56 protein-coding genes (1 of these 56 cut by a window edge) are annotated in these 56,284 nt (G+C 62.3%); 24 read left to right on the top strand and 32 right to left on the bottom strand.

The features are described 5' to 3' along the window. From KBY75_RS07570 to KBY75_RS07550, 5 genes are all read right to left on the bottom strand, one after another. Positions 1-14 carry the 5' end (the start) of a DUF3887 domain-containing protein gene (locus KBY75_RS07570; RefSeq protein WP_255023526.1) on the bottom strand. It extends 808 nt beyond the left edge of the window, so only the first 14 of its 822 coding nucleotides appear in the window; the start codon lies at positions 12-14; the stop codon falls past the left edge of the window. 5 nt (positions 15-19) lie between these two features. Continuing rightward, the gene (locus tag KBY75_RS07565) at positions 20-1,594 is read right to left on the bottom strand and encodes a CocE/NonD family hydrolase (protein ID WP_255023554.1); all 1,575 of its coding nucleotides are present in this window, start codon (positions 1,592-1,594) and stop codon (positions 20-22) included. A gap of 51 nt (positions 1,595-1,645) precedes the next feature. Then, positions 1,646-1,963: a hypothetical protein gene (locus tag KBY75_RS07560; RefSeq protein WP_315859075.1), complete on the bottom strand. Its 318-nt coding sequence runs from the start codon at positions 1,961-1,963 to the stop codon at positions 1,646-1,648. Positions 1,964-2,027: 64 nt separating this feature from the next. Beyond that, entirely contained in the window at positions 2,028-2,411 is a 384-nt protein-coding gene (locus KBY75_RS07555; RefSeq protein WP_255023525.1) for a DUF4332 domain-containing protein, read from the bottom strand. Positions 2,412-2,413: 2 nt separating this feature from the next. Next, positions 2,414-2,881 (bottom strand): Ycf51 family protein, encoded by a 468-nt coding sequence (locus KBY75_RS07550; protein ID WP_255023524.1) that lies wholly within the window; start codon positions 2,879-2,881, stop codon positions 2,414-2,416. Between the two features lie 157 nt (positions 2,882-3,038). Here KBY75_RS07550 and KBY75_RS07545 point away from each other — a divergent pair, with 157 nt between their 5' ends. The 4 genes from KBY75_RS07545 to KBY75_RS07530 are packed head-to-tail and all read left to right on the top strand — an operon-like array spanning position 3,039 to position 9,830. Further along, positions 3,039-7,226 (top strand): translocation/assembly module TamB, encoded by a 4,188-nt coding sequence (locus KBY75_RS07545; protein ID WP_255023523.1) that lies wholly within the window; start codon positions 3,039-3,041, stop codon positions 7,224-7,226. Positions 7,227-7,254: 28 nt separating this feature from the next. Continuing rightward, positions 7,255-8,151, top strand: coding sequence for an ROK family protein (locus KBY75_RS07540; RefSeq protein ID WP_255023522.1), 897 nt, complete (start codon positions 7,255-7,257; stop codon positions 8,149-8,151). Between the two features lie 7 nt (positions 8,152-8,158). Further along, entirely contained in the window at positions 8,159-9,460 is a 1,302-nt protein-coding gene (locus KBY75_RS07535) for a glutamate-5-semialdehyde dehydrogenase (RefSeq protein WP_255023521.1), read from the top strand. 10 nt (positions 9,461-9,470) lie between these two features. Continuing rightward, the gene (locus KBY75_RS07530; RefSeq protein WP_255023520.1) at positions 9,471-9,830 is read left to right on the top strand and encodes a dihydroneopterin aldolase; all 360 of its coding nucleotides are present in this window, start codon (positions 9,471-9,473) and stop codon (positions 9,828-9,830) included. Here the strand turns inward: KBY75_RS07530 and KBY75_RS07525 are convergent. The 7 genes from KBY75_RS07525 to thrS form a co-directional block, all read right to left on the bottom strand. Beyond that, a complete protein-coding gene (locus KBY75_RS07525) occupies positions 9,827-10,180 on the bottom strand; it encodes a DOMON-like domain-containing protein (RefSeq protein ID WP_255023519.1) in 354 nt (117 codons plus the stop codon). The genes KBY75_RS07530 and KBY75_RS07525 overlap by 4 nt on opposite strands. A gap of 200 nt (positions 10,181-10,380) precedes the next feature. Further along, positions 10,381-11,481 (bottom strand): phosphotransferase enzyme family protein, encoded by a 1,101-nt coding sequence (locus KBY75_RS07520; protein WP_255023518.1) that lies wholly within the window; start codon positions 11,479-11,481, stop codon positions 10,381-10,383. Further along, a complete protein-coding gene (locus tag KBY75_RS07515) occupies positions 11,481-13,565 on the bottom strand; it encodes a M3 family metallopeptidase (RefSeq protein WP_255023517.1) in 2,085 nt (694 codons plus the stop codon). Before KBY75_RS07515 ends, KBY75_RS07520 begins: the two co-directional genes overlap by 1 nt. A 52-nt stretch (positions 13,566-13,617) precedes the next feature. After that, the gene (locus KBY75_RS07510) at positions 13,618-15,207 is read right to left on the bottom strand and encodes an NAD(P)H-quinone oxidoreductase subunit 4 (RefSeq protein ID WP_254936982.1); all 1,590 of its coding nucleotides are present in this window, start codon (positions 15,205-15,207) and stop codon (positions 13,618-13,620) included. A 104-nt stretch (positions 15,208-15,311) separates the two neighbouring features. Further along, positions 15,312-16,277 carry a homoserine kinase gene (gene thrB, locus KBY75_RS07505; RefSeq protein WP_255023516.1) on the bottom strand — a complete coding sequence of 322 codons (966 nt, stop codon included), beginning with the start codon at positions 16,275-16,277 and terminating at the stop codon, positions 15,312-15,314. Positions 16,278-16,304: 27 nt separating this feature from the next. Then, a complete protein-coding gene (locus tag KBY75_RS07500; protein ID WP_255023515.1) occupies positions 16,305-17,297 on the bottom strand; it encodes a glucokinase in 993 nt (330 codons plus the stop codon). Continuing rightward, positions 17,294-19,111 (bottom strand): threonine--tRNA ligase, encoded by a 1,818-nt coding sequence (gene thrS, locus KBY75_RS07495; RefSeq protein ID WP_255023514.1) that lies wholly within the window; start codon positions 19,109-19,111, stop codon positions 17,294-17,296. The genes KBY75_RS07500 and thrS overlap by 4 nt, the downstream gene beginning before the upstream one ends. A gap of 65 nt (positions 19,112-19,176) precedes the next feature. Between thrS and KBY75_RS07490 the strand changes: the two genes are divergently transcribed. The 3 genes from KBY75_RS07490 to KBY75_RS07480 are packed head-to-tail and all read left to right on the top strand — an operon-like array spanning position 19,177 to position 20,281. Next, positions 19,177-19,515: a DUF2605 family protein gene (locus KBY75_RS07490; protein WP_255023513.1), complete on the top strand. Its 339-nt coding sequence runs from the start codon at positions 19,177-19,179 to the stop codon at positions 19,513-19,515. Continuing rightward, positions 19,515-19,937 (top strand): TM2 domain-containing protein, encoded by a 423-nt coding sequence (locus KBY75_RS07485; RefSeq protein WP_254936981.1) that lies wholly within the window; start codon positions 19,515-19,517, stop codon positions 19,935-19,937. Before KBY75_RS07490 ends, KBY75_RS07485 begins: the two co-directional genes overlap by 1 nt. Then, positions 19,934-20,281, top strand: a complete 348-nt coding sequence (locus KBY75_RS07480; protein ID WP_315859074.1) for a DUF2752 domain-containing protein — start codon at positions 19,934-19,936, stop codon at positions 20,279-20,281. The genes KBY75_RS07485 and KBY75_RS07480 overlap by 4 nt, the downstream gene beginning before the upstream one ends. A gap of 16 nt (positions 20,282-20,297) precedes the next feature. Here the strand turns inward: KBY75_RS07480 and trpS are convergent, their stop codons facing one another. Genes trpS through KBY75_RS07460 form a run of 4 tightly spaced genes read right to left on the bottom strand, consistent with a single transcriptional unit; the run spans position 20,298 to position 23,313 of the window. Continuing rightward, positions 20,298-21,326 (bottom strand): tryptophan--tRNA ligase, encoded by a 1,029-nt coding sequence (gene trpS, locus KBY75_RS07475; protein ID WP_254936899.1) that lies wholly within the window; start codon positions 21,324-21,326, stop codon positions 20,298-20,300. A 5-nt stretch (positions 21,327-21,331) separates the two neighbouring features. Next, on the bottom strand, positions 21,332-21,847 hold the full coding sequence (locus KBY75_RS07470; RefSeq protein ID WP_255023512.1) for a hypothetical protein: 516 nt from the start codon (positions 21,845-21,847) through the stop codon (positions 21,332-21,334). A 4-nt stretch (positions 21,848-21,851) separates the two neighbouring features. After that, a complete protein-coding gene (locus KBY75_RS07465; protein ID WP_255023511.1) occupies positions 21,852-22,409 on the bottom strand; it encodes a hypothetical protein in 558 nt (185 codons plus the stop codon). Then, positions 22,402-23,313 (bottom strand): cation diffusion facilitator family transporter, encoded by a 912-nt coding sequence (locus KBY75_RS07460; protein ID WP_255023510.1) that lies wholly within the window; start codon positions 23,311-23,313, stop codon positions 22,402-22,404. The genes KBY75_RS07465 and KBY75_RS07460 overlap by 8 nt, the downstream gene beginning before the upstream one ends. A gap of 135 nt (positions 23,314-23,448) precedes the next feature. Here KBY75_RS07460 and KBY75_RS07455 point away from each other — a divergent pair, with 135 nt between their 5' ends. From KBY75_RS07455 to KBY75_RS07445, 3 genes are read left to right on the top strand one after another with little or no spacing between them, the layout of a single operon-like run. Beyond that, positions 23,449-24,864: a YcjF family protein gene (locus KBY75_RS07455; protein WP_255023509.1), complete on the top strand. Its 1,416-nt coding sequence runs from the start codon at positions 23,449-23,451 to the stop codon at positions 24,862-24,864. Continuing rightward, entirely contained in the window at positions 24,861-25,661 is an 801-nt protein-coding gene (zupT, locus tag KBY75_RS07450) for a zinc transporter ZupT (protein WP_255023508.1), read from the top strand. The genes KBY75_RS07455 and zupT overlap by 4 nt, the downstream gene beginning before the upstream one ends. Before the next feature lies 1 nt (position 25,662). After that, complete coding sequence (locus tag KBY75_RS07445) at positions 25,663-26,871, top strand: DUF4336 domain-containing protein (protein ID WP_255023507.1); 1,209 nt, start codon at positions 25,663-25,665, stop codon at positions 26,869-26,871. 12 nt (positions 26,872-26,883) lie between these two features. On the opposite strand, the gene KBY75_RS07440 is transcribed toward KBY75_RS07445, so the two are convergent. Further along, positions 26,884-27,243 (bottom strand): DUF760 domain-containing protein, encoded by a 360-nt coding sequence (locus KBY75_RS07440; protein ID WP_254936978.1) that lies wholly within the window; start codon positions 27,241-27,243, stop codon positions 26,884-26,886. A gap of 30 nt (positions 27,244-27,273) precedes the next feature. Further along, entirely contained in the window at positions 27,274-27,882 is a 609-nt protein-coding gene (gene lepB / locus KBY75_RS07435) for a signal peptidase I (protein WP_396098088.1), read from the bottom strand. 44 nt (positions 27,883-27,926) lie between these two features. Between lepB and menD the strand changes: the two genes are divergently transcribed. From menD to murF, 6 genes are read left to right on the top strand one after another with little or no spacing between them, the layout of a single operon-like run. Beyond that, a complete protein-coding gene (gene menD, locus KBY75_RS07430; RefSeq protein WP_255023506.1) occupies positions 27,927-29,750 on the top strand; it encodes a 2-succinyl-5-enolpyruvyl-6-hydroxy-3-cyclohexene-1-carboxylic-acid synthase in 1,824 nt (607 codons plus the stop codon). Continuing rightward, positions 29,747-30,607 (top strand): 1,4-dihydroxy-2-naphthoyl-CoA synthase, encoded by an 861-nt coding sequence (gene menB / locus KBY75_RS07425; protein ID WP_255023505.1) that lies wholly within the window; start codon positions 29,747-29,749, stop codon positions 30,605-30,607. Before menD ends, menB begins: the two co-directional genes overlap by 4 nt. Positions 30,608-30,657: 50 nt before the next feature. Next, entirely contained in the window at positions 30,658-31,167 is a 510-nt protein-coding gene (locus KBY75_RS07420) for a L,D-transpeptidase (protein WP_255023504.1), read from the top strand. A gap of 40 nt (positions 31,168-31,207) precedes the next feature. Then, positions 31,208-32,680, top strand: coding sequence for a glycogen synthase GlgA (gene glgA / locus KBY75_RS07415; RefSeq protein ID WP_315859073.1), 1,473 nt, complete (start codon positions 31,208-31,210; stop codon positions 32,678-32,680). A 10-nt stretch (positions 32,681-32,690) separates the two neighbouring features. After that, positions 32,691-33,473: a hypothetical protein gene (locus KBY75_RS07410; protein WP_255023503.1), complete on the top strand. Its 783-nt coding sequence runs from the start codon at positions 32,691-32,693 to the stop codon at positions 33,471-33,473. 27 nt (positions 33,474-33,500) lie between these two features. Continuing rightward, the gene (murF, locus tag KBY75_RS07405) at positions 33,501-34,895 is read left to right on the top strand and encodes a UDP-N-acetylmuramoyl-tripeptide--D-alanyl-D-alanine ligase (protein ID WP_255023502.1); all 1,395 of its coding nucleotides are present in this window, start codon (positions 33,501-33,503) and stop codon (positions 34,893-34,895) included. Between the two features lie 113 nt (positions 34,896-35,008). On the opposite strand, the gene KBY75_RS07400 is transcribed toward murF, so the two are convergent. The 6 genes from KBY75_RS07400 to KBY75_RS07375 all read right to left on the bottom strand — a co-directional run bounded on the left by KBY75_RS07400 (position 35,009) and on the right by KBY75_RS07375 (position 41,611). Next, on the bottom strand, positions 35,009-35,269 hold the full coding sequence (locus KBY75_RS07400) for a chlorophyll a/b-binding protein (RefSeq protein ID WP_255023501.1): 261 nt from the start codon (positions 35,267-35,269) through the stop codon (positions 35,009-35,011). 25 nt (positions 35,270-35,294) lie between these two features. After that, positions 35,295-36,668, bottom strand: a complete 1,374-nt coding sequence (gene glmU / locus KBY75_RS07395; protein WP_255023500.1) for a bifunctional UDP-N-acetylglucosamine diphosphorylase/glucosamine-1-phosphate N-acetyltransferase GlmU — start codon at positions 36,666-36,668, stop codon at positions 35,295-35,297. 22 nt (positions 36,669-36,690) lie between these two features. Then, positions 36,691-38,025, bottom strand: a complete 1,335-nt coding sequence (gene aroA, locus KBY75_RS07390; RefSeq protein ID WP_255023499.1) for a 3-phosphoshikimate 1-carboxyvinyltransferase — start codon at positions 38,023-38,025, stop codon at positions 36,691-36,693. A 26-nt stretch (positions 38,026-38,051) separates the two neighbouring features. Then, complete coding sequence (gene thiD, locus KBY75_RS07385; protein WP_255023498.1) at positions 38,052-38,876, bottom strand: bifunctional hydroxymethylpyrimidine kinase/phosphomethylpyrimidine kinase; 825 nt, start codon at positions 38,874-38,876, stop codon at positions 38,052-38,054. Between the two features lie 690 nt (positions 38,877-39,566). Beyond that, the gene (locus KBY75_RS07380) at positions 39,567-40,034 is read right to left on the bottom strand and encodes an Rrf2 family transcriptional regulator (protein WP_255023497.1); all 468 of its coding nucleotides are present in this window, start codon (positions 40,032-40,034) and stop codon (positions 39,567-39,569) included. Continuing rightward, complete coding sequence (locus tag KBY75_RS07375) at positions 40,034-41,611, bottom strand: UbiD family decarboxylase (protein ID WP_255023496.1); 1,578 nt, start codon at positions 41,609-41,611, stop codon at positions 40,034-40,036. Before KBY75_RS07375 ends, KBY75_RS07380 begins: the two co-directional genes overlap by 1 nt. 52 nt (positions 41,612-41,663) lie before the next feature. Between KBY75_RS07375 and KBY75_RS07370 the strand changes: the two genes are divergently transcribed. The 5 genes from KBY75_RS07370 to sds all read left to right on the top strand — a co-directional run bounded on the left by KBY75_RS07370 (position 41,664) and on the right by sds (position 46,234). Then, positions 41,664-42,437 (top strand): 2-phosphosulfolactate phosphatase family protein, encoded by a 774-nt coding sequence (locus tag KBY75_RS07370; protein ID WP_255023495.1) that lies wholly within the window; start codon positions 41,664-41,666, stop codon positions 42,435-42,437. Between the two features lie 65 nt (positions 42,438-42,502). Continuing rightward, the gene (locus KBY75_RS07365; RefSeq protein ID WP_255023494.1) at positions 42,503-43,321 is read left to right on the top strand and encodes a carbon-nitrogen hydrolase family protein; all 819 of its coding nucleotides are present in this window, start codon (positions 42,503-42,505) and stop codon (positions 43,319-43,321) included. An 8-nt stretch (positions 43,322-43,329) separates the two neighbouring features. Further along, positions 43,330-44,418, top strand: coding sequence for an N-acetylmuramoyl-L-alanine amidase (locus tag KBY75_RS07360; RefSeq protein ID WP_255023493.1), 1,089 nt, complete (start codon positions 43,330-43,332; stop codon positions 44,416-44,418). Next, on the top strand, positions 44,415-45,239 hold the full coding sequence (gene murI, locus KBY75_RS07355; RefSeq protein ID WP_255023492.1) for a glutamate racemase: 825 nt from the start codon (positions 44,415-44,417) through the stop codon (positions 45,237-45,239). Before KBY75_RS07360 ends, murI begins: the two co-directional genes overlap by 4 nt. A 23-nt stretch (positions 45,240-45,262) precedes the next feature. Next, complete coding sequence (gene sds / locus KBY75_RS07350) at positions 45,263-46,234, top strand: solanesyl diphosphate synthase (protein WP_255023491.1); 972 nt, start codon at positions 45,263-45,265, stop codon at positions 46,232-46,234. Between the two features lie 14 nt (positions 46,235-46,248). Here sds and KBY75_RS07345 read toward each other — a convergent pair whose 3' ends face one another. Next, positions 46,249-46,896: an HAD family phosphatase gene (locus KBY75_RS07345; protein WP_254936879.1), complete on the bottom strand. Its 648-nt coding sequence runs from the start codon at positions 46,894-46,896 to the stop codon at positions 46,249-46,251. A 120-nt stretch (positions 46,897-47,016) separates the two neighbouring features. On the opposite strand from KBY75_RS07345, the gene acs reads away from it, so the two are divergent. Continuing rightward, positions 47,017-49,008, top strand: a complete 1,992-nt coding sequence (gene acs, locus KBY75_RS07340; protein WP_254936878.1) for an acetate--CoA ligase — start codon at positions 47,017-47,019, stop codon at positions 49,006-49,008. Positions 49,009-49,023: 15 nt separating this feature from the next. Here the strand turns inward: acs and KBY75_RS07335 are convergent, their stop codons facing one another. The 4 genes from KBY75_RS07335 to KBY75_RS07320 form a co-directional block, all read right to left on the bottom strand. Next, the gene (locus KBY75_RS07335; RefSeq protein ID WP_255023490.1) at positions 49,024-50,709 is read right to left on the bottom strand and encodes a bifunctional diguanylate cyclase/phosphodiesterase; all 1,686 of its coding nucleotides are present in this window, start codon (positions 50,707-50,709) and stop codon (positions 49,024-49,026) included. Between the two features lie 23 nt (positions 50,710-50,732). Beyond that, entirely contained in the window at positions 50,733-51,908 is a 1,176-nt protein-coding gene (locus tag KBY75_RS07330) for an FIST signal transduction protein (RefSeq protein ID WP_255023489.1), read from the bottom strand. A gap of 77 nt (positions 51,909-51,985) precedes the next feature. After that, on the bottom strand, positions 51,986-52,720 hold the full coding sequence (locus KBY75_RS07325) for a DUF1350 family protein (RefSeq protein ID WP_255023488.1): 735 nt from the start codon (positions 52,718-52,720) through the stop codon (positions 51,986-51,988). 2 nt (positions 52,721-52,722) lie between these two features. Then, positions 52,723-53,178, bottom strand: a complete 456-nt coding sequence (locus tag KBY75_RS07320; protein WP_254936874.1) for a peroxiredoxin — start codon at positions 53,176-53,178, stop codon at positions 52,723-52,725. Positions 53,179-53,302: 124 nt separating this feature from the next. Here KBY75_RS07320 and KBY75_RS07315 point away from each other — a divergent pair, with 124 nt between their 5' ends. Both KBY75_RS07315 and KBY75_RS07310 read left to right on the top strand, forming a co-directional pair. After that, entirely contained in the window at positions 53,303-54,157 is an 855-nt protein-coding gene (locus KBY75_RS07315; RefSeq protein ID WP_255023487.1) for a 3'-5' exonuclease, read from the top strand. Between the two features lie 131 nt (positions 54,158-54,288). Then, the gene (locus tag KBY75_RS07310; protein WP_255023486.1) at positions 54,289-54,513 is read left to right on the top strand and encodes a hypothetical protein; all 225 of its coding nucleotides are present in this window, start codon (positions 54,289-54,291) and stop codon (positions 54,511-54,513) included. A 592-nt stretch (positions 54,514-55,105) separates the two neighbouring features. Here KBY75_RS07310 and KBY75_RS07305 read toward each other — a convergent pair. From KBY75_RS07305 to KBY75_RS07295, 3 genes are all read right to left on the bottom strand, one after another. Next, positions 55,106-55,231 (bottom strand): IS3 family transposase, encoded by a 126-nt coding sequence (locus tag KBY75_RS07305; protein ID WP_255023485.1) that lies wholly within the window; start codon positions 55,229-55,231, stop codon positions 55,106-55,108. A 290-nt stretch (positions 55,232-55,521) separates the two neighbouring features. Continuing rightward, positions 55,522-55,866, bottom strand: a complete 345-nt coding sequence (locus tag KBY75_RS07300) for an IS3 family transposase (RefSeq protein WP_255023484.1) — start codon at positions 55,864-55,866, stop codon at positions 55,522-55,524. Positions 55,867-56,095: 229 nt separating this feature from the next. Then, positions 56,096-56,284: hypothetical protein (locus KBY75_RS07295; RefSeq protein ID WP_255023483.1), on the bottom strand; the 189-nt coding region annotated here is incomplete at its 5' end.

Here is a 56,284-nt window from a genome sequence, read left to right as displayed (position 1 = left end):
GCAAAAACAAACATTTGGCTCAGTGTGCCCCAAATTTGCCGCCTAAGAGGGGCAGCAGCTGCAATTGGGAATCAGCTAGTTCAAGCTCCAGCGTGATCACTCGATGGTGCGGGCCGGAAGGGCCTAGGGGCTCGTGGCCATCGCCCGGGTTTACGGCAATCTGCGGCCAGGCCGCTCCTGCTAATGAGAGTCGCAACCGTTCCCCAGGGCCGAGCTCAGCTAGCAGGGGCTGCAATTGAACATGCAGCAACGACTTTTCGCCTGCTAGCTGCTGGGTCCTGACCACGCCCGTGCACAGTTGGAGCACCCTTCCCTGGCGATCCAGCACTGAGAGCGCTGCACAAAGGTCAAAGCTGGGTTGGTCGGCCCGCACAGCAATAGTCAATAGGGGCCGTCCTTCCAGCTCCAGGGGCGTGCTGAGTGGTGAACTGCTGAAACAGATCACATCACTGCGGCGGTCGAGGTCGCCGCGTTCACACGGGCCTGGATCGAGGCCAAGGTGGCCGCCCCGACCTGGAACTGGTCGCCAGGGATCGTGCACTAGGGCGACTTCGCCGCTGCCAGATTGATCGAGCAGCAGTTCGCCCTCCTCCGCGTCGATTGTGGCCAGGCCACGACTGCGCAGCCCCCAGCTGAGGCGGCGGCTGTCTGAAATGGGGGCCCGCCAATGGCGGCTTGAGTGTTTGCCGGATCTATGGGGGACTTTTTCTACAAGAACCGCAGCGCTGAGTTGTTCTGCTGCGGCTTGATCCTGAAGATGGTGTTGAAAAAAGGCCAGTTGCAACCGATCAAGGCCGCCCTTCCAGTCGAGGTGCGTATAGGCGCCAATGCGCAGCAGCGGCGAGCCACCCGCAGTAATAGCACCTGCAAAGAGGTTCAAGATGCCGCGCAGATGGGGGTCGTACCAGCCACCGATCAGCAGCATCGGGCGCTGCAATAGAGCTGCGCTTGGTTGGTGGCAAACCCATCTAGGGGCCTCGCTTGCCGGTAGCTGCAGCCAGCGGCAGGCCATGCCTTGGGGGTCATGGCGCTTGAGCAGCTCTAAGCCTTCAGCCAGAAAGGCGCCCGAGTCGAGGCTGCGGCGAATCGCTTGCCAGCCGGCATCGTCCCCAAGTTTTTGGCAGCGCAGGGCTGCCAATTGCAGTCCCCAGCCGAGGCCTAGGGCCCACCAGTGGGCTCCTCCCTCGCAGGCCCAGTCGCCGCGCTCATCCAAGCCAGCCATAGCCGGTACAAGGCAGTCTGGAATAGCCGCTGGATCGTCGCTTAGTAGTTGGGTTAGGCCTTGGTAAGAAAATCCATAGCAACCGACTCGTCCGTTACTGCCATCAAGTTGGCGAACCCAGCGGATTGTGTCTGCCCCATCGGATAACTCCTGCTCGAATCCTTGGAAAGTCCCCTGGGATGCACCTTGACCGCGCACATCCTGAACAACTACCAGAAAGCCATGGGCTGCGTACCAGCTGGGATGGGCATAGGTAACAGTTGAGGCGATCGCTCGGCCGTAGGGCTGGCGCATCAGCAGCACCGGCCATGGACCTTGGCCTGCTGGTTGCCAAACTCGGCTGACCAACTGGGTGCCATCCCGGCAGGCCATGGCCTCGTCTCGCCATTGAACCTGCAAAAGGTTTGGCGCCGGGCTGCTCACTCAGCGCACATCGGGGCAATAAAGCCCAATTACATAGGTGATTAGTACCTCAGAATCCATAGGGCTGAGGTTTTGTTGGCGAGCGATCTGGCCGACGGCCGCACGGGATGTAGCGGAGAGCCCCTGGGCATTGAAGCCTTGAAACTGGCTGCAAAGCGCCTTTGCCTTGGCCGGGTTTTGCTTCACGGACTCCAGCAACTGGGATTGGGCCAGGACGGGTGTCCATACGGCTGCCAAGTTGATTAGCAACACCGGCAGCAGACTGGCTAGGGCCCGGCCGTAGGCCGAGTGAATTTTGGGGGACTGGCGATCAGACAACGTATGAAGCCCCATTGCAAATCCATTTGAGCCATAAGGCACGGCGGCTGGAGCCTGCTCTGGATCAGTTTGTGGGGCGGCGTTGGGCGCGCTGGATCCACTTGTTCAAGGTGGCTAGATCGAGCAGCGGGGAGGCCATGCCGGTGAGGCTTCGCTGCAGTCGGCCCATCTGTACCAAGAGTTGGTGAGGGTCACTGGCCGCCAATCCAGCCCTGCTAGCGATGCCGGCGTAGAGCAGCAGGGCGGCTTCTGCCGGCTCGAGGCCAACCTCCACCACTAGCCGGGCCTGGCCCCGAAGCTTGATCAGCCGGGCCTCGCTGGCGCCGCCGCTGCGGCCAAGCCGGCGCAGGTCCTGGTCTTGGAGACCGGCGAGTTGGGGCCAGTTATCGATGCCGGCCAGCTCCAATTGGCGTTGTTCCCGCTTGAAGTGAATCGGCAAATGCCACATGGTTAGGGATATAGCTCAACATCACCAGTTGTCAGGCTGCGGGTGGCTTCCGCCAGCACCACCGGCTTGCTCAGCCCCGGGGCGACCGTCTCCACCCGACGCAGTCGCACATGAACCAGGTTGTCGGCGCTGCTGCGGCCGCCACCCCTGAGGTTTTGGGCTACTTGCTGAACGGTGGGTGCCGCGGCCCCATCCGCTAGGCCGTCTGGCGCTGCTGCCACCACCAGGTCGATGCCGTTGTCAAACACCACGGGCACGCTCACGGCCCCAGCTAGCTGCACCCGAGGGGTGTAGCTCACCGCAAAGGCCAGGCAGGAAACGGCGAGCAGGGCCGTGAAGCTGGTGACACCAACCAGCCGAAAGCGAATTCCCCAGCGGCTCAGATAACCAACAATTGTTGTCAAAGCCAGGACCCCACTGGCGGCCCCCAGCCATTTGCCCGCTGTTAGCAGGATTGGATCAGCGGCCATAGGGCTGGAAGTTTGGGTTAGTGCCTTTATATTGCGCCGGTCGCAGGGGTGGCAGCCCACGGGAATGGCGGAGTTGCCAGAACAGAACCCTGGGCCAGTCCCTGCTTCGCCGTCACTTTCACCCCCACCCTGGCCTCGGGGCCCCGGCAGCTTCCGCTTGCTTGCGGCGTTTACTGGCGGCTGCGGTGGTCTGATTCTGCTGGTTTGGGGCGGGGATCAGGCCCTGAGAAAGCTCTACGAGCACTGGAGACCTCGGCTTGAGCAGCCGCTCAGCCAGCTTGCTGGCCATCCCGTTGAGCTTGGCGACTATCAGGGTCTGGGCTGGGGTGGTCTGCGCATTGGCCCCAGTCGCATCGCCCCTGGGCGGCTCGATAGCTCCTCAGTCTTGGTGCGTTCGGCTTTGGTGAGCCTGGACCCACTATCCAGCTTGAGCCAGCGTTTGCCAGTGCTGCATGTGGGCTTGGCGGGAGTGCGAGCTGACTTGCGCCGCAACTCCCAAGGTCAGTATTGGGTGCCAGGGCGGCTTGACCCAGGGACAAAGCCACCACACCTGGATCTCAGGTTGCGCCTGGTTGATCCAGCCGTGCTCAACCTGCTGCCTTCCGGTACCAGCCTCCGCCTCACGGGCCGCGGCGCAGTGCGGCCCCATAGGCGCGAGCTGGAACTGGCGGCTTGGCTGCGCTCGGAGGCGGCCGCTGGCGAGCTGGCCATGGAGCTCCAGGGCAATTGGCAGAGTCAGCACTGGGATGGAACCCTGCGGGCACAAGCCTTGCAGCTAGCCCCGCTGCAGCGCCTGTTAGGCGTGCCTGGTCAGCTTGCTGGTCGCGCAGATGGCAAGTTCGCCTTGGCCTGGAGGGATCGCCAGCCCTTCTGTCGAGGTGGAGCCCAGCTGCACCAATTGCGCTGGCGGCCGGCTACTGGCGCAGCCCGACTGGAGTTGCCATTCAGCCAATTGCGCTGCAGCGGCCAGGCTCTCGAGTTGGACCGCTCTGCTTGGCGCTGGGGAGTACCGGGGAGCAAGGGCCTGCAGGGCACGCTGTGGCTTGAGGGGTTGTGGCAGCGAAACCAGCTTCAGTTGCGCCAGTTTGAGCTGGCCCGCGGCCGTTCCTGGCTAAAGCTCAAGGGGAGCTTGGCCAGGCGTTTTGATCTGACGGGGCAATGGCAGCTCCGGCCCGGTGACCTTCCCCTGCAAGCCGGAACCCCCGCCTGGGTGTTGAACCAACAAATGGGCGGTTCACTGACGGCCAGGGGTCCGTGGGGCCTGCCCCAGCTCCAGGCCCGCTTTGGCCAGCCCAGCAACCCGTTGCTGGGGCGCTGGGATGCGGTTCTGGATTGGCGTGATCAGCGCCTAGTGCTGCAAAGGTTCACCAGTGCCCACCTCTCGGCCCAGGGGGTGTTGCCCCTGGGCCTGCGGGCCGGTGAGGGGCTGGTGCCGGGCCAGCTCGATCTCAGTCTGGAGCTAGATCGCTACCCACTCGAGCGGCTCGATCTGCTTGTGGGCGCCCAATTGCAGGGAACTTTGCAAGCCTCCGGCCGGGTGCGGGGCCCACTCAATGCCTTGAAGCCAGACCTGGATCTCCGGATCGACCAGCCCGGTGCCGGCCCCCTCAGCTTGCGGGAAAACTGGCAGGGACAGTGGTTTGGTGATCCGGCTGGTGGTGGGCGCCTTCGCATGGAAGCCCTAGCCCCAGCTCCGGTGGGAGTGCTGGAAGCCCGCCTCGATTCCCGTTGGGTCCCCCTACAGGTGCGCCTTGAACGGGCCGGCGGGGAGCTCGAACTCAATGGCCGCCCTCGGGGCTATCGCTGGCAGGCATCCCAATTGCCCCTCGATGGATTGCAACTAGCCCTGGGACCAAATTCGAGGTGTCAGCCCCTGCAAGCCCGGCTGAGCGGTCAGGGCCTGCTCGAACTCCAACCCCTGGCCTTCAGCGGCAGCGCCCAGCTCGATCGGCCAGTGTTTTTGGGAGTTTGGGGGAAATCGGCACAGGCGAATTTCCGCTATGCTAAGCGTCGCTACTCAGTCCAAGGAGCTTTCTCTCCTCTTGCTGGCGGCAACCTTGCCATCGATTGGAGTGGCGTGTGGCATGGCGCCTTCCGAGCCCGCCTTCAGGGTGAGCGATTACCGCCTCTGTTTTTGCAGCAGTTGGTCAGGGCTTGGCCCCTGTGGCGCGGCGAGAGCGCGCCGATCCTGGGCCGGGCCAGCGACATCGGCACTTTGCTGATCGACACCTTTAGCGGCAGCGTGCAGGACCAGCTGCGGGCCCTGGAGCTAGCTAGAGCTCGGCTGAGCGCTGCCCGGCTGGAGCGTGACCGGCAAAGCAGCCCCAAGGAGCGACTGCAGCGGCTGGCAGGTCACATCGACGCAGATTTGCGCCTTGACGGAGCCAGCCTGCTGGAAGCCCGCGCCGACCTCCAGGCCCGCGCCCACCTTTGGTTGCCTGAAGCAAACCAGGACCAGCCCCTTACCTCTGTGCCGGTACTGGTGAAGTTCACCGGGCCCCTGCGGCGGGGGGCTGGCAATTTCAGCCTGGCCGACCTGCCCCTTGAGCTGTTGGCGCTGCTTACCCCTGTGCCCGCCGGTTTGCGGGGCCGCCTATCTCTGCAGGGGCGCTACCGCCTCGGCACTCCCCAGCCTGAGATTGCCCTCAACATCAGTCTGGTTGATGGCTACCTAAGGGAAACGGCTTTGGTGCTGGAGCGGGGCACCATTCAGCTGGAGCAGGCCAGGCTGCTCCTTGATCTTTCTTTGCGGGCGGCCGGGGCTTCAAGCAGCGTCGAATTGGCGGGGGTTGTGCCCTTGGATTCAGGGAAGCAAGGCCTTGAACTGCGCCTGGCCAGCCGCGACGACGGCCTGCGTTTCCTGGCGGGGCTTGCCCAGCCTGCCCTGCAGTGGAATCAGGGCAGTGGCGACCTGCAACTGCTGGTGCGCGGCAGCGTCAGAGAGCCGATCGCTAACGGATTTTTGCGTTTCCGGGGTGCTCAGTTGCAGTTCATCGGCCAAAAGGTTCGTGATGTCGATGCCACCTTGCTGTTCGACTTTGAGCAGCTCCTGCTTCAGGAGTTCAACGCCAAGGTGGGAGATAAGGGAGTGGTGCGTGGCAGTGGAAGCCTGGGGCTGTTTCGGCCTGAGGCCACCGCCGATGGCAAAGACGCCAACCTGATGGTGGTGCTCGAAAAGGTGCCCTTTGCCATGCCCCGGATCAAGGCCGTGGCTGATGGGTCCCTTCAAATCGGTGGCAGCCTTGCTGCCCTTGATATTGGCGGGGAGCTGGCTATAGCCCGGGGCAGCGTCAACGTCCAGCCGGCCCGACTAGCCAGTGAAGCCAATCTGGCGGCTCCAGTAGTCAGCGCCGCTGAATTACTCGAATCCCGCTGGGATTACGACCAGCCCATGGTGCTGCTCGGTCCCGATGTGGAGAGCAACGCCAGTGAGACCCTGCGGACCGCCGTGCCTAATGCCAGCTTTGTGGGTTTCGATGACCTGAAGCTGAAGCTGGGCCCCGATCTGAAGGTGGGCATCCCCAACTTGGCCAGCTTTGGCACCAGTGGGTTGCTGCGACTTAATGGGCGGCTGGATCCGAGCCTGCGCTTGCAGGGCGTGGTGCGGTTGCTGAACGGGCGACTTAATCTGTTCACCACCACGTTTGGACTCGACCCCGACTCTCCAAACGTTGCGGTGTTCACTCCCTCGATGGGATTGATTCCTTTTCTTGACATCTCGCTGCGTACCAGGGTCTCCGACAACCTGCCTACCACCAGTGGTGTTGGAACAGCCGGCAGCCTTTCGTTGCAGGACTTTCAGGCGGTTGGCGCCACCAACTCCCTCGACCAGCTCAACTTGGTGCGGGTTTTTCTGAGTGTGAGCGGCCCGGCTGACCGACTTGCCGACAACCTGGTGCTGCGCAGTTCGCCGCCGCTCTCAGAGGATCGTCTCCTGGCCCTGATCGGTGGCAATACCCTTGCCGGCCTGGCGGGATCGGCAGGCGGCACTGCTCTTGCCACCGCCCTTGGCCAAACCCTGCTCTCGCCCCTGCTCGGCACCCTCGGCGATGCCTTCGGCCAGCGACTCAGCTTTGCCCTCTATCCCACCTACGTGAACCAAGGTGTGGCCAGTGGCGCCGAACGTCGCTCAGGTCGGGTGCCGCCCCAGCTGGTGCTGGGAGCTGAGTTAGGTCTTGATCTCACGGAACGCTTCAATGCATCTGTGTTGGCTGCCCCCAACCGCTCCGACGTCCCCCCCCAATTAAATCTGAATTTCAAGGCCTCAGAATTGCTCAACCTGCAGGGGGCCATCGACTCCCAGGGTGCCTGGCAGACCCAGTTGCAGCTGTTTTTCCGCTTCTGAGCTTGTTTATTTCGATGCAGCGATTCCGATGAACCAGTTGATCGGGGTGGATCTCGGTGGTAGTGCCATCAAGTTGGGGCGCTTCAGCGAAGCCGGCGACCTGCTGGCGGAGCTGCAGGTGCCTACGCCCCAGCCAGCAATGCCTGGTGCAGTGACAACGGCGATCGTGGCGGCGGTCCAGCAAATTGATCCTGAGCGGTTGGCTGATCGGGTTGGGGTGGGCCATCCGGGGCCGAGCGACCAGGCCGGCCGGGTGGCGCGCATCGCCATAAACCTGCCGGGTTGGCTGGATGTGCCCTTGGCCAACTGGCTCGAGCCCCTGCTGGAGCGCCCTGTGACCCTGGCCAATGACGCCAACTGCGCCCTGATCGGTGAGCACTGGCTCGGGGCGGCCCGAGGAGTTGGCGATGTGTTGCTGCTCACCTTGGGCACGGGCGTGGGCGGAGCGGTGTTGCTTGATGGCCATTTGTTTACGGGTCATCGGGGGGCGGCCGCCGAGCCCGGGTTGATAGGCCTCGATCCCGCTGGTCCGCCCTGCAACAGCGGTAACAACGGCTCCCTGGAATCCTTCTGCAGTCGCCGCGGCTTCGATCGCCTCTCCAGCGTGGATCCGGCCGAACTCTGCCGCCGGGCCACTGGCGGCGATGGCGAAGCCCTGGCAGTCTGGCGGGCCTACGGCCAGCTGCTGGGGCAAGGGTTGAGCTCCCTGCTCTATGTGCTTACTCCGGAACTAGTGCTGATTGGTGGTGGCCTCAGCGGCGCCAGCGATCACTTCCTGCCAGCGGTGTGGCAAGAGGTGGAGCAGCGGGTGCAGGCGGCCAGCCGTGAGGGCCTGACGATTCGTCGCTGCAGCCTCGGCAACGGAGCCGGCCGGCTGGGGGCGGCCCGCCTGGCGCTGCAACGTTTGGCGCCCAGCTTGGGATGATGGCTTGATGATTGCTGATCCCTCCCCAGACCTGCTGGCCCGTGCCGCCCAGGTGCGCCGCTGCGCCATGGCCCTGGGCCAACTCGACGATGGCCAGCGCCGTCAGGCCGTGCTGGCCATGGCAGAAGCCCTAGAGCAGAGCAGTGAAGCCATTTTGGCCGCCAACCAGGCCGATCTTGAGGCCGCTGCCGCCGAGGAGCTGGCGCCGGCGCTGGTGGCACGGCTCAAGCTTGATGGTTCCAAATTGGCAGGGGCGATCGCGGGAGTGCGCCAGGTGGCAGAGCTTGCCGATCCGGTTGGCCGCCGTCAGCTCCACACCGAGCTAGATGAGGGGTTGGTGCTGGAGCGGCTGACGGTGCCCCTGGGGGTGCTGGGCGTGATCTTTGAGGCGCGGCCAGATGCGGTGATGCAGATCGCCTCTTTGGCAATTCGCTCCGGCAACGGCGCCCTGCTCAAGGGTGGCCGCGAAGCCAGCCGCAGCTGTGAGGCCATCCATGCAGCGCTGCGCCGTGGCCTTGCCGCCAGTGCGGTGCAACCCGATGCCCTGGAGCTGCTCACCAGCCGGGAGGAAAGCTTGGGGCTGCTGAAGCTCGACGGGCTGGTGGACCTGATCATTCCCCGGGGCTCCAATGCCCTGGTGCGCTTCATCCAGGACAACACCCGGATTCCTGTGCTGGGTCACGCCGATGGCATCTGCCATCTGTTTGTGGATCGGGCCGCCGACCTTGAGCTGGCACTAAAAGTGGCGCTGGATTCCAAAACCCAGTACCCGGCAGCCTGCAACGCGATCGAGACCCTGCTGGTTGATGCGGCGATAGCTGCTGATTTTCTGCCTAGGGCCGTGCTGGCCTTCGGGGCAGCCGGGGTTGAATTGCGCGCCGATGCCGCCGCCATGGCTCTGGGTGTGAGCCGTGCAGCCACAGACGACGACTGGAGCACCGAATACTCCGACCTGATTCTGAGCGTGAAGGTGGTGGCCGATCTGGAGGCCGCGCTCCAGCACATCGGCCGCTACGGCTCCCGTCACACCGATGCCATCTGCACCCGGGATGCCGCTACGGCCAACCGCTTCCTGGCTGCGGTAGACAGTGCCGGCGTCTACCTCAATTGCTCCACCCGCTTCGCCGATGGCTTCCGCTACGGCTTCGGCGCCGAGGTGGGCATCTCCACCCAAACCATGCCCCCCCGCGGCCCAGTTGGGCTGGAGGGTTTGGTGACCTATCGCTACCGGCTGCGCGGTGAGGGCCATATCGCCGCCGATTACGCCAGCGGCTTGCGCCATTTCAGCCATCGCCCCCTGCCCCTTTGAATTTCCTGCCGTGAGCGATGCGATTCAGGTGCGCGGCCTGCGGCTTTGGGCCCATGTGGGGGTGCTCGATTTTGAGCGCATGGAAGGCCAGTGGTTTGAGCTGGATCTGGAATTGGGCGTGGATCTCAGTGCTGCTGGCCGCAGTGATGCCCTAGGCGACACCCTCGACTACAGCCAGTTGATCACCGCCTTGCAACAGCAGGCCCGCAGCCTGATCTGCCAAACCCTCGAGCACTACAGCGAAAGGATTCTCGATCGGATCGAGGAGCTCTACGGCCCGGTGCCGATCCGCCTTGAACTGCGCAAGTGTGCGGCTCCGGTGCCTGGCTTCGACGGGGTTGTGGCAGTGCGGCGCAGCCGGAATCACTAGGCCAATTTAAGACAGAACCCCCCTCTGTGGTGGAAGTCAGGTTCGCTGCCGGGATGGGCCACGGCCCAGTAGGTCAGCTCCCCGCTGGAGCTTTGGAGCACGGCGGATACCCCAACTTCGAGCCCTGCAGCAGCTGTTGGCGTAGCTAGCACTGGTGGTAGGGCGCAAGTAAGGCTCAAGCTCAATTGTTTGTCGTCGCGCATCACGTTGAAGGGCAGCTGCTTATAGGCAGGTTCCTCAGCTAGCCCCTTCCGGTAGCTATCTAGGTGATAAACATTCCAATCTCCGGAGGGCGAAAGGTTGTACTCCCAGTAGTCGGTCTGGTCTGCAGCGGCCAGAAAGAATTCCATGCAGGTGGTTTGCCAAAGCAGGTCTTGACGTAACGGTTGGCTGCTGCAGTTGGGAATTCTCAACTGGGAAAGTTCGCCCTCAAGCTGGTACCTGATCTGCAGATTATTATCAACCACGCTGAGTTGGCCATGGAGTGAACTGAGAGCTGCACCCCCATGCATCCCGGCTGCATGGGGAATCAATTTGAAGCTGGTGCTGCTCATCGCAGTTTTGCCACAATCTGCCGGATTTGTTCTTCCTGGGCCTCAATGCTTTCGGTGAGACGAAATTGCACAAGAGCCCTTTGGAGGTTGTGGTTGGGATGGGTCGTACGAAAGTAGAGATTGCCAGCTAGATGGTCGCTTAAAAAGCGCAGGCCTAGCTCGAAGCTGAGCAGCCTTGCCGACACATAGATGTGATCTAGGTCCGTTTCGCTTAGGAATGTTCTTGCCGCGTCCAAGTAGCCCTTCAGGAGGCTCTCGCAGAGATTGAGATCAAATTTGACGCTATCAATTTCACAGGCTTCTTCCCCAGCTGGATTGCAGGCTGAACGCAAGCAATCGCCGATGTCGTAGTGCACCAGGCCTGGCTTGACGGTGTCTAGATCCACCAGGCTCACGGCATTTCCCGTGTGGGCGCAGAGCATCACATTGTTAATTTTGGGGTCGCCGTGGATAGGCCGCAGCTGCAGAAGGCCCGCTGCCTTGGCGTCCTCAAGGATCGGGGCCAGTGCGCGGCGTTGCTCCACGAATGCCGCACACCATTGCTCCCGATCGTCCGGACCTATTGGGTTGCAAAGCAGAGCGTGGTCGTAGGCCGCCAGGTAGGTGGGTGTGACGTGGAAGCCGGGCAGCGTATCGGCAAGTCGCTCTGGGGGTAAGTCGTTAATCAGGAAGTGAAATAGACCAAGGCCTCGACCCACCTGCCTGGCCTGCTCTTGGTTCGTGATCGCCTCAACAGTCACGGCCTCTTCGATGAAGCTCTGTAGCCGCCAGAATTGGCCCTCTGCCCATAGCCAGGGTCGGCCGGTATGTCGGTTGGCGATTAGCCGTGGCACTTCCCATCGTTGTCCGATCAGAGGATGCTGCTCGGCGTGCGCGCTGAGCGCCTCTAGGTTTTGCATCACCAGCTCCGGCTGGGGAAATACCCGGGTATTGAGCCTTTGCAACACGTAGTGGCCTGCAGTTGCGCCCCCCGTTTGCACCTCCAATAAATAGGTGTCGTTGACGTTGCCGTTGCCAAGGGGCGCAATCGCTGTGACAAGCCCGGGCAGGGCGAAGGCCTCGGCGACCGCCACCAGCGCCGGTGCAGGAGCGGCCATCAGGCGGCCACCAGCCCGGAGTGGCGGATCAGAGCCTCGCTGCTTGGCTGACGCCCCCGGAAGGCTTCGAACACCTCCGCTGGGGAGCGGCTGCCGCCGAGGCTGAGCACGGTGTCGCGGAAACGGCGGCCGGTAGCAACGATCTCCTCCTCCTGCTCCAGGCCCACCTCCTCGAAGGCACTGAAGGCATCGGCGCTGAGCACCTCGGCCCACTTGTAGGAGTAGTAGCCGGCCGCATAGCCGCCGGCAAAAATATGGCTGAAAGCGCAGAGGAAGGCATCCTCGGCAATGGGCTCCAGCACCGTTGTGGTGGCTGCGATCTGGCGTCGCAGTTGATCTGGACTCTCACCGCTCTCGGGGGTCCACTGGCTGTGCAGGCGTAGATCGGTGAGGGCGAAGTGCACCTGGCGCAGGGTGGCTCCGCCAGCCATGAAGGTGCGGGCTGCCAGCAGCTTCTGGTATTCTGCCTCCGGTAGCGGTTCGCCGCTCTGCCAGTGGCGTGCCATGCCCATCAAGGTGGCCCGGTCGTAGCACCAGTTCTCCATGAATTGGCTGGGTAGCTCTACCGCGTCCCACTCCACGTTGTTGATACCGGCGGCCTGGGGCCGCTCCACCGTGGTGAGCATGTGCTGGAGGCCATGACCAAATTCGTGGAAGAGGGTTTCCACCTCGTCGAAGGTCATCAGGCTGGGGGTGTCCCCTACCGGTGGGCTCTGGTTGCAGATCAAGTAGGCCACCGGCAACACAGGCTCGCCGCTGGCGCTGCGGGAGCGGCCGAGGCATTCATCCATCCAGGCTCCACCGCGCTTGCTGCCAGGGCGGCTATAGGGATCAAGGTAAAAGCCTGCTAGGAGCTCCCCGTTACAGGCTTCGAGCACTCGGAAGTAGCGCACGTCGCTATGCCAGATCGGCGCCTCCCCATCGGCTGCCACTATTTGTATATCGAATAGGCGCTGGCAAAGAACAAATAGCCCCTGCAGTACCTGTTCCAGGGAAAACCAGGGTCTAAGCGCCTCGCTGTTGAGCTCGAAACTCTCTTGCCGCAGCACCTCTGCCCAATAGCTCACGTCCCAGGGCTTCAACTCAGCTGCCTCTGGTGCTCCGTGGCGGCTTGCGCAGGCAGCAAGGGCGGCGAGCTCTTGCTGGGCCACTGGAAAGGCTGCAGCGCGCAGGTCTTCAAGTAGGCCTTCCACCTCATGCACCGAGCCGGCCATTTTCGAGGCCAGGCTTACCTCGGCCCAGTTGGCATAGCCCAGCAGCTGGGCTTGTTTCAACTTCAGCTCCAGGATTTGGGCAATCAGGGGATTGTTATCCAGTTCGCCGCTTGCTGCCCTGCCCACCTGGGCGCGGTAGACCTTTTCGCGCAGGTCCCGGCGCTCACTGAATTTTAGAAAGGGCACCACCCTGGGCATGTCTAGCCCCAGGCGCCAGCCGCTTTCACCAGCATCTGTGGCAGCTTGGGCCAGCAGCTGCCGCAGGCTGGCTGGTAAGCCGGCCAGTTCGTCCTCGCTGTTCAAAGTGAGGCTCCAGCCGTTGGTGGCATCGAGCACGTGGTTGCCGAAGGCGGTGGCGAGTTCGGCGAGCCGCTCACAGGCGGCGTTGAAGGCTTGCTGCTCCTGCCCCTCCAGGCCCACGCCCCGCAATTGCATGTCCCGTAGCTCCGCCTCCAGGATGCGCATTTGGGTGGCATCGAGCTGGCCGGGATTGGCTTGCAGTGCCTTGAGAGCCCGATATATCGGTCGCGATTGCCCAGCGCGGTTGCCGAATTGCACCACGGCCCCCTGCTGCTGTTGGTGGGCTTCCCTCAGCGCTGGTGTGTTGCAGACGCCATTGAGATGGCTCACCACCCCCCAGCTCCAGCGCAACCGCTCGCCTAGCTGGTGCAGAGGCTCCATAACCTCCTCCCAGCGGAGCGACTCGGATTGGCCTAAGCGCAATTCCAGCGTGACTTCCAGGGCGGAGAGCGATTCGTTTAGCTCGCTTAGTAAGGCAGGGATCGCCTGCTCTACCTGCTCGGGCGTGATCGCATCGAAGGGCGGAAGCCCCTGACCAACCAGCAAGGGCAGGGGTACGCTCAGGGTCATGGATGGGGGATTTAGTGCACCCATTCCAGCCGATCCAACAAGCTTTTGTGAACTAGCCCAGGGCGGTGACCCGGCCCATGGCAACCAGGGCAGTTGCACTCAATTGCTGGGCCAGGGCGTTGGTTGAGGCCTCATAGACATCAATTGCTAGGCGCGGCCAAAAGCCAATCGCCAGGGTTGGTATCAGCAGCGTGAGACCAATAAAAAGCTCGCGCGGACGCATGTCGCCAACCACTGCTAGGGCCGGAATTCTCGGACCGAAGAACACCCGGCGGCAGAGGCTGAGCAGATAAACAGGGGTTAGCACTAGTCCGATCGCCGCCAGCACGATGGCGATCACCCGGAAACCGATGGTGAAGCCGTCATTTGCGGTGATGCCGAGAAACACCGTGATCTCGCTCACAAAGCCACTCATGCCTGGCAGGGCAAGGGAAGCAAGAGAGCTGGCAAGGAAAAAGGCGAAGGTGATCGGCAGGGCTTTGGCGAGGCCGCCCATGTTGGGGATTGAAAGGGTTTCGGTGCGTTCGTAAAACACCCCGGTAACAAAGAACATGGCAGCTGCGATCAGGCCATGACTGATCATCTGCAGCATGGCGCCGCTGATGCCTAGGGCATCTACTGCACCAATACCGAGCAGCACAAAACCCATGTGGCTCACGGAGCTGCAGGCAATTCGCCGTTTGACGTTGTCCTGGGCAAAAGCATTCAGGGCGCCGTAGACGATGTTGACGATGCCGAGCACAATTAGGGCTGGTGCCAGCCTCAGATGCACCTCCGGAAGCATCTGCACGTTGAAGCGCAGAAGGGCGTAGCCACCCATTTTAAGCAGCACCCCTGCCAGCAGCATCGATACGGGCGCATTTGCTTCACCGTGGGCGTCGGGTAACCAGGTGTGGAGGGGGAACATTGGCAATTTCACCCCGAAACCCACCAGGAAGCCCAGATAGCAGAGCAGGCCAAAGGTGCCACCGGGGGAACGGCTGGCTAGCTCTGAGAGGTTGAAGCTGAAGCTGTCGCCTGAGAAAGCAAGAGCAAGGCCGCTCAACAAGATGAGCAGGGAGGCTGTGGCGGTATATAAAATAAACTTGGTGGCCGCGTATTGTCGTTGCTTGCCACCCCAGATCGCGATTAATAGATATACAGGAACTAGCTCAAGCTCCCAGGCAAGGAAGAAAAGTAGAAAGTCTTGGGAGAGAAAAACAAGGCCCTGGGCTGACGCCTGAACCAGCATCAGGGCGAAATAAAGGCGGGTTTTGCTCTTTATGTTCCAGCTGGCCGCCACCGAAAGCAGGGTTACCAGGCCTGAGAGCAGTACCAATGGTGTTGAAAGGCCATCAGCCGCCAGGGACCACTCCAGGCCCATGGCCGGCACCCAACTGACCCTTTCGACCAGTTGCAAATCACTGCTGGAGCCATCGAAGTGCCTGCTAAAGCAGAACACCATTAGACCAAGGTCAATTGCCAGGGTGGCGAGGGCCAGGGTGCGGGGCCACTTGGGGTCGCTGCCATCTCCTGGCAGCAGCGGCATTACAAGGGCGACTGCTGCCGGCAGCAGCACGATCAGGCTCAGCCAGGGAAAGGCTGATTCCGCTGCTGTAGCGCCCAGGCTGGACGCGGCTAGCAGGGGCATGTTGATGTCCATCACGGCCCGATTGCAGATCTGGTGATTCGCTGAACAGGGCCGAGGTCAGGCGCTGTTCAAATCTCTAACCAACCTATCAGTCCTGGTTGCTGTACTGAGTAGATCTACTCACTGGCGGCGGGCTTCTGGTCTGGCAAGTGCTCCCAGCGGCTGCCCAGTTGCTGGATGGCCAGCACCTCTGAGCGGGACTCCACCCCGGCTTGGTGCCACGCCCGCACCATCGCTCTACTCACGTCTTCGGCCGCTGGTTTGGGGCACAGGGCAAGCAGGCTTGGACCGGCGCCACTGATGACGCAACCCCAGGCTCCCGCCGCTAGGGCCGCCTCCCTTACGGCCTTGCCGCCATGGATCAGGCCCCAGCGGTAGGGCTCATGAAGACGGTCGTGCATGCCATCGGTGATCAAGTCGCCATTGCCGGTGCGCAGCCCCTGCAGCAGCAAGGTGAGGGAGCCCAGGTTGATCACCGCATCCCCCACTGGAATTGATTTCGGCAGGGCCCGCCTTGCTTCGCTGGTGGTGAGCCGGATAGCGGGGATTGCGACCACTGCCTGAACGAGAGTCGACCATTCACAGCGCACCACCCGCCAGCGGTGCGAGGCCGCCTTGGCTGTCATGCACAATCCCCCCACCAAGGAGGGCACCACGTTGTCGGGATGGCCTTCAATGTCGATGGCCAACTCCAGCAGCTTCTCGCGACTGAGGGGCTCGCCCACCAGCGCATTGGCGCCGATCAGGCCAGCCACAATCGCCGTGGCGCTGCTACCCAGGCCCCGGGCCGGCGGCACCGCTAGCCGCACTCTTGCCTCAAGGGCCACCGGCTCCTCACCGGCTTCTTTCCAAACCCGTTGGGCCGAGCGATACACCAGGTTGTCGGGCCCTCCGCGTAGGTGGGCTCCTTCGCTGCCTTCGATAATCAGATCAAAGCGCTCGCTGCCGCCCTCGATGCAGCGCATCTGGAAGACGTTGTCGAGATCCAGGGCAGCCCCCAGACAGTCAAAGCCAGGACCGACGTTGGCTGTGGTAGCTGGAACGTGAACCTCAACCCCTTGTCCGACCCGGGGGCGCACCATGGGACAACTTCTGCTGCGCCCAGTGTCTCAGGCCAGCAGCATGCGCGCCCGGCAGGCCGCGCTGAATTGGCCAATGGCCGGATCGACCACGGCCGTGATCGGCATGCTTACCAGCACCGGCTTAAGCCGACCCTTGTTTAGAAATGCCCGGTTAAAGGTGGGCGAGCGCAGGCTTTCCAGCAGCTTTCCTGCGGTACCGCCGGCCAACCACACCCCCCCCCGGCTCAGACCCGCCAGGGCCAGATCGCCACACACACTGCCGTAGCAGCCGATCCAGATCTCCAAGGCTTCGCAGGCCAGGCTTTCCCCTAAGGCAGCGCTGGCAGCCACGGCAGCGGGCAGTTCCGACCCATCGGCTAGCGGGAAGAGGGGATGGTCTCCGCCGGGGTGGCGGATGTGAAGCAGCCAGCGCGCCACTTCGCCCAGGCCAGTGCCGCTTACCACCCGCTCGATTGAGACTCGCTCTAGGCCCCGCTCGCGGGCGAGCCACTGTTTGAGTTCCCATTCCTGCTGGTTGCGGGGGGCGAATTCAGCGTGGGCGGCCTCGCTGGCCACCGCCACCAACCCCGACGGGGTTGGTACCCCGTAGGCCACCCCCAGACCCGTTCCCGCACCAAGCACCAGCAGGGGCGCCTCCGGCCTCGCCACCCCCGGGCGGATTGGCGCCTGTTGCTGGGAGGTGAGATGGGGCAGCCCGTAGATCAATACGGCGAAATCATTGACCAGCTCAAACCGCCAAATACCTGTGGCGGCAGCCAGCTGGGTGCCATCGAGCTGCCAGTGGAGGTTGGTTAGTTGGGCCTTACCCGCCTCCACCGGTCCTGCCACCGCCAGGCAGGCGGCCGCAGGAGGGGGCTGGGAAGCACCCAGAAAGGTGGCCAGCAACGGGGCCAGGTCGTCCCAGTCGGCGGATAGGTAGCGCTCACTGCGCAGCAGCTCCAATTCACCCCCGGCCTGCAGCTGATAGAGGGCGAGAAGGGTCTTGGTGCCGCCGATGTCTCCAGCTAGAAGGGTGGTCACTGGCCGGGTGTGGGGATCGCCGGCAGGCCCAGGCCAGCTGCCCGCTTGGCATTTGCCGTAACTGCTGCAGTCAGCAGGTCGGCCACGCTCAGGTTGCCGAGGTCGCCTTCGCGTCTGCTGCGCAGGCTCACCGCACCTGTTTCAGCCTCCTTGGCGCCGATCACTGCCAGCAGGGGGATTTTCATCTGTTCGCCGTTGCGAATCAGCTTGCCGAGGCGCTCGCCGGAGTGGTCCAGGGTGGCGCGGATGCCAGCGGCCTTGAGCTGCTCCAGTAGCTGCTCGGCGTAGGGCATCACCTCATCGGTAACGGGTAGCAGCCGGATCTGCTCGGGTGCCAGCCAGAAGGGGAAATCGCCGGCGTAGTTCTCGGTCATGATCCCGAAAAACCGCTCCAGCGAACCGAAAATGGCCCGGTGGATCATGATCGGACGCATTCTTGAGCCATCAGCGGCCACGTACTCCAGTTCGAAACGTTCTGGCAGGTTGAAATCGAGCTGGATTGTGGAGCACTGCCACATTCGCCCGATGGCATCTTCGATTTTTAGGTCGATCTTGGGACCGTAGAAGGCGCCTCCGCCTTCATCGATCTTGTAGGCCCATCCCTTGCGATCGAGGGCCTCGATCAGGCCTTGGGTTGCCAGTTCCCACACGGCGTCTGCGCCGATCGACTTCTCCGGCCTGGTGGAGAGATTTATTTCGTAGGTCTTGAAATCGAAGGCGGAAAGGATCTCCTCTGTGAGATCAAGGATGCGCAGGATCTCATCGCTGATCTGCTCTGGTAGGCAAAACACGTGGGCGTCGTCCTGGGTGAAGCCGCGCACCCGCATTAGGCCGTGCATCACACCCGGGCGCTCGTAGCGATAAACGGTGCCCAACTCGGCCCAGCGAATTGGCAGCTCCCGGTAACTGCGCAGGGTGCTTGCGTATGTGAGCACGTGAAAGGGGCAGTTCATCGGCTTGAGCTGGTATTGCCGCTCATCGACTTGCATGGGGCCAAACATGCTCTCGGCATAGAAGTCGAGGTGGCCCGAGGTTTTCCACAGGCTGATGTCGGCCACGTGTGGTGTGTACAACAGTTCGTATCCAGCTGCGAAATGGGCCTGACGCCAAAAATCTTCAATCAACAGGCGCATCCGAGCGCCGCGGGGATGCCAGAACACCAGCCCAGCCCCGGCCTCATCCTCGATCGAGAACAGATTCAGATCGGTGCCCAAGCGCCTGTGGTCCCGTCGTTTGGCCTCTTCCTTGCGCCGCTTGTGTTCCGCCAGCTGCTCGGGGGTTTCCCAGGCGGTGCCGTAGATGCGTTGCAGCTGGGCCTTGGTTTCATCGCCACGCCAATAGGCGCCGGCGACGCTCTCGAGCTCGAAGGCCTTGGGGTTGAGCTCGCTGGTGTTGGCTACGTGGGGCCCGGCGCAGAGGTCCCACCACTCCTCGCCCAGGGTGTATAGACTGATCGGCTCGCTGATCCCCGCCAGGATCTCCAGCTTGTAGGGCTCGTTTTGGGCTTTGATCTTGGCCTCGGCTTCAGTGCGGCTGACTTCGATCCGCTCAAGGGGCAGACGGCGGCCAATGATCTTGCCCATCTCCTTTTTGATTGCCTTGAGATCGGCCTCGGTGAAGGGATCGGGATTGTCGAAGTCGTAATAAAAGCCGCTCTCGGTCCAAGGGCCGATGGTGACTTGAGCCTGGGGAAAGAGCTTCTGCACAGCCATGGCCAGCACATGGCTCATCGAGTGACGGATGCGCAGCAGCTGGTTGCTTTCGCTGGTTTTGGGCAGGGCGATCGGTGCTAGCTCGGAGCTGGTTGGGTTCACGGGCACTGATCGCGCGTCTAATTAAGGCGAATGTCGATCCTACGCAGCGCTCCTAAGCTGTATTTATGGGTTTTTCTTCTCCGCTGCCAGAACCTGAATCCCCCGGCGTCCTGCTTGATCAGCTGCTCGGGTCCCTGCTCGATGATTTCAGTTCCTGGTTTGAGCGGGGCCTGCTGCTGCTAGATCACTGCCCAGAAGCGGTGATGCCCCAAGACCAGCAGCTGATCCTGCGCGATCACCTGGTGCAGGCCCGCAAGGAACTCTGCGCTGCCACAAGCTTGCGCCAGGCAGCTCCCATACCAATGGCCCTCGAGATGGAGACCCTGGCTCCCTGGCATCAACTGGTGTTGTCGGTGTGGAATCTTTCGGCGGCCCTGCGCCGCCATGGAGTGACCCTGCCGTGATGGGCGAGCGCCGCAACCTGGCTTTCGGCTACGTCCTCTGGGCCCTGGGCCTGGTGGGAGTGTGTGGCGTGCATCGCTTCTACAACCGCAAGCCCCTCAGCGGCACCCTGTGGTTGCTCACTTTTGGCCTCTGCTTCGTGGGCCAATTGGTTGATCTCTGGTTGATGCCCGAACTGGTTGACCAGGCGAACCGACCTTTGGTGTCGCAGGGCTCGACCCTCTCGGTTGAGCGGCAGCTAGTTCATTTGGCGAGGCGCCGAGGCGAGCTGGGCTTCACCCTTAATGACGCCCTTGTCGAGATGGAGTTGCCGGCTGGGGTGGAGAGTCGCCAGGTGCGTGATGAGATTCAAAGGTTGCTCCACGCTGAGCTCTTAGATGTCGGCAATGACGATCGGGGCCGGGTGATCTACAAGGAGCCGTGAGACAGCGACGTTTTTTGCTGGGGCTGGCGGCTGGAGCGGCGCTGCCCATGGGGTTGTGGAGTTGTCCCCTGCGTCAGCTCACGGGGATTCCCTGCCCCACCTGCTACTTAACGCGCTCCGTGCTGGCGACCCTGCATGGCGACCTAGCCCAGGCCCTGGAGTGGCACGCTTTTGGCCCGGTGCTGGTGGGGCTTGCGCTGGCCCTGGGGCTCTGGACTCTCTTTGGCGGCCGCCTGGCCTCTCGGCTGCTGCTGCAGTTGGCCTGTGCCGCTGCGCTGCTCGCATTTGGCTACTGGCTGCTGAGGCTCTGGGGCTGGAGCCAGGGCCAGCCTTTGCCGGCCTGAACTGCCTAGAAAGTTCCTAGCCGGGCGGCAAGAAACCCAGTGTTTCCCGCACCCGTTTGAGGGTCTCATCGGCAACCGCTGCAGCTTTGTGTTGGCCATTGCGCAGCACCTCCGCCACCGCTCCAGGCTGCTGACGCCACTCCTGATAACGCTGCTGCACTGGTCTTAAGGCCTCCACGGCAGCATCTGCCAGCAGGGGCTTAAACGTGCCCCAGCCCATGGCGCCGCACTGCTCGGCTGCCTGCTGCCTGGTTTTGCCGGCCAGCAGGGCGTAAAGCCCTAGAAGGTTGTCTGCTTCAGGCCGCTCCGGATTACCGAATTCCAGTCCCATGGTGGGGTCGGTTTTGGCCCGTTTTATTTTTTTAACCACCAGTTCAGGCGGATCCAGCAAGCTGATTCGTGAGCCCTCGTTGGGGTCGCTTTTGCTCATCTTTGAGCTGCCATCGGTGAGGCTCATCACCCGGGCCCCTTCCCGCAGGATCAAGGGCTCGGGCACCTTGAGCACTGGAATTACCTCACCATCTGGATTCCGCTTGCCAAAACGGGCGTTGATGCGCTGCTGGGCAATGTCGCGGGCGAGTTCAAGGTGCTGCTTTTGGTCCTCCCCCACAGGCACCAGATCAGCGTCGTAGAGAAGGATGTCGGCAGCCATCAGCACCGGGTAGTCCAACAGGCCCACAGACACCTGGTCCCCCTGTTTGATTGCCTTTTCCTTGAACTGGATCATCCGCTCCAGCCAATTGAGCGGGGTGACGCAGTTGAGCAGCCAGGCGAGTTCGCAGTGGGCGCTCACATGGCTCTGCACGAACACGGTTGAGCGATCGGGATCTATGCCGCAGGCGAGATAGAGAGCTGCTGTTGAGAGCGTGTCCTCGGCGAGCTGGGCTGGCTGATGGGGAACAGTGATCGCATGAAGATCGACCACACAAAAAAAGGTGTCGTGGCTGCTCTGGAGATCAACCCAGTTGCGGATCGCGCCCAGCCAGTTGCCCAGGTGCAGAGCCCCGGTGGGTTGCACCCCAGACAGAACCCTCGGCCGTGCCATGGGACTCAGCTCTCGGTGCTCTCAGAGTTTTCGGTGCTCTCAGCGCTCTCGGGGGCAAGATCTTCAGCGGCAAGACCTTCGGGGGCCAGCTCTTCGGGGGCAGCCTCTTCAGAGCTGGGCTCGATGGGCTCTGCCACGGGAGCAGGAGGCTTGCTGGGCCGAGCGAACGGGTCGATGCGAGGTGCCCGCTCCTGACGGATCACCCGGCCCTCGCCACCCCCTGGCCGGCGCTCGGAGCGGGGGGAATCGCTGCGGGGACCGGCTTGGGCCCTTTGTTGAGCGACCAGTTCGTCGAGTTTTCCATCCTCGAGCAGCTGGGCCACCGTGCGAATGGCGAAGCCGAGGGCAGCCACCGTGGAGCGCAGCGCGAAGCCCTCCTGAATGGCTCTGGCGGCACGCATCTCGTTATCGCTGAGCCGGATGCGGAATCCGCCGGGTTCGCGGTTGCCTGGCGGGCGGCCGCCACCGGCGCGCCCTCCCTGGTCATCGCGAGATTGAGAGGGGGTGGTTTCGTCGGCCATCGCCTCAGCCTGTGCAGTCAGGGGCAAGTGTGCCGCATCGGCTGGCCAAGGGGGGGGTGAGCCAGTGCAGTCGATGGGGCTCCCGCTGCCCGCTGCGAGCTAGCACGATCAGGGGCAGGGCCCGCTGGGCCCCTGGTTGAAATTGGTTTCGATAGGTCTCCAGCAGCTCCAGGTAGGCAGCAAATGTCCAGCCGTGGTTGCCTCGCTCCTGGTGGCCCCAGAAGTGGCGCAGCGCCTCCTGGCAGGCCGGTTGCCCGAATTCATGCCAGCAGCGCAACTGGGCTGACCAGGCCGGCTGTCCGGCGGAGATCCAGTCCCGATAGCGCACCAGCTCCGGTGCTTCAGCGCTGGCATCTGGCGGCAGCACCAGGGCAAGCTGCTCCAGTGATATGCGGCGCAGCCTCAGCCAGCAGCGCTCAAGCAGGGCCACCGGCAGGCTGCCAACCCAAATGGGAGCAGCCTGTAGTTCCAGTGCCCAATCCAGCAGCTGGGCCTGCTGCCTAAGTGTTAATTGCGGGAGTGTCAATTGCGGCGGTGTCAATTGCGGCAGCTGCTCAGCCATGGGTGCCCTTAAAGGTGATCGCGGCGCTGGCGTATTCCCGGGGTTCGAGGTGGATCGTGCAGCGCACCCGACCAAACCGGGCCTCTAGGTGCTCCTCCACCAATTCGGTGATCCGGTGCGCCGTTGGCAGATCATTGGCATCCACCACCATGTGCATGTCGATGAAGACCTGCTGGCCGAGCACCCCGCGACTGGCGATGTCGTGACAGTTGAGTACCCCCGGCACCTCCATCGCGACCTGGTGAATGGCCTCCGGGGCAATGGCGATCTGATCAACCAACTGGGGCAAGTTGGTTCGCAGCACCGACCAGCACACCCGCACCAGCAGCAAGCAGAGTGGAATCGCTAGGGCGACATCGAGCCAACTGAGGTTGAGCCACACCGCTCCGGCTAGACCCACCAGCACCACTGCTGTTGTCCAGATGTCGCTGCTGGTGTGGGCCGCATCGGCCTTGAGCAGGGGACTGCCAAGCCTTCGCCCCTCGGCCCGCTCGTAGCCAGCCAACAGAATGTTGATACCAAGCACGAGCAGTAGTACCAGTAGCTCCCTGCTGTCCATGCGCAACGGCTGTAGTCCGGTGCGCAGCCTTCCGAGGGCGGCCTGCAGGATCTCGAAGGCGGTGAACAGGATGAAGGCTGCAATAGCCAGGGCACCCACCGCTTCGTATTTGTGGTGCCCGTATGGATGGTCCCGGTCCGGTTCGGGATCCGAAAGTCCATTGGTCACCAGTCCCAACAGACTTGAAAATCCGTCAGTGGCGCTGTGCATGGCATCCGCCAGCACGGCGAGTGAGCCACTCAATAGCCCCAGCAGCAATTTCAACAGCGTCATGCTGATGTTGACGGCCAGGGCCACCAGCAGCACTCGCTTCACTTGTTCGCGGGTGTCCTGGCGAACCTCCATTGGGTTGTCCCTTACTCCTGGAGCTGGCAAGGCAGACCCCCGACTCGCGCCCAAGCTATTGGCATTTGGCGCCTGCGCAGCGTCTCAAGCTGAGCTAAAGATGCATCAGCTTGTCCAGGGCCGTTGACGCCGCCGGTGACCATCCCCCAGCTCGACGGGTTAGCCATGGTCCGCCAGGCCATGCCCAAGACCCTCAAACCATGGCTGCCGGCTATCGGCACCGGGCTTGCGGGCTGGTTTGCCCTCGATGGGCTACTGCGGTTGAGCCACCTGTCCATCGCCTCTGGTCTCACCTTGGCGGGCCTGGGCTTGGGTGCTTCGCTGCTGCGCCGCCGCCAACCCCGGGGGCCAGCCCCTACGGATGTGCCCGGCTGGCTGGGGCGCCTGGAGCAGCTTGAGGGTCAGTTTTTACGGCTGGTAGGGGAACCAGCTCCAGCCCAGGCTGAGCTTGATAGCCGGATGCGCAAGGACCAACTGGCAGCCCTGCACCAGGAGCTGGATCGGCAGGGCTTGCAGTTGGCCTTAGTGGGTACCTTTCCTCCGGCTGTGGCTCTGCAGCCAGATCTGATCGAGGCCCTGCGTGGTCCCGAGTCACTTCAGCTTCACTGGGCCCACCCCTTGCCGGCTTGGAGCAAGGATTGGTCTTGGCCTGAAGCATTTGCTGCCTGCGACCTGCTGATCCACCATCTGCGCACTCCTCTCTCAGCTGCTGATCTGCGCTGGCTAGAGGCCCTACCCGCCGCTCAGCCCGCCTGGCTGCTGGTGGAATTCAGCAGCGGTGACCAGACTCTCGAAGCTCTGACCGCTGAATTGCGTTCCCAGCTTGGACAGGATCTTTCCCAGCGTCTCCTGTTTTGGAACGGCCTGCCCACGACGCTTGCGGCCAGCATTTCGCCCTTAGCCCGCCACCTCGCCAGTGCCGGAGCTGAGCTGCGCCGCGGCCGCCAGCTGCGTCGTCTTCAGCAATTGCATGGCCTGTGGCAGTGCAATCTTGAGCAGCTGCGGCGGCAGCACTTCCTGCCACTGCAGCGGCGCACCCAATGGCTGGTGGCGGCGGGGGTTGTGGCGGCGCCCCTGCCAAGCCTCGATCTGCTGGTGCTTGCGGTGGCTAATGGCTTGATGTTGCGCGAAATGGCTCGACTCTGGGATTGCCCCTGGACTTTCGAGCAGCTGCAGGCCGCCGCCAGCGAACTCGCCAAGGCAGCCCTCGCCCAGGGGGTTGTGGAATGGAGCAGCCAGCTTCTTACTGGCCTGGTCAAGTTGCATGGCGCCACCTGGCTGGTGGGGGGTGCGTTGCAGGCGCTCAGCGCCGCCTATCTCACCAGGGTTGTGGCCAGGTCCATGGCTGACATGTTGGCCCTCTCGGCGGGGGTGAGCGAGCCGGATCTCGCCGAGATCAAACGCCAGGCACCCCTGTTGGTGGCCACGGCAGCGGCGGCGGAAAAACTTGACTGGCCTGCATTTCTCGAGCAGGGCCGGCAGTGGCTTCGCAACCTGCCCCCTGCCGGCATGGACAGCTCAGATCTGATGGCAGCGGAGCCAACCCCTTGATTGCCCTCGATCAGCGGGTGTTGTTTGCCTTTCTGCTCACCCTGGCAGCCGGTCTTTGCACTGGGCTTGGCAGTTTGCTTGGCCTGGTGTCGAGGCGATTTAGCCCCAAGTTGCTCAGTTTGTCGTTGAGCTTTTCGGCTGGCGTGATGATTTTTGTCTCCTTTGTGGAGATATTTCCCAAGGCCAGGCAAGCGCTGGCCCTCGGGCTTGGAGCCACTACCGGCTATGCGGTAACTGTGCTGGCTTTTTTTGCTGGCATGGTGGTGATTGCCTTGATCGACAACGTCCTACCCAGCCATGATCTGACCCTTACTGAGGCCAACTTGCCCAGGGCCCAGTCGCAGACCTTGCTGCGCACAGGGTTGTTTTCGGCCCTGGCGATTGCCATCCACAATTTTCCAGAGGGTTTGGCCACCTTTGTTGGTGCCCTCTCAAGTCCCAGGCTTGGCATCAGCATCGCTATTGCCATAGCCATCCACAACATTCCCGAGGGCCTGGCGATTTCAGCCCCGGTGTATTACGCCACTGGCAGCCGCCGCACTGCTTTTTGGGTGTCTTTCGCCTCAGGGCTTGCTGAGCCCATCGGTGCAGTGGTGGGCTATGTCTTTTTAAAAACATTTCTCAGCGACACGGTGATGGGATTGGTTTTCGCCAGCGTCGCCGGCTTGATGATTTACATCTGCTTCGATGAATTGCTGCCTGCCGCCCAGCGCACCGGGGCCCATCATCACGTGATGATTGCTGGCCTCACGGCAGGAATGCTGGTGATGAGTGTCAGCTTGGTGCTGCTGGCCTGAGGTGACCCAGCTCCCCAGCAGAGATTCAGCGGCGCCTGGCGCAGATCAGAGCTGGCCCTGGTGGCCGCTGTTGCCGCTCTACCCCTACGGTCGCCGCCGCACCTTGGTGCGCGAATTGATCCCTGGCCAGGTCTGGAGTTTTGAGCAGCTCCAGGGGGTGTTTTACGTGGCAGTGCCGATCCGGATGACGGTGGTGCGTTTGCGTGCTGGTCTGTTGCTCTATGCCCCCGTGCCCCCCACTGGAGAGGTGCGGGCAGCTCTTGCCGAGCTGGAACACCGCTACGGCCCCGTTTGCACGATCGTGCTGCCTACCAGCTCTGGCCTCGAGCACAAGCTGCCGGTGCCGGCGATGGCAAGGGCGTTCCCTGCTGCCCAGGTGTGGGTGACACCACGGCAGTGGAGCTTCCCCTTGCCGCTGCCGCTGTCCTGGTTGGGGTTCCCGGCCCAGCGCACCCGGGTGCTGTTTGAGCAGGGGCTCCCCCATGCCGATGAGCTGCACTGGCTACCGCTCGGGCCCCTAGATCTAGGCCTGGGCACCTTCATGGAGGCGGCCTGCCTGCACCGCGCTAGCGGCTGCCTGCTGCTCACCGATGCCCTAGTGGCCATCAGTGAGCAGCCCCCAGAGCTATTTGATGCCGATCCAACACCGCTGCTTTTCCATGCCAGGGATCGCGGTGATGCGCCCCTGCTCGACACTCCTGATTGCCGCAGACGGGGCTGGCAGCGACTGGTGTTGTTTGCCTCCTATCTCCGCCCAGATCATCTGCAGGTGCCTGGAATCAGGGAATTGCTCTCTGGCCTGCTGGCCGCGGGGGTGCGCTCGCCGCGGGCCTATTTCGGTCTCTATCCCTTCCGCTGGCAGGAGGGCTGGCAGGCTGAATTTCGGCGGCTAGTGCCTGGTTCTGAGGCTGCACTGCTGGTGGCGCCTGTCTTGGAGCGGCTGGTGTTTCCCCGCTGCCGGGCCGCCCTGGTCACCTGGATCCGCACTTTGGCTGGCCAAGCCGAAATCCGCTGGCTGGTGCCGGCCCATTACGAAGCTCCGCTGGCCTGCAGCCCTCAGCAACTAAGGGAGCTTGCAGACCGCCTGGAAGGGCGCGATTGGGCACCAGACAGGGGCAGCTGGGCTTACCTGAGCGGCATTGACAAAACCCTCCTGCGCTTTGGAGTGGTTCCTGAACAACCCGCGGAGCCTGGGCCAGGGGATTTCTGAGCTTGAACTAACTCAGAGCCTGAGCTCGCCTGGGTCGGCATCGAGGTCGCTGTCCAGATCTCCGCAGCCCAGCAGGCTCGTGTCCAGTTCCATGCGCTGTTCCATCTGGCGCAGGAAATAGCCGGTCATCATCGCTGAAGCCAGCAGGCCAGCCAGGTTTTCTCGGTTGGTCTGAATCTTGACCTCGAACTGCTCGCCGGGAAGCATCCCCAACAGCCCTTGGACGTTGTGGCGAATGATGTCTTGGATGTCGCTACTGGCTGAGCGAGCAACCCTTTGCAGCACATCAGGAGATTGCTCCTGCAGGTACTGAATCAACGAGTTACCGCTGATCGCTTCGTTATCGGTGGTCAGGAACTCCGGGTTGAACATCGCCGGCGTGCGCTGCATCCGGATTGCACCTTACCCCAGCTCATTCGTCGTACCAGGGGGGTGGCCCATGGCGGAGATCCGTAACCAGCCAAACCGATCTAGGGGCCAGTAGCGAAGCACCGCCGTGCCGATCAAGGCCTTTTGAGGCAGGGGCCCCCAGAGGTGGGAATCCAAGCTGGCATTGCGGTTGTCACCCAAAACCAACAGATGGTCTGGGGGCACCGTGAGGGGTTCCAGCTGGTAGTCCATCGGTTCGGCTGACCAATCGATCGGCGCCTTGCTGCCGTTGCGCCAAAGCACACCATCGCGCACCTCCACTTCATCGCCCGCTTGTGCCACCACCCGCTTGATCAGGGCCGCCTTGGGGTCGTAGCCAGCGGCTACCAGGGCTGTGGGGGGATGGAATACCACCACGGTGCCGATCGGTACGGGGCGATGCAGCCGGGCGCGCAGCTTCTCCACCAGCACCCGATCCTGCAGTTGCAGGGCTGGGAGCATCGATCCCGAGGGAATCCAGCGGGGCTCCAGCACCGCCCAGCGCAGCACCAGGGCCAGCAACACCCAGACCAGTACTGGCACCACCTGGCGGCGCAGGGTTTCGACCAGGCTGGAAGTGCTGCTGCGGGGCGAGGACGACAAGGGGGCAGTGGAGACTGGTTCAATCCATCCTGAACCGCCCTGGCGTGGAGTTGGCCCGTCGCAATCTCGAGGCGGCGCTGCTGCTGCTGAAGGCCCTGATGGGTGAGGGGCTCAGCCAGGCCGTGTTGTGTCCTGGCAGTCGCTCCGGTGCCCTGGCCCTGGCCCTAGGCGTGCTTGAGCCGCGCGGGCTGACGCTGTTTACCGCCATTGATGAGCGCTCTGCCGCCTTTTTTGCCCTGGGATTGGCCAGGGCCACTGGAAAAGCAGTTGCGGTTGTCACCACCTCGGGCACCGCTGTGGCAAACCTGCTGCCCGCCGCGGTGGAAGCGGACTATGGCGCCATCCCCCTTTTGCTGATCAGTGCTGATCGCCCCACCCAACTCAAGGGCTGTGGGGCAAACCAGACCGTGAACCAGGAAAGCTTTCTGGCAGCCAGTGTGCGCTGGTTTGGCCAGGGCGATGGCACAGGACTGGCTGCCATGACGGACGCTGCCATCACTGCCCTGGCTCGCCAGGCATGGTCTGCAACCCGTCCCCCTGGCCTGGCCCCGGGGCCAGTGCACCTCAACCTTCCCTTTGCCGAACCTCTACATGCGGACGGGCCGGCGCTGCTTGAGGCCATCGCCCACGGTTCTCTTGAGACAACTCCCCTTTCGTCAAGATCACCGTCATTGGGCGAGCTCGCCCTGAGTGCAACTGGATCAGGGATCCAGGCAACGCCCTTCAGCCCCGCTCCCGATCCAGACCAGCCTGGGGTGGTGGTTGCTGGTCCCTGGCGCGGCTTGCCCCAGCACTGGACTGGTTATGTGGAGGCTTTGCTGCGCTGGCAGCGGCGCACGGGCTGGCCCGTGCTGGCCGACGGACTGAGTGGGCTGCGGGGGTTGGCTGAACTCGATTTGATCAGCAGCTACGACCTACTGCTCGAGGCTCCTGAGCCCAAGCTGCGTTCAGCCCAGGTATTGCGCCTTGGCCCCTTGCCCGCCAGCCGCCGCCTACAGCGCTGGCTGGCCGACCAGAACGCTCATCAGTGGCTTGTCAGTGAGGGCGAGCCGAGATGTCTTGATCCGCTCGGCAGCGGATGGCTCGGCAGAGGATGCCAGCAGAGCGCCGCCGGTTTGGCCGGCTGGAGCGCCAGCTTGCCTCCAACTATCTGGGCCGGCGGCCCCAGTGGCGAGGCCCTGCAGTTTGGGGCCTGCTGGCACCAGCGGGAGCTGCAATTACAACTCTGGCTAGATCAGCAGCTAGCCAGTGGTGGTGTGGCTGAAATCGGTGTTAACGAGCTTTGTTTGGCGCGCCAACTGGGGCTCCTGCTGCCCGCCGGTTTGCCGCTGGTGCTTGCCAACAGCAGCCCGGTGCGCGATTGGGAGAGCTTCGCCAATCCCGCTGCCCCCTGGCGACCGGTTTATGGGTTCAGAGGGGCATCCGGCATCGATGGCACCCTCTCGATCGCCTGCGGGGTTGCTGAGGCCCATGGCCAGGCGGTGCTGCTCACGGGTGATCTGGCCCTGCTCCATGACAGCCATGGCTGGCTCTGGCAGCGCCAACTAAAGGGGCGTCTCACCGTGATCCTGATCAACAACGGCGGTGGCGGCATCTTTGAGCAGCTGCCGATACGCACTACGCCTGAGCAGGCCCTGGATTTCGAGAGGTTGTTTGCCATGCCGCAGCAGCTTGATCACTTGGCCTTGGCTGCAGCCCATGGCGTGCCGGGGCGCAGGGTGGAGCAGCTTGCTGGCTTGCCATCCCAGCTGGACTGGGCGCTGCAGCAGCCGCTGGCGCTGCTTGAGCTGGTCAGCGATCGCCGCGCCGATGCACTCAGGCGCCAGACCTTGCGCAGAATGGCCGCCCAAGCCCTGATGCAGTCTTGAGCCCTTCCTCCCCGACCCCGTCAGCGGTGCAGTGGCAGCCCGCCGGCTCCTACGAGGACATCCTTTTTGACCTGTGCGAGGAGGGGATCGCCCGCATCACGATCAACCGACCCCACAAGCGCAACGCCTTCCGGCCCCGCACCGTGCAGGAGCTTTGCGACGCCTTTTCCCGAGTTCGCGACAACCCTCGGGTCGGGGTGGTGTTGTTTACCGGTGCCGGCCCAGCGGCTGATGGCGGTTGGGCCTTTTGCGCTGGCGGCGATCAAAGTGTGCGCGGCGATGGGGGCTATCTCGACGAGTCGGGTTTGCCCCGTCTCAATGTGCTGGATCTGCAACGCCTGATCCGCAGCTTGCCGAAGGTGGTGATTGCCCTGGTGGCCGGTTACGCGATCGGTGGTGGCCAGGTGCTGCATCTGCTGTGCGATCTGAGCCTGGCGGCTGAGAACGCCGTATTTGGCCAGACGGGACCGCGGGTGGGCAGTTTTGATGGGGGCTTTGGCGCCGGCTACCTGGCCCGGCTGGTGGGCCAGCGGAAGGCGCGGGAGATTTGGTTCCTCTGCCGTCAATACGGGGCCGACCAGGCTTTGGCCATGGGCTTGGTGAATGGGGTTGTGCCCCTTGATCAGCTGGAGGCGGAGGGGATCAGCTGGGCGCGCGAGGTGCTGCAGCACAGCCCCACGGCGATCCGTTGCCTCAAGGCTGCCTTCAACGCTGAAACCGACGGCTTAGCAGGAATTCAGGAGCTGGCCGGCCAGGCCACCCATCTCTTTTATCGAACAGCAGAGGGCCAGGAGGGGCGCAATGCCTTCCTTGAGAAGCGACCGCCGGACTTCTCCGATGCTCCCTGGCTACCTTGAAAACAAACGGATTTCTTCTCAGGGCAGTGGGTTGTTTGGGGCTGCTGCGGTTGCTTCCGCCCCTGCTAGTGGGAGCCGTTTTTTTTGTGCCACCCCTTGCCGGTGCAGCTGTGGAGCCAGCTCAGCAGCGTCGGCTCGTACTAGACCGGCGCCAGCGCCAGTTGTTGGTCCTAGAGGGCAACCAGGAGCGCAAACGCTTCCCGGTGGGTGTCGGTCGGCCGGGCTGGGAGACCCCGGTGGGTCAGTTTTCGGTTATCGAGCTAGCAGTAGATCCCACCTGGGAGCATCCCGCCTCCGGCCAACTCATCCCGCCTGGACCTGCCAACCCCCTAGGCAGCCGGTGGATCGGCTTTCACCGCGACTGCAAGGGCCGCGCCGGCTTCAACGGCAGCGAACACCTTGTAGTGAAGGGTTGCGTCAGTGCTGGCTTCCACGGCACACCCCAGCGGCACAGCGTGGGCCAGGCCGTTTCTCACGGCTGCGTGCGCCTACTGGATGAGCATGTGCGCGAACTGTTCGATCTGGTGGAGATGGGCACGCCCGTGACGGTGTTGCCTTAGCGACGACCGTAGAGTTGCGACCACCTCCGGTAACTCTGGGATGCGGGTCTTGTTTGCGGCGGCCGAATGCGCGCCGATGATCAAGGTCGGGGGCATGGGGGATGTGGTGGGCTCCTTGCCCCCTGCCCTAGCTGCCTTAGGCCACGACGTACGCATCATCCTGCCGGGTTACGGCAAGTTGTGGTCCAAGTTGAAGGTTTCGCCAGAGCCCATCTGGCGCGGCCACACGATGGGCAATGACTTCGCTGTCTTTGAGGCCCGCCATCCCACCAACGGCCTGATTCTCTATTTAGTGGGCCATCCGGTGTTCGATCCGGAGCGCATCTACGGCGGCGAAGACGAGGATTGGCGCTTCACTTTCTTTGCCAGCGCCACTGCGGAATTCTGCTGGAATCACTGGAAACCTCAGGTGCTGCACTGCCACGACTGGCACACCGGCATGTTGCCGGTGTGGATGCATCAAGACCCGGAGATCAGCACCGTATTCACAATCCACAATCTCAAGTATCAGGGCCCTTGGCGCTGGAAACTTGATCGAATCACCTGGTGTCCCTGGTATATGCAAGGGGACCACACGATGGCGGCGGCTTTGCTGTACGCCGATCGGGTCAATGCGGTGTCTCCCACCTATGCGATGGAGATCCGCACGCCCCAATACGGCGAGCATCTCGATGGCTTGCTGAATTTCATCAGTGGCAAGTTGCGCGGCATTCTCAACGGCATTGATACCGAAGACTGGAATCCAGCCACTGATGCCAGCCTGCCAGCCCAGTTTTCGGCTGCGGATTTAGCCCCCCGTGCCATTAATAAGCAGGCCCTGCAGGAGCGCTTTGGCTTGGCTGTGAATCCCCGCTCCTACCTAATGGGAATGGTGAGCCGGCTAGTCGATCAAAAAGGTGTCGACCTGCTGCTGCAGGTTGCTGATCGGGTGTTGGCATATACCGACAGCCAGGTTGTTGTTCTGGGCACGGGGGATCGAACCTATGAGTCGGGGCTATGGCAGATGGCAGCGCGCCATCCCGGCCGCTTCGCCGTTTTCCTCACCTACGACGATGCCCTTTCAAGGTTGATTTATGCCGGCAGCGACGCTTTCTTGATGCCGAGTCGCTTTGAGCCCTGCGGTATCAGCCAGATGCTGGCCATGCGCTATGGCTCGATTCCAGTGGTGCGGATGGTGGGCGGTCTGGTGGACACCGTGCCCCCCAACGACCCCCTGGCTGGCAGCGGCAACGGCTATGGCTTCGATCGCTATGAGCCAATCGATTTTTATACGGCGATCGTGCGCTCCTGGGAGGCCTACCGCAATCAGGCCAGTTGGCAGGAACTCCAGCGCCGGGGCATGGGCGTGGACTTCAGCTGGGCCCGCTCGGCGCTCGAATACGACGCCATGTACCGCGACGTTTGCGGGGTAAAAGAGCCAACGCCTGAGGCTGCCGCGGTTGAGCGTTTCTCCCAAGGTCAAGATGCTGACCCCAGCCGGCGGGGCCTGGCTTCCCTGCTGAAGCGTCGTTGAACCGCTTTTGGTGACGCCACCCACTTCCGCCCCCGATAGATCGGGCCGTTCGGAGCCGCCTGCTCCCTATCCGGCCCCTTACGTAGAACCTTGGGGCCGTCTTGCAGTGGACCTGCGTGCCGCCTTGGCCAGCACGGTGCTCAAGCTGCGGGAGCTGGTGCGCCGCAACCGTGAGGGAGATTTATCCGTGCCTGGCTTTTGGCCCCAAGCACTCGCGACCTTTTTTTGGCCGGTGCTGCTAGCCCTGGGCCTGGCTGTATTGGCGTGTTTGCTGACGCTGCTGATAAAAACTGTCTTCTCTAGCCCCACCCCCTCCACTTTTGATATTGCGGGTAGTTCAGCTGTTCAACCAGCTGTTCAACCAGTTGTGGAACAAGTTGCCCCCCGTTCTGATCTGCAGCTTGCCCAGGCCCTAAGCCAGCCAGCTGCTCGCTCTGTTGATCCAGCGCCAAGCTCCCCTGAGCCTCCTGAGCTTGCAGAGCCTGCTCCTGCCGTGCGCCTTGAGCTCGACCCCCTGCTGGCCCTGCTCTCAAACGATGACCCCGATGGCTGTATTGCTTCTGCGCTCCCCCACCCCGAGCAGGGGCTGCTCGATCTGGAGCTGGTGAGTACCTGGGCAGGCTTGCCATTGCAGCGACGCCAGCAGCAAGCCGATCTCTGGCTGCTGCGCGGCCGCGAGTTGGGTTACGAGCGTCTGCGCCTGGTTGCACCTGGTGGCAATCTGCTGGCTCAGGCCGCCCGGGTGGGTAGCGGCATGGTGCTGTTGGAGGCGGAGCCAATTCCTCAGGCATGATCCTCGGCATCGCCCCGACAGCCGACGATGAGTCTGCGTTTAGCCCAGTTGCAGGAGCTTTGGGGTCCACCCGCCACCGGCCCACTGGCGGTGGATCAGGCGGAGCTGAAGCTTGCCTCTCAGGCCATCTGCACCGATAGCCGCCAGCTGCGCGGCGGCGACCTTTTTCTGCCGCTGATTGGCGAGCGCTTCGATGGCCATGGCTTCCTTGCCGGTGCCCTCGAGGCAGGAGCCGCCGCCCTGGTAGCCCAGGCGGGCCACCTTGCGCCAGCCTCCCAGGCCAGTGTGTTGGCTGCTGCCGCCGCAGCTCATGTTCCCCTCTGGCTGGTGCCGGACACCCTGCAGGCTTACCAGGATCTGGCGCGTCTCTGGCGCCTGCAGCTTGCAGCGCCAGTGGTGGCGGTGACTGGTTCCGCCGGCAAGACCACCACGCGGGAACTTATCCGCAGTGCCCTGGCTCCGCTTGGGCCGATCTGGGCTTCCAGCGGCAACGAAAACAACGACGTTGGCGTCCCCCTGACCTTGCTCGGCGCAGCCCCTGATCAGGCGGCCTTGGTTGTGGAAATGGGCATGCGGGGCCTCGGTGAGATCGAACGACTGAGTCGTTGCGCCAGCCCCGATGTGGCAGTGATCACCAACATCGGCACAGCCCACATCGGCCGGCTTGGCAGTCGCGAGGCAATCGCAACGGCTAAGTGTGAAATCGTGGCTGGTTTGGGGCCCGATGGCTTGGTGGTGATCCCGGCTGGTGATCCTCTTCTGGACCGTGCCCTGGCCAGGGTGTGGTCTGGCCGGGTAGTGCGGGTTGCCCTGCAGGGAGAAGGCCATGAAGCGGCCGCAGATCTGGTGGGCAGCCTTGATTGCCAGGGGGAGATTTTGGAGTTGGCCGGAGTGGCCCTGCCCATGCCGCTCGAGGGAGTGCATCACGCCCGCAACCTGATGCTTGCCATGGCGGTAGCTCGTGAGCTCGGCCTTGAGCCTGAGCGTTGGCGGCCCCTGCAGGTGGATCTGCCCGGAGGACGCAGTCGCCGTTTGCAGCAAAATGGCGTGCTGATACTTGACGAGACCTATAACGCCTCACCGGAGGCTGTGCTTGCCGCCTTGGATCTGCTGGCCCAGCAGCCAGGCCGCCGCTTCGCGGTGCTCGGCACGATGCTCGAGCTGGGCGAGCAGAGCCTCTCTCTGCACCGCAGCGTGGCCGAGCGGGCAAGGCAGCTAGACCTTGATGGGCTGGTGATCGTGGACCAGGGCGAGGAAGGGGCGGCCATGGTTGCGGCGGCCACTGGCCTATCGCGTTTAAAGCAGGTGGATTGCCCGGAGGCCGCGGCCGAGCCATTGCAGCAATGGCTGCAGCCTGGAGATGTGCTTCTGCTCAAGGCCAGTCGGGGAGTTGCTCTAGAGCGCTTGATCCCGCTTCTCTAATCGGCCCTCCGGGCTCGGCGCGATCGGCCATGATGGCTGCGGAGCAGCATTTCACGATGTTGTGCCTTCGGGCGAAGGTCCTGGGTGGTGGTTCACTCGGGGCCTTTCTGCTTTCAGCCCAAATACCAATGCAACATGGCAGCCAGCTGGCCCACCATGCCCTTGCCGGTGAGAAGCTCGCCGGCGATTGCTGCGACAAAGCCAAGCATGGCCACCCGACCGTTTAATAGTTCCACCCCGGCAAGGGCAGCTTTGTTCCAGGGTTTGGGACTGGTCATGCTCTCGCCAAACCGTTCCACCGGCTCGTAGAGAAAGCCCTCTTCATCTGGTGAAGCTGCATCTGGTGAAGCTGCAGGACGCCTGTCTCGATTCATAAAAGCTGGGGAGGATTGGCGCAGCCTATGGGGCTGGAGGGCTTGGCTGGTTTAACTGGGTGGACCAGTTTTCCTTGACGAGCTGGCGAGCGCGGCCCAAGGCGAGCGACCCGGCCGGCACGTCCTTGGTGATCGTCGAGCCAGCTCCAACGGTGACGTTTTCGCCCAGGGTCAGTGGTGCCACCAGCACAGAATTTGCGCCGGTTTTGCTGCCGGCGCCCACCACGGTGCGGTGTTTGCGTACGCCGTCGTAGTTGGCGGTGATTGTGCCTGCACCCACGTTGACGCCAGCACCAAGATCTGCATCGCCGATATAGCTGAGATGGTTTACTTTCACGCCATTGGCAAGACTGCTGTTTTTCACTTCTACAAAATTGCCGACGTGACAGTGCTCCGCCAAAGAGGTGCCTGGGCGTAGCTGGGCGAAGGGGCCAATGGCGCAGTGCCCACCCACCTGCACCTGGCGCAGCACTGAATAGAGCACGGTCACACCTGCTCCCAAACTGCTGTCTTCGATCAAACAGCCGGGCCCGATGCGGCAGCCATCGCCGATGGAGCTGCTACCGCGGAAGTGGCATTGGGGTTCAACCACAACATCCTGGCCAAAGCGGCAGCCCTCGCTGAGGGTGCAGCTAGCTGGATCGACAAAGCTGACACCCTCAGCCATCCAGTGGCGCTTTAGCCGTTCCTGCAGTGCCGCCTCGCATTGGCTGAGCTGGAGCCGGTCGTTGATACCGGCAATTTCGTCGGCATCGGCCACCTCTCGGTGCATGGCCGGTCGGAGCAGGGCCACCGTGTCGGTGAGGTAAAGCTCGCCTTGGTCGTTGTCGGTGGTGAGCTTGGGCAGCACCTCGGCCAACTTGGCCCAGTTGAAGCAGTAGATACCGGCGTTGGTGAGGTCGTTGAGACGCTGGTGGTCGTTGCAGTCGCGGTGCTCCACGATTGCGCTAACTGAGCCGTTGGCATCGGCAAACACTCGCCCGTAACCACTGGGATCGTCCAGCCTGGCTGTCAGCAGGGTCACGGCAGCGCCACTGCTGCGGTGTTGCTCCAGCAGGGTCGCAAGGGTTTCGGGGCGTAGCAACGGCACGTCGCCATTGAGTACCAGCAGATCGCCGCTGAAGTCTTTTAGCGGCTCGAGCAGCTGCTGCACGGCGTGGCCAGTGCCGTTCTGTGGCTGCTGCAACACGAATTCCAGGCCGCTTAGGCCCTGCATCTGCTGCTCCACCCGCTCGGCCTGGTGGCCAACGATCAGCAGGCGCCGCTCTGGCTGAAGCTGCTCGCAGCTGGCCAGTACCCGCTCCACCAGGGTGGCACCGGCTAGGGGCTGGAGCACCTTGGGCAGGGCGCTCTTCATGCGGGTGCCCTTCCCTGCGGCCAATACGGCGACGGCGAGCATGGACTTTTAGGTGGAATAGGTATCAGTTTGCCTGTTGCTTGAGGCGGGCTAGGTCGTCCCAGAAGCCCGGATAGGAGACGGCCGCCGCTTCCGGCCGGTGCAGCAGGGTGTCGCCCTGGGCGATGCCGGCGGCTACCGCCAGGCTCATGGCCACCCGGTGGTCGGTCTCACTGTCAACCTCTGCGCCATGCAGTTCGGTACAGCCGCTGATAGTCATGCCGTCTGCGAATTCCTCGATGCGGCCGCCCATCGCCCCGAGCTGCCGTCCCATTACCGCCAGGCGGTCTGTTTCCTTGACCCGCAGCTCCTCGGCGTCACGAATGCGGCTGATGCCGCCGGCGCAGCAGGCGGCAACGGCTAGCACTGGGATTTCATCAACGAGCCGGGGGATCAGGTCGCCACCGATTTCAAAGGCTTGCAGCGGGCCGTGGCAAACCCGCAGGTCGCCCACAGGCTCCCCGGCCACATCCCGGCGGTTGAGGACGCTGATTTGAGCGCCCATCTGCTCCAGCACCTCGAGGATGCCGGTCCGGCTGGGGTTGAGCCCCACGTTCTGCACTGTGATCTCAGCGCCTGGGGTGATGGCACCGGCCACCAGCCAGAAAGCGGCGGAGCTGATGTCACCTGGCACCACCACGGCTTGCCCTTTGAGCGTTTGCCCCGGGGTCAGGGTGACCACTGTGTTGCCCTCACCGCCCACAGATAACTCGGCGCCGAAGGACCGCAGCATTCGCTCGCTGTGGTCGCGGCTCTGGGCCGGCTCGATCACGGTGGTGGGCCCGTCAGCGGTGAGGGCGGCAAGCAGGATGGCGCTCTTCACCTGGGCTGAAGCAACCGGGGTGTGAATGGTTGTGCCGCGCAGCGGCTGGCCCTGCACCGCCAAGGGTGCAAAGTTGCCGTCCCCGCGGCCATGGATCTGGGCACCCATTTGGGCCAGGGGGGCTCCGACCCGCCGCATCGGCCTGCCCCGTAGGGAGCCATCACCAGTGAGCACGAAGTGGCGGCCCACCCGGCCTGCCAGCAGCCCCAGCATCAGCCGCATGGTGGTGCCCGAGTTGCCGCAATCGAGCACATCGCCAGGTTCCTGGAAGCCATCAAGGCCGGCGCCTTGCACGGTCACTGGCTGGCCGGCCTGAATCGGCGATACCTCCACGCCCATGGCCCGCAGGCAGGCGGCCGTACTAAGCGGGTCCTCCGCCGGTAGCAAGCCCTCGATGCGCGTTTCTCCCTCGGCGATAGCCCCAAACAAAAGGGCCCGGTGGGAGATTGATTTATCCCCAGGCACCTGCACGGTTCCCGCCAGGGTGCCGCCACCAGTCAGGCGGAGTGGGGCATGATGTCCTGCGGAATGGGCCACGAAGCTCTGACGGGAGTGGGCCGATCCTATGGAGCCTGCCGCTGCTCGACTGATTCATAGGCATGCCAGTGGCAGAGCGGGCCTTGACCAGCGCCAATGGCTAGGGCGGAGCGCAAGCCGCCCTCCACGTAGCGCTTGGCTTCGTTAACGGCCTCCTGAAGGGATCGTCCCAGGGCCCGCTGGGCAGTGATCGCTGCCCCCAGTGTGCAGCCACTGCCGTGGGTGTGGATGGTGCTAATAGGCGCGTGGCTGAGCCACTGCCCAGGGGCATGCCGCTGCAGGAGGTAGTCGCGGCCGCGCAGCTCTGGCCGGCCGCCGCCTTTTACCAGCACCGCTGCTGACCCCAGCTCCAGCAGCCTCTGCGCCGCTTGCTCAACCGCAAGCTCCAGATCGCTAGCAGCCTCAATCGTCACGCCGCTGAGTAGCTGGGCTTCGTGCAGGTTGGGGGTGAGCAGCTCGGCCTGGGGCAGCAGCAGCCGATAGGCAGCAATGGCGCTGGGCTCAAGCAGCACTGACCCTGCCCGCGACACCATCACCGGATCGATCAATTTCGGGATCGCCAACGGCGCCAGGGCGGCAGCGGTGGCTTCGATCAGGCTGGCATTGAGCAACATGCCGGTTTTAAGGGCTGCTACCGGCAGGTCGGTGAGCACCGCGGTGATCTGGGCGCTTAGGGCCTCTGGCGGCAGAGAGTCCACGCGGCTGACACCTGTGGTGTTTTGGGCGGTGACGCAGGTGATGGCCGAGCAGCCAAATACCCGCATGGCCGTGAAGGTCTTGAGGTCGGCCTGGATGCCGGCGCCGCCGCTGGAATCGCTGCCTCCGATTGTCATAGCGATGGCGGTAGTCATAGGCACGGCAGCAGTTCACTCAAGTTGATGATCTCAGAAATCATCGAATTATCCATTACTTTGCCATGCATTGTTAATGGCATGTACTTTTTATCAGGCTTGAGGATCTAGTGTGGATTTTGATTATCACGACTGGTCTTTTCAATGCTGCATTTGAAGTCTAAATGTGTCTCGGCTAGCAGGAACGCGCTGAGTCTAAATGTGTCGTTAGCAATTACTGCAATTGTCGTGCTTTCGGCTGATGCTGGCGCGGCCCAGGCTAGCTGTCGGTTTCTGATGCCTATAGCAGCAGGTGGCGAGCCCGTTGTGCAAAAACGCATCAGTCCGGATGGATTGTGTCGCCGCAACAACTGGAACACAGACTTTGCGGTAGATCGCAGCTACGCCAGTTATCGCATCAACTTGCAGTCGGCATCGACAGATAAAGCGGTGTTCCCAACCTCAGCATTTTGCGACTCACCGATAACAGCGACCTTCGCGTGGTGAATGAGAATCGCACCCTTCAACCTGAGCAGAGACACGTCTTCGGTCCTTTTCCAGCCGTCCCTGGCCGGCGCACGAACCAGGTGAATGTGAGGGTTGGTGCCACCAAAATGCCCGCCTCTACCGGCTTCAGTTACCGCGTGTCGGTGGAGGGTTGCGACTGAGTATCGGCATGCTCCAGCAAGGAAAGGTGGGGAGGTCCATGGTTCAACCAAGCATCACCCCACCCTCGCTATCGGATCCGGCCACGGCGCTGCGCAGGTCGAACAGCAGATCTTCAAGACTGAGTTCGGCCAGCGCCTTCTGCCGGACCCGCTCTAGCCGTAGCTGCAATGCATAGGTCACTTGATCGGCTGGAGAGCTGGCCGGCTCCGACGTTGCAGACCGGTTAGCACTTTCTCTCCAAACATCAGCAACTTTCAAAGCCTCGCCCAGCCCTGCCAAAATCTGCTCCATTGAAATTTCCCGCGCCGGCCTGGTGAGTCGGTAGCCGCCCACGCGCCCACGCCTCGCATCTAGCAGCCCGGCCCGCCGTAGGCGCAGCAGCAGCTGCTCCAGCATGGGTTCGGGTAGATGATGGGCTGTGGCCAGCGCGTGGGTTGACTGCCACTCCAGTGGCCTTGCTGCCAGCTCCAGTAGGGCCTTGAGAGCATGGCTGGCTTGGCGAGAAAGCATCAGGCCTTAGCCGTTGCCCGTCCTGCCAGTCGCTCCAGCACATGCTCCAGGGTGTAACCAAACAATGCCGGATCTGGCTCATCCTTGCCGATATCGGCCAAGCCAAGCTCGGCCCAGCGGGCATCGAGCCTTGCCTCCAGCTCGGCAGGACGACTAAGGGGTTCGCCCCAGGGGTGGCGCTTCTCTGGACCGATCTTGGTGGTGGCATCTATCGCCAGCCTGCCGCCCAAGCCCAGGCGTTCGCTGGCGAAATCGAGGCTGTCAAAGGGGGTGTCTTCGAGCACAAACAAATCCCGCTGCGGATCCACTTGGGCACTGATCGCCCAGATCACTTGGCGCGGGTCGCGGATGTTGATGCTCTTATCCACCACCACGACAAATTTGGTGTAAGTGAACTGGGGCAAAGCGCTCCAGAAGGCCATCGCCGCCCGCTTGGCCTGGCCTGGATAAGCCTTATCGATGGCTATGACTGCGAGTTTGTAGCTGAGCCCCTCCATTGGCAGAAAGAAATCGACGATCTCGGGGATCTGCTGGCGCAGGATCGGCGTGTAGATGCGGTTTAGGGCGATCGCCAACATGGCGTCTTCCTTAGGGGGCCGGCCACTGAAGGTGGTGAAGTACACGGGGTCCCGCCGCTGGGTGACGCACTGGATCTGGACGAGGGGCGAATCTTCGACGCCGCCGTAGAACCCCATGTGGTCGCCAAATGGTCCGTCAGCCAGCTCCGAGCCAGGAGTGATTGTGCCTTCCAGAACTACCTCACTGTGGCTCGGCACTTCCAAATTCACCGTTTTGCACTTAGCGAGCCGCACGCCCTCGCCGGCGTAGATGCCGGCAAACAGCCACTCGCTCAACTGCACCGGGATCGGCGTGGCGGCCGCCATCACCAGCAGCGGATGGACGCCGATGGCGATGGCGATTTCCAGCTTTTTGCCCATCGCCGCCGCCTTGCGCAGGTGGCGAGCGCCACCGCGCACGCTCAGCCAGTGCACGGTCATTGAGTTCATCGACTGCTGTTGCAGCCGGTACACGCCCACATTCGGTGTACCGGTTTTTGGATCCTTGGTGATCACCAGGCCCAGGGTGATGATCCGGCCACCGTCGCCGGGCCAGGGCCGCAGCAGGGGCAGGGCATCAAGGTTCACTGCCTCGCCCTTAAACACCTGCTGGTGGCAGGGGGGGGTGAGGTCGAGATCGGGCCTGGCCTTGAGTACATCCAGCAGCACCGAGCCAAAGCGCACCGCCTCCCGGGCCCCCTTTGGGGGTCGGGGTTGCTGCAGCAGGGCCAGGCGCTCGCCTAGCCGTTCCAGCTCCTCTGGTTGCTCCATCCCCATGCTCCAGAGCACCCGCTCCTGGGTGCCCAGCAGGTTCACGGCGACCGGCATGGTGGAGCCGATCACATTTTCAAACAACAGGGCCGGGCCGCCAGCTGCCAGCACCCGGTCGGCAATCGCTGCCAACTCCAGGTCTGGATCCACCGGGGCGCTGATGCGCCTCAGCCGGCCCCGTTGCTCCAGGAGGTCGATGAAGCCGCGCAAATCCCGGCGACTGCGTTGACTAATTCCCTTATTTGGCATCGACTTTTATGAGTGGTGACTACTGTGACGCACTTGAACTGGGGCCGCGGCTGTGCAAATTTCCTACTTCCACTCCTCTGAATGCGTGCCACCTGTCAGGTCCCTGGCGGAGGGTGGACCCGACGCGGCCGTAGTTATCGACGTTCTACGGGCAACGACCACGATTGCTTGGTCCCTGCAGAACGGCGCTGAGGCGATCGAGGCCTTCGCCAACCTGGATGAGCTTGAAGCTGCAGCGGCAGCCTGGCCGGCTCAGCAGCGACTGCGTGCCGGAGAGCGAGGCGGCCAGAGGGTGGCCGGCTACGACCTGGGCAACTCTCCCCTTGCGGTCACCCCCGAGCTGGTGGGCGGCAAACGCATATTCATGAGCACCACCAATGGCACCCGCTCCTTAGCGGCAGTCAAGTCGGTGCCGCTGCTCCTGACGGCCTGTCTTCCCAACCGCACCGCCGTAGCTCGGCGTTTGCTGGATCAGGAGTGCCGCCGGATCTGGATCGTGGGCAGTGGCTGGGAGGGCGATTACTCCCTCGAAGACAGCCTCGCTGCCGGTGCCGTTGCTTCTGCGGCGATTGAGATGGCGGTGGCTCCCCACATCGGCGTGAGCTTCGGCATCGGCGTGAGCTTCGGCAACGACGAAATGCTGGCGGCCCTGGCTCTCTGGCAACAGTGGCACCTCGATACCGAGACCTGCTTGCGCACCGCCAGTCACGGTCAGCGCCTGATCAATCTCGGCGATCACGACGCCGATTTTGCTTGCTGCGCAGCTGTCGACAGCCTGCAAATAGTGCCCTTCCAGGCAGAGCCAGGGGTGCTTAAGGCCAGCTGATCACAGCAGCGCGGAACGCCCCTTGGCACTTCCCTTAAAGTTTGGCGGATTAGTTGGGGCAGTCGGTGAGCAGTTTTCTGGCGGCAGCTGTGCAACTCACAAGCACGCCGGATCCGGATGCGAATTTCGCTTCAGCGGAAGAGCAGATCGAACTTGCTGCCCGTCGCGGCGCTGAGTTGGTCGGGCTCCCCGAAAACTTCGCCTTCATGGGTGAGGACGAGCAGCGCCTTGAATTGGCCCCATCTTTGGCTGAACGCTGCAGCAGCTTCCTTGTCACGATGGCGCGTCGCTATCAAGTGACCTTGTTAGGTGGTGGCTTCCCCGTCCCCGCTGGACCGGGGCAGACCTTCAACCGCGCTGAGTTATTAGGAACGGAGGGCCAGCTGCTGGCTCGCTACGACAAAATCCATCTGTTCGATGTCGACTTGCCCGACGGCAACACCTATCGGGAATCAGCCACGGTGCAGCCCGGAGACCAACTGCCCCCGGTAGTTGATGTGCCCGGTCTTGGCAGGATTGGCCTGTCGATCTGCTACGACGTTCGCTTCCCTGAGCTTTATCGCCACCTGGCCCAGGCAGGGGCGGATGTTTTGTTTGTGCCCGCAGCCTTTACAGCTTTTACCGGCAAGGACCACTGGCAGGTGCTGCTGCAGGCCCGGGCGATTGAAAACACTGCATACGTGGTCGCCCCCGCCCAGACGGGCCAGCACTACGGACGCAGGCAGAGCCACGGCCATGCCTTGGTAATCGACCCCTGGGGCACGGTGCTGGCAGATGCCGGCGTGAGTGTCAGCGCTGCCATTGCCCCGATCGATCCGGGCCATGCCCAGAGGGTGCGGGCCCAGATGCCCAGCCTGAGGCACCGCCGGCCAGCCCTGTTCTGACTTTCCCGATGCCCTGGTCCGTCAGATTCCGCTGGAGTGCTGCCCTGGCAGCGGTTGCTTTGCTGCTGGCCGATCTACCGGCCTGGGCTTCTTCCCTGGCGGCCTGGCGCGTTTCCCGCACTGGTCAGCTGGAGTTACGTACCAGTATCGATGTACGCCCCCAGGCTTTTTTTGAAGCTGGTACAGGCTTTAGGGGCCCCCGGATCTGGGTAGACCTGCCCGGTGCCCCATCGCGCACACGCACTGTGCGTGGCAGTGGTGCCTTGCGTGAGGTTCGAATTGGCCGTCCAGATGGCTTCACAACCCGCCTGGTGCTCGAATTTGCGCCAGGTACCCAGCTCGATCCCTCTGGCCTGCGCCTGGTGGGCACCTCCCGCGACCGCTGGCGCATGGAGTTGCCGGGTCTTGGCGACCGAGCTGGGCTTGGCCTCGGAGAGGGAGATCTCGATGCTGTCGCCCGCTATGGCACCGATCAGCAGACCATTTTTCCCACCGCAGCTACGCCCCTCTCCGCCGATGGCTTGCCGGTTGTGCCCCGGGGCCGCTTCAAGGTGGTGATCGACCCTGGCCATGGGGGCCCCGATCCAGGCGCCGTTGGCATTGGTGGCCTACGGGAAACCGACGTAGTGCTTGATGTTTGTCTGCAAATTGCCCGGCTATTGCAGGCCCGCGGCGTCCAGGTGTTGATGACACGCACCTCGGAGGTGGACGTTGACCTGCCTCCCCGGGTAGCCCTTGCGAATAGCAGTGGCGCCGATTTGTTTGTGAGCGTGCACGCCAATGCCTTAAGCATGGCCCGACCCGATGTGAACGGCATCGAGACCTTTTTCTTTGAGGGTGCGGGATCGCCCTCCCGGCGCCTTGCTGTGGCGTTGCAGGAGCAGATGGTGGCCATTTCCCCTGGCAGTCCAGATCGAGGCGTGCGCACCGGACGCTTTTTCGTGATCCGCCGCACGGTGATGCCCTCTGCCCTTGTTGAGATGGGCTTTGTCACCGGTGAACTCGATTCCCGCCGCCTCGCCGATGCCAATTTCCGTCGTCGCATGGCTTTAGCTCTGAGCGCTGGGATCCTTAACGCCCTGCAGGGTCGGCCATGAGCGCTTTGGTGGGGCTTTTTGACAGCGGCTTGGGGGGGCTGACGGTGCTGCGGCGACTTCAGGAGCGCTATCCCCATTCCTCCTGCCTTTATCTCGGGGATACGGCCCGGGTTCCCTACGGCCAGCGCAGCGTCGCCGATATCCGCTCCATTGCCGCTGAGGTGGTGGGCTGGCTGCGCCACCAGCAGGTTGGGGTTCTGGTGATGGCCTGCAACACCTCCAATGCCCTCGCCCTTGATGTGGCCGTGGCGGAGGCCGGCGTTCCCGTGGTGGGCCTGATCGACAGCGTTGCTGCCGACCTAAACAGCGAGTGCGTGGGGGTGTTGGCAACTCCCGCCACAGCCGCAAGCGGTGCCTACAGGCGGGCAATCCATGCTTGCCGGCCCCACACCTCTGTGCTCGAGGTGGGCTGTCCCACCTTCGTGCCTTTGATCGAGGCCGGTGATCTCCAGTCTCCAGCCCTGATCGAGGAAGCCAAGGCATACGTGGAACCCCTACTCGCTGCCGGTGTCGACACTGTGGTGCTTGGCTGCACCCACTACCCGATGTTGCGCCCCTTGCTTACGGCCCTGCTGCCTCCCCATGTGCGGCTTGTTGATCCAGCTGAATCGGCGGTACGGCGCCTAGGGCCCCTATTGGCAAGCATGGGCGGCATGCCGGAGGGCGAACTCGCAGCTGTGGAGGTGGTGTCCCCAGCCGAGCGCACCCGGGTCTGCGTCAGTGGATCTGCGGAGGTCTTCGCCGACGGGGCGAGCCGCTGGTTGGGCTACCGGCCCGCCGTTGAGCGGGTGGACCTGCGGTCGGTGGGGCAAGCCTTCTAGGATCACGCCACGGCGGAGGTGTTGTGGCAACGGTTGCAGAGCTGCTCCAGCCCGTGGAGGCTGATCTAGATGCCCTGCTGGCCGACCTGCGCAGCCTTATAGGAGCTGGCCATCCGATTTTGCAGGCAGCAGCTGAGCATCTGTTTGCTGCAGGTGGTAAGAGGTTGCGACCCGGCATTGTGCTTTTGCTATCGCGGGCAGTAGCCCCGGACGGTGAGCTGGGGCCCCGCCATCGCCGCTTGGCGGAGATCACTGAAATGATCCATACGGCTTCGCTCGTCCACGACGACGTTGTTGATGAAGCTGCAACCCGACGCGGAGTTGACACGGTGCACAGCCGTTTCAATCATCGAGTGGCGGTGCTTGCGGGGGATTTCCTTTTTGCCCAAGCCAGTTGGCATCTGGCCAATCTCGATGATCTCGAGGTGGTCAAGCTGCTCAGCCGGGTGATCATGGATTTGGCAGACGGCGAGGTGAAACAGGGCCTTTTCCGCTACGACACCGGCCAGAGCTTTGAGACATACCTCGAAAAGAGTTACTGCAAAACAGCCTCGTTAATTGCGAATAGTGCGAGGGCAGCTGGGGTGCTCACTGGTTTGCCAGGAGCCCAACTCGATGATCTCTACCGCTTCGGCCGCCAGTTGGGTTTGGCTTTCCAGGTAGTTGACGACATTCTCGATTTCACTGGCAGTGATCAGCAGCTCGGCAAGCCAGCGGCAAGCGATCTGGCCTCTGGCTATCTCACTGCTCCGGCCCTGTATGCACTCCAAGAGCGCCCTGCCCTAGCTGGCTTGATTGAACGCGAATTTTGTGAGGAAGGCGATCTCGATCAAGCTCTTGATCTGGTGAGGGGTTGCGAGGCCATTCCCCGCTCCCGGGCCTTGGCTGAAGGCTTCGCCCAAGAAGCAGCTGAAGCTTTGGAATGGCTAGCCCCCTCCGAACCGCGCAGCGCCCTGCGGGCCCTGCCTGATTTCGTTCTTAGTCGCCTCTACTGACACTGCTCAGCGATCTACCAGCGCACATCTCTGAGCGAATTGAGGCGGGTCACCCCGGCAGGTGTTGCTTGGGCATCTCCGTTGTTGGGGAGAAGGGCAAACACCTGACAACCAGCGGCCACTGCGGCTTCGATGCCGGCTGCTGAATCTTCAAAGGCCCAGCAGTCGCCGGGATTACGGACAAGGCGTTTAGCTGCCAGCAGGAAGGGGTCCGGCGCCGGTTTGCCGGCTGCCAGAGCTGGATCATCGCCGTAAACCCTTACCTGGATCAGCTCCAGCCATCGGTGGGGCGCAGCCTTACGCCGCACCGCGTCCTGGGAGCTGCTGGTGACGAGGGCCATGGGCACCTGGTGATCCCTACACATCTGCACCAGCTCGGCGGCGCCGTCCATTGCGGCAGCGGTGGGCACCAGAGCATCGGCCAGGGGTTGGCGCACGGCCAGCAGAGCTTCACAACTCGGGGGTTTTGAGCCTGATGCTGCGATCCAGCGGCATACCAGGGCAGCGCAATCCAATCGGCGCTGGCCCCGCAGCTTGAGCAACTGTTCAGCACCGAGCTGGCAACCAAAGTGGGCGGCGGCGTTATGCCAGGCCCTGGCCTGCAGTGGTTCGGTGTCTAGAAGCAGGCCGTCGAGATCGAACAGGCAGGCAGCAGGACCCATCTAACTATCCTGCATCACGACGTCCAGTAACATGCCGGTGCACGGAGCCTGCGGCAGCGGCGCCAGCTGGTTTAAATATCCATTAGCAAACGCCCGTCAGCATCCGCCTGTCTGCCTCCCATGCCTGATGCCACAACGGGCCCGACGATCGAATCGGTGCTCCAGGAGCAACGGATGTTTGCGCCGCCAGCTGAGCTGGCCGCCTCGGCCCGCATTGGCTCTCTGGATGCATACCGGGCCCTATGCAGCAAAGCTGAAAGTGATCCCGATGCCTTCTGGGGCGACCTGGCCCGTAGTGAGCTGCACTGGTTTGAGCCTTTCGATTCGGTGCTCGATTGGAGTGATGCGCCATTCGTCAAGTGGTTTGCAGGGGGCACCACAAACCTGAGCTTCAATTGCCTCGATCGCCACCTCGATGGGCCTCGGGCCGATAAGACCGCCCTGATTTGGGAAGGGGAGCCCGGCGACAGCCTCAGCTTTACTTACCGCCAGCTGCATGCCGAGGTTTGTAAGGCGAGCAATGCACTCAAGGCTCTTGGCATCGGCAAGGGAGACCTAGTTGCCCTGTACATGCCGATGGTCCCGGAGGCAGCCATTGCCATGTTGGCCTGTGCCCGCATAGGTGCCCCCCACTCGGTTGTTTTTGGCGGCTTCTCAGCCGATGCCCTTCGGGACCGGCTGATCGATGGCCAGGTGAAGGCTGTGATCACCGCCGATGGTGGCTTTCGCAAGGACAAGCCGGTGCCCCTCAAGCCCGCGGTGGATGAGGCACTCGCGGCCAATGGCGGCGCACCCAGCGTTGAGCATGTGCTGGTGGTGCGGCGGCTGGCTGGGGCCGGCGGCGACTGCGCCATGACGGCGGGTCGCGACCACTGGTGGCACGAGCTGGTGGATGGAGAGAGCCCAGAGTGCCCCGCCGAGCCCATGGCCAGCGAAGACCGCCTATTTGTGCTCTACACCTCTGGCTCCACAGGCAAACCAAAGGGGGTCGTACACACCACCGCCGGCTACAACCTCTGGGCCCACCTCACCTTCCAATGGATCTTCGACATCCGTGAGAACGACATCCACTGGTGCACCGCTGATGTGGGCTGGATCACCGGCCATAGCTACATCGTCTACGGGCCACTCTCCAATGGCGCCACCACGGTGATGTACGAGGGTGCTCCCAGGCCGAGTAAGCCAGGTGCCTTCTGGGAAGTGATTCAAAAGCACCGCTGCACAATTTTCTATACCGCCCCAACAGCAATCCGGGCCTTTATGAAGGGAGGCCGAGCCGTGCCGGATCAATACGACATGAGCTCGTTGCGAATCCTGGGCACAGTGGGTGAGCCGATCAATCCCGAGGCTTGGATGTGGTACCGGGATGTGATCGGCGGCGACCGCTGCCCAGTAGTTGATACCTGGTGGCAAACCGAGACCGGCGGCGTGATGATCAGTCCCCTGCCCGGCGCCACCCCCACCAAACCCGGCTCCTGCACCCTGCCCCTGCCTGGAATCGCGGCTGACATCGTCGATATGGACGGCGTATCCCAGCCGGCTGATGCTGGTGGCTACCTGGCAGTGCGAAGGCCTTGGCCAGGGATGATGCGCACCGTGCATGGAGATCCGGAGCGCTTTCGCAAGAGCTACTGGGAGGAGATCAGGCCAGCCGATGGCTCGTATTTGTATTTCGCCGGTGATGGCGCCCGCCGTGACGCCGACGGCTACTTCTGGGTGATGGGCCGGGTTGATGACGTAATCAACGTGAGTGGTCACCGACTGGGCACGATGGAGATTGAGAGTGCTTTGGTGAGCCATCCGACGGTGGCTGAGGCGGCGGTGGTGGGCCGGCCCGATGAGCTCAAGGGTGAGGGGATTGTGGCCTTTGTGACCCTGGAGGCCGGTCGCTGCGGCGACGACGCCCTGATTGCCGTTTTGCGGGCCCATGTGGGCAAAGAGATCGGCCCGATCGCCAAGCCCGATGAAATTCGTTTCACCGATTCCCTACCCAAAACCCGTAGCGGCAAAATCATGCGCCGCATTCTGCGCGCCTTGGCATCTGGCCAGGAAGTGACTGGCGACACCTCCACTTTGGAGGACCGCTCCGTACTTGATGCCCTAAGGGTTTAGAGGGGCTAAGGGGGCCTAGCGAAGCGGTTCGATGAGAGCGACGTCCGTGGCCTCAATGGTGATCGGGCGTCCAAACCAGTAACCCTGGCCGTAATCACAACCCAGTTCGCGCATGCGACCCAGCTGGTGTTCATTTTCCACTCCTTCAGCAACCACCTCCAGTTCGAGAGCTTTGGCGAGAGAGAGGATTGTTGTTGCAATCACCTCATCTTCTGAATTCCTGCCCAATCCACTCACAAATGAACGGTCGATTTTAAGAACGCCTACCGGAAAGCGCTTTAGGTATAGCAATGATGAATAACCTGTTCCGAAATCATCAATAGCCAGTCGCAAGTCAAGATCCCGTAGTGCATTGATGGTGATCACTGTCGACTCAACGTCCTCAACCAGGGTTGTTTCTGTGATCTCAAGGTAGACACTGGTTGGATTAATTCCTGTTGATTCTAGGATTTCCTTGATATGACCCTTAACCCGCGGGTCGGCAAGACTGCGGGCAGACAGGTTTGAAGACAACCTCAGATTGCTTAGGCCGTGAATTTGCTGCCATCTGGCTATGGCAGCGCAGGCGCTCGCAAACACACACATGTCGATCTCCTGGATCAGGCCACTGTCCTCGGCTTGTTCTAGAAAAGCGTCTGGCATCAGCAGTCCCAGTTGGGGATGTTGCCAGCGCACCAAGGCTTCAAAACCCGTGAGTGTTTCGTCGGCGAGGCGGAAGATGGGTTGTAAAAATGTTTTGATTTCCCCGTTTTGAACCGCGTTGCTGAGTGCCTCCTCTAGCGATAGACGTTGTTGGGCTTGCAGACGCATGGTCGAATGAAAGCTGGCTTGGCGTCCACGGCCTAAGGCCTTCGCCTGATACATAGCCATGTCTGCGTTTTCCAGCAGAGTTGATGGGCTATCGCCTACGTGGGCAAAGCTGATGCCGATTGACACGGTGTGGCTGAGTTCTGAGCCTGCAACCTTCAGCGGCTGGCGGATTGCCGTGATAATCCGGCTGGCTAATTGACTGGCGTCATCTTGGTGGCCTGTACGGGTTATAACGATAAATTCATCTCCCGATAGACGACCGACTAAATCGTCGTGGCGAACCACCTGTTTTAGGACATGACTTACGTGAATTAGTAGTTGGTCACCCGCGCTGTGTCCATAGGCATCATTGATCCACTTGAAGCGATCAATATCGATAAAAAGCACCGCCGTTAAAAGGGAGCTATCTGCTGACAGATGATCAATCGTCGCCTGCAGCCGTTCCAGCACCATGCGCCGATTGGGCAGTCCCGTAAGCGCGTCATGAGTAGCTTGAAAAAGGGCATTTTTGCGCGCGCTTCTTTCTGACGAAATAGCAGTAAGCATTTTTATACTTAGTTCGATACTTCGGGCCATAGCTCGCAGCAAAGAACGTTCCTCCAAGTCAAAGCGTTCGCCAAGTCGGCCCACAAACAGCAGATCCCTCGGGCCCATGGGAGCCCAGCAGGTGCGCAGGGTGCCTGAGCGAATAGTGATATCGCTGGGTTGCTTGCTTAATTCCTCCAGAAGCAGTTGCTGGTCCTCTTCTGATAGTCCGATGCACCAGTCAATCGATCGCTCGCAGATGATTGCGGCCACTTCGGCATCAACGGATTCCGCCACCCGGTTGAGCACATTGCGGAGATTATCTGGATCCTCCGTGGAGAAAGCTGAGAGGATCTCCGAAAGCATGTGCAGGGACCAGGAGGTCTCCATTAGCCGATCGCCAGAGTTACGAGGGTTTGGTTATGAAAACCTCCTGCGCCTTTGGTGCGGGCAATTTCCCCATAGGTGTAGAACCCTGCCATCGGTATGGCTCCGCAACTACTGGTGATTAAGTCAGTTTCTTCATGTACTCGATCTTCTGTAAATACTGCCCTTCGTGAGACGCAGTCGAACAGTAGTAAGCCAGCCGGCTTCAGCCCGTTAAGTGCATCGACAGCCGTGATGCAGGACTGGGCTGCCGCATTAAGAACCGAGTCGAAATCACCTTCAGTGAGGAAGGCCAATGCTCCTTGGGGAACCTCTGCCACCAAGATCAGTTCGCGGCTATCGAGGTTAAAGCCGGTGATATGACGCATCTCAATTTTGTCGCGGCGGCGAATGCCGATGGGGTGAGTTGCGGCAAAACTGGCAAATGCGACAGGGTCAGTGCGAACAATATCTTCCGGATTGAAGAAATCTAGATATACATCTAGGGCTGGCTTGTCTTCCAAGGTCGACAGGATGTTTCCCTTGCTCCCAGTAACCAGCATGGGCTCGCTTGCTGGGGTCCAGCCGTGGCTTACGCCGATACCTAAGGGGCGGTCGGAACTAACTGCTGCTGCCACCACTGCCTGACTCATAACCCTCCGGCCATGGATCTGCCGGGTTCGGCGCATGGCTAGGTTGTCGCCGGCGCAACCCCCCACCAGGGGAACGTCGATTCCTGCTACGTCGTAGGCGCCTCGAACCACATCCATCTGGTCACCGCAAAGGCCATCGGACAGGACAAGCAAGATCGTATTGGCCCGTTGCTCCAGATGGTCCAGGCAGTGGGCGGCCTCGGTTGCAGCCTGGCGCAGGCCGTGGGCATCACCCTGCCCGGAACCTGTACTTATCTCGATTGCCGAGCCTCCCAGGGCCCACAGGACCAGGGCATTGGCCACCGCACCGCCTGGAGTGATTTCGCCAGATGTTGTGCAACCAATCACCTGGGTATGGGGAAAGGTCCCATGTAGCTGTTCGGCTATTGCCGCCAAATCGAAATTTGGTGCAATCAGAGCCACGATCAATTTGGGATCCTGGGGGCACTGCAGAGCTTGCATTGCCTGCTCAAAGGCCTGGCCGGTGTCGTTTAACGAAGAGGCGCCTACCTTGACCCAGCTCTCTGCAACCGTAGAAGTGACCATTCAGGCTGGCTCATGCGTCGGAGCTGGTCCCCGACTGATACTTACAATTCTCTACCCCCATGGGGCCGGCTCAGCTTTTAGGACCTGCTGACCCAAGTATCAATCGCGGCTGCGATGCCATCCAGGGCTCTTTTTTTGGCGGGATCGTCGGCCCACTGGCCTAGCAGGCTCTGTCGCAGTCCCGCGCTGGCTGGGGCGAGATGATCTCCCGGCAATTCCTTCAGCAGGCTGGCATCTCCAGTACGACCTTGCAGTACCCCCAGCAGCCACTGGCTTTGGTCGATCTGATCCCGGTTAAAGCGCACTAATAAGTTGCGCGGTTGGAGATAGGTGCGCGCCACCTGTTGCAAGGTTTCCTCCGGTGAGGGGCTGAACTCGCTGCGAAAGTTGAACTGTTGACCGAGCTCCGACAGCAGGGGTATGGAGCGCTCGGCTGAGAAGTTGTTGAAGCTCAAGGCCACTAGGCCAGCTCCCCCCCGCCCACCATCAGGTGCCAGCAGGTGCAGCTTGCAGCCCAGGCTGTGGCCAAGTCGCAACATCAGCCTGCTGGAGTCGCCCCCATCTCCATCCGCATCACGCAGCTGGCGGAACCGGCGCCAGGCGGTATTGGCCTGATCCTGGTGGTCGAAGCCAGGCACATAGGTCCAGGCCCTAATCCGCCAGCCCCTAGCTGCCAGTGCCTCTAGAAGCCTGCGGTAGCTGAGTTGGGGGGTCGCGGCCAGGTAACTACCGCCGATGAATTCGACCGTGCCGCGGTTGGGGCGCTCGGCCTCCAGTTGCCAGATATCACCGCGCTGGCGCCAGACCGTCATGGTCAGAGGGCGAGGCGTTGCAAGGCCGCCCGCGCTTCGTTGCGATGGGCTGCGCCATCAAGGAGGTTGTTGAACATATGGCGGATTACGCCATCGCGGTCGATCACGTAGGTGACCCGGCCTGGCAGCAACCCAAGCACATTTGGAACTCCGAAGGCTTTGCGTAGGGCGTTGCCTTTGTCCACCAGCAGCGGGAAGGGCAGGTCGTGACGACTGGCAAAGCGCTGGTGGCTGGCCTGGTCGTCGCCGCTGACACCCCACACCTCAGCTCCTAGGGACTGGAGGTCGGCGTAGCTGTCACGGAAGGCACAGGCTTCAGCGGTGCAGCCTGGGGTGTCGTCCTTTGGATAGAAGAACAGCACCAATGCCTTGCCGGCTAGCTGATCGCTGCGGCGCCCTTCACCATTTTGATCGCTAAGGGCAACCAGGGGGGCTCGATCTCCGGCGGCAAGTGCCATCTAAATCAAATTGGACAACCGTTTTTACCCTAGGCAGCTGTCCTGGTAGCCGTAGTCGTACTCCATGTCGGAACTGTTTATGTAGCGGTGGGCTGGGACGATGGGTTGAGCAACGCAGGCAGATGTGACTGGCCCGATCGAGGAACAGCCCAGCCTCTGGCAGCAGAGCGACCTGCTGAGCCTGGTGAGTGCAACCCCGGCTTTGAGTCCAGAGGTCCAGACCAAGCAGGTTGTGGCTTGTGATCCCAGCCCTTCCAACCGCGATCCACAACTTCGAGCAGCACCTATCAATCTGCTGATCCTGGACACGGAGACCACGGGTCTGGAGACGGTTTCGGCCCAGTGCATCGAGGTTGGAGCAGTTCTGTTTCATGTACCCAGCAGGTCGGTATTGAGCCAGGTTTCCTTTCTTTTGCCAGCTGCTGCCAACCCGGCGGAACATGTCAATGGCATTGCTGCAGAGGTGACCAGAATCTCCCAGCCCTGGCAGGCGGGCCTCCAGCATTTCCTTGCCCTGCTCGCTGGGGCCGATGCGGTGCTCGCCCACAACGCAGCCTTTGATGCCAAGTGGTTTGGGCTGGGACCGCTGCCGCCAGTTGACAAGCCTTGGATCTGCTCGATGGACGATATTGAGTGGCCGCCTGAGCGGCACCTGAGGACGGCCCCTTCGGTGCGCGATCTGGCCTTGGCCTACGGGGTGCCGGTGTGGGCTGCCCATCGAGCCCTTACCGATTGCACCTATCTCGTTCAGGTATTTGAACGTTGCGCCGACCTCGAAGATCTCCTGGCTGCAGCTATGGAGCCGAAGCTGCTCTATCGGGCCAATCTCCCCTATGCCGAACGGCATAAGGCCAAAAAGGCGGGCTTTCGCTGGAATGAACCGGTGCGGGGTGCCTGGAGTCGTCGACTAAGCGAGCGCCAAGCCCAAGCTCTGGCTTTTGAGGTGCAGAGGGTTGAGGCCGATTCACAAGCGGCCTGAGCCCCCGGGACTGACGCCCTGAGCTGACGCCCATTACTTATGGTTTTTCTTCCAATCTCCGAAGCCGAACGGCGCGTTATCGCCATTTGGCCGTGGCCTCCACAGGCTGAGTTGGTAGTTGCCATGGATCCATGGCTGGTCGGATGCCGCGGCAGCGGCTGCTCCGCTGGCAGGCCGTGCGCACTTGGGCGCGGCTGATCCGCGAAGCCGAGGGACTTTGGCGGGTTGATGTGCGCGATCTGCGCAGGCTGGCCGCCCATGAATTGGGTCAACTACTGCAGGAGGTGCCGCCGCGGCTTCGACGTCGCGTCAATCTCTGGTTGGAACGCTTACGGGTGAGCAGCAGGTTGCCCTGATTGCCTGCAGGCCCTTATCGACACGCTGCGGAGGGGCATAAAAAAACCGGCTGGGGAAGCCGGCATAGGAAAAGGTCACCTTGGAAATCGGTGAATTGTCGAAATCGGAGCGACAGGATTTGAACCTGCGACCCCCACTACCCCAAATAGGGGGGAATGCCTTTGAATCGTTTTCTGGGTAAGTCTTCCTGCCGTAAATTTTAAAATCTGGGACTGAATCCGGGACTACTCCTGTTCCAGGCGGGTCAGTATTGGCTCCTGAAGTTCCGCAGCGACAATTCACCCGTTCAATACCAGCTGGAGCAGTTTCAGTCCGTGATGAGCGAAGCATCAGCGCTCTGCCCATCTCCTCGAGTCCAGCGTTGTGATAAGGAAGCGGCCACAAAAAAACTGCACCGGAGCAAGTCGGTGGGCCAAAGGATCGGCTGAAGCAGCCGCATCGATCAGAACTCCTCTTCCCAGAGGCCTATGCGATCGAGCCAGGCTTCTGATTGCTCGGTGATCCAGCTGTGATTGCTTTCGAGCAGGTCGGCAATACCGACCATTACATCAAAGGAGCCGGAGTTACCCCGATTCGGTGGACAGACAGGTATCAGGCGTTCACCGGTGAAAGTGTACGGGTGTTGATGAACTGCTGCTCGTAGTCGATCGGGCTGAGATAGCCGATCGTTGAGTGACGTCGCTCGCGGTTGTAGTAACCGTCGATCCAGAAAGCCAAGTTCCTGATCAGTTGCTTAGGGCTGTTCAGTGTCTCTCATCGTCATCAAGGTCCAGTTCGTGTTTGAGGGTGGAGAAGAAGCTCTCCACCACTGCGTTGTCCCAGCAGCAGCCCTTGGCCGACATGCTTCAGCTGATCTTGTGGCTCACCAGCAACCGCCGGTAGGCCATAGCCCAGCCGACCACGCGGCGGCTTTACGGATCAATCGGCTCTGCATAGCGCACCTATCGGTGTGACACAGCTAAACACCGTCATCCGGCTGTGGTGCGGATGTAGGTGATGTCACCAGCTCAACAGCGGTTGGGTGCAAGGGGAGAAAAGTCCTGCTGCAGCAAGTTCTCCGCGACACCAGAGGCCTTACTGCCGTTGTGGCGACAAGGCCTGAACCCGCGTCTGGTCTTGGCCTTGAGCGCTGAACAACGCATGAGCCTGGCAATGCGGTGGCGGCCCACCTTGAGACCAGCAGCCTTGAGCTCCTGATGGATGCGCGGTGGCCCGTAGAAACCGCGGGGCCGACCAAAAACCGCCTGCACCTGGGCCGTGATGGCCTCGTTCGACCGGGCCCTTGGGCCAGGGTTGTGCTGCCGTTGCCTCCAGGCGTAGAAGCCGCTGCGGGGCCACCCAGCTGCCGGCATAGCCAGGCCGTGGAGAAGCGGTCTGAGAGGGCCTCGATCAGGCGAAACGTCTCGGCGGCAGCTGCTCTTTGCATCTAGGAGGCGCAGCCGAGTGGACCGGAGGCCACAGTGCGCTGCCGCCAGCTTGAAAAAATCCTTTTCCCTCCTGAGCTCGCGATTTTCCTTGCGGAGCCGGGCCAATTCAGCCCTTTCCTCGCTGGTTAGCTGACCCTGCTCAGGGTGCCTGATGTCAACTAGGTAGGCGGGTGGCGTCAATTACGTAGGCGGGTAGTCCCCCAACCTCCTGCAGTAGCAGGAGGTTGGCCCGCGCTTGGTTCATTACCTGTTGGCGGGTAATTGACGCCTGGTCCAGACGCCAAATGATCACCTCAGCCACTGTTCTGGGATAGCCCCATACGGCGTGCCCGCTTGCGGCGGT

It is taken from the genome of Cyanobium sp. T1G-Tous, assembly GCF_024345455.1.
Lineage (GTDB): Bacteria > Cyanobacteriota > Cyanobacteriia > PCC-6307 > Cyanobiaceae > Cyanobium_A.
Note: the sequence above shows the minus strand (reverse complement) of the source record. Positions and strands in the feature narration are given on the sequence as shown.

Excerpts from the sequence above, each read along its gene's own strand:
- KBY75_RS07565 (WP_255023554.1), bottom strand. The coding sequence starts at position 1,594 with ATGGCCTGCCGGGATGGCACCCAGTTGGTCAGCCGAGTTTGGCAACCA.
- KBY75_RS07555 (WP_255023525.1), bottom strand. The coding sequence starts at position 2,411 with ATGTGGCATTTGCCGATTCACTTCAAGCGGGAACAACGCCAATTGGAG.
- KBY75_RS07550 (WP_255023524.1), bottom strand. The coding sequence starts at position 2,881 with ATGGCCGCTGATCCAATCCTGCTAACAGCGGGCAAATGGCTGGGGGCC.
- KBY75_RS07540 (WP_255023522.1), top strand. The coding sequence starts at position 7,255 with ATGAACCAGTTGATCGGGGTGGATCTCGGTGGTAGTGCCATCAAGTTG.
- KBY75_RS07535 (WP_255023521.1), top strand. The coding sequence starts at position 8,159 with ATGATTGCTGATCCCTCCCCAGACCTGCTGGCCCGTGCCGCCCAGGTG.
- KBY75_RS07525 (WP_255023519.1), bottom strand. The coding sequence starts at position 10,180 with ATGGAATTCTTTCTGGCCGCTGCAGACCAGACCGACTACTGGGAGTAC.
- KBY75_RS07520 (WP_255023518.1), bottom strand. The coding sequence starts at position 11,481 with ATGGCCGCTCCTGCACCGGCGCTGGTGGCGGTCGCCGAGGCCTTCGCC.
- KBY75_RS07515 (WP_255023517.1), bottom strand. The coding sequence starts at position 13,565 with ATGACCCTGAGCGTACCCCTGCCCTTGCTGGTTGGTCAGGGGCTTCCG.
- KBY75_RS07510 (WP_254936982.1), bottom strand. The coding sequence starts at position 15,207 with ATGGACATCAACATGCCCCTGCTAGCCGCGTCCAGCCTGGGCGCTACA.
- thrB (WP_255023516.1), bottom strand. The coding sequence starts at position 16,277 with ATGGTGCGCCCCCGGGTCGGACAAGGGGTTGAGGTTCACGTTCCAGCT.
- KBY75_RS07490 (WP_255023513.1), top strand. The coding sequence starts at position 19,177 with ATGGGTTTTTCTTCTCCGCTGCCAGAACCTGAATCCCCCGGCGTCCTG.
- KBY75_RS07485 (WP_254936981.1), top strand. The coding sequence starts at position 19,515 with ATGGGCGAGCGCCGCAACCTGGCTTTCGGCTACGTCCTCTGGGCCCTG.
- trpS (WP_254936899.1), bottom strand. The coding sequence starts at position 21,326 with ATGGCACGGCCGAGGGTTCTGTCTGGGGTGCAACCCACCGGGGCTCTG.
- KBY75_RS07470 (WP_255023512.1), bottom strand. The coding sequence starts at position 21,847 with ATGGCCGACGAAACCACCCCCTCTCAATCTCGCGATGACCAGGGAGGG.
- KBY75_RS07465 (WP_255023511.1), bottom strand. The coding sequence starts at position 22,409 with ATGGCTGAGCAGCTGCCGCAATTGACACCGCCGCAATTGACACTCCCG.
- KBY75_RS07460 (WP_255023510.1), bottom strand. The coding sequence starts at position 23,313 with ATGGAGGTTCGCCAGGACACCCGCGAACAAGTGAAGCGAGTGCTGCTG.
- KBY75_RS07440 (WP_254936978.1), bottom strand. The coding sequence starts at position 27,243 with ATGTTCAACCCGGAGTTCCTGACCACCGATAACGAAGCGATCAGCGGT.
- glgA (WP_315859073.1), top strand. The coding sequence starts at position 31,208 with ATGCGGGTCTTGTTTGCGGCGGCCGAATGCGCGCCGATGATCAAGGTC.
- murF (WP_255023502.1), top strand. The coding sequence starts at position 33,501 with ATGAGTCTGCGTTTAGCCCAGTTGCAGGAGCTTTGGGGTCCACCCGCC.
- KBY75_RS07400 (WP_255023501.1), bottom strand. The coding sequence starts at position 35,269 with ATGAATCGAGACAGGCGTCCTGCAGCTTCACCAGATGCAGCTTCACCA.
- glmU (WP_255023500.1), bottom strand. The coding sequence starts at position 36,668 with ATGCTCGCCGTCGCCGTATTGGCCGCAGGGAAGGGCACCCGCATGAAG.
- thiD (WP_255023498.1), bottom strand. The coding sequence starts at position 38,876 with ATGACTACCGCCATCGCTATGACAATCGGAGGCAGCGATTCCAGCGGC.
- KBY75_RS07380 (WP_255023497.1), bottom strand. The coding sequence starts at position 40,034 with ATGCTTTCTCGCCAAGCCAGCCATGCTCTCAAGGCCCTACTGGAGCTG.
- KBY75_RS07375 (WP_255023496.1), bottom strand. The coding sequence starts at position 41,611 with ATGCCAAATAAGGGAATTAGTCAACGCAGTCGCCGGGATTTGCGCGGC.
- KBY75_RS07360 (WP_255023493.1), top strand. The coding sequence starts at position 43,330 with ATGCCCTGGTCCGTCAGATTCCGCTGGAGTGCTGCCCTGGCAGCGGTT.
- murI (WP_255023492.1), top strand. The coding sequence starts at position 44,415 with ATGAGCGCTTTGGTGGGGCTTTTTGACAGCGGCTTGGGGGGGCTGACG.
- KBY75_RS07345 (WP_254936879.1), bottom strand. The coding sequence starts at position 46,896 with ATGGGTCCTGCTGCCTGCCTGTTCGATCTCGACGGCCTGCTTCTAGAC.
- acs (WP_254936878.1), top strand. The coding sequence starts at position 47,017 with ATGCCTGATGCCACAACGGGCCCGACGATCGAATCGGTGCTCCAGGAG.
- KBY75_RS07335 (WP_255023490.1), bottom strand. The coding sequence starts at position 50,709 with ATGCTTTCGGAGATCCTCTCAGCTTTCTCCACGGAGGATCCAGATAAT.
- KBY75_RS07330 (WP_255023489.1), bottom strand. The coding sequence starts at position 51,908 with ATGGTCACTTCTACGGTTGCAGAGAGCTGGGTCAAGGTAGGCGCCTCT.
- KBY75_RS07325 (WP_255023488.1), bottom strand. The coding sequence starts at position 52,720 with ATGACGGTCTGGCGCCAGCGCGGTGATATCTGGCAACTGGAGGCCGAG.
- KBY75_RS07320 (WP_254936874.1), bottom strand. The coding sequence starts at position 53,178 with ATGGCACTTGCCGCCGGAGATCGAGCCCCCCTGGTTGCCCTTAGCGAT.
- KBY75_RS07310 (WP_255023486.1), top strand. The coding sequence starts at position 54,289 with ATGGCTGGTCGGATGCCGCGGCAGCGGCTGCTCCGCTGGCAGGCCGTG.
- KBY75_RS07300 (WP_255023484.1), bottom strand. The coding sequence starts at position 55,866 with ATGCCGGCAGCTGGGTGGCCCCGCAGCGGCTTCTACGCCTGGAGGCAA.